Source organism: Kitasatospora cheerisanensis KCTC 2395 (assembly GCF_000696185.1).
GTDB lineage: Bacteria > Actinomycetota > Actinomycetes > Streptomycetales > Streptomycetaceae > Kitasatospora > Kitasatospora cheerisanensis.
On the sequence record NZ_KK853997.1, the window covers coordinates 5,285,084 to 5,342,754 of the forward strand.

At 72.2% G+C, this 57,671-nt stretch carries 45 protein-coding genes, 3 pseudogenes and 1 riboswitch (1 of these 49 cut by a window edge); of the genes and pseudogenes, 38 read left to right on the top strand and 10 right to left on the bottom strand.

Annotated features, from left to right (window positions below; all coding sequences use genetic code 11):
- Both KCH_RS24100 and KCH_RS24105 read left to right on the top strand, forming a co-directional pair.
- Nucleotides 1-817, top strand: an 817-nt coding sequence (locus KCH_RS24100) for a L,D-transpeptidase (RefSeq protein WP_051653404.1), incomplete at its 5' end; no start/stop codon positions are given.
- A gap of 190 nt (nt 818-1,007) precedes the next feature.
- Complete coding sequence (locus KCH_RS24105) at nt 1,008-1,475, top strand: ATP-binding protein (protein ID WP_341865406.1); 468 nt, start codon at nt 1,008-1,010, stop codon at nt 1,473-1,475.
- A gap of 407 nt (nt 1,476-1,882) precedes the next feature.
- On the opposite strand, the gene KCH_RS24110 is transcribed toward KCH_RS24105, so the two are convergent.
- From KCH_RS24110 to gcvT, 4 genes are all read right to left on the bottom strand, one after another.
- Nucleotides 1,883-3,250, bottom strand: coding sequence for an L-serine ammonia-lyase (locus KCH_RS24110; protein WP_035866333.1), 1,368 nt, complete (start codon nt 3,248-3,250; stop codon nt 1,883-1,885).
- A 148-nt stretch (nt 3,251-3,398) separates the two neighbouring features.
- On the bottom strand, nt 3,399-4,667 hold the full coding sequence (locus KCH_RS24115) for a serine hydroxymethyltransferase (protein WP_035866337.1): 1,269 nt from the start codon (nt 4,665-4,667) through the stop codon (nt 3,399-3,401).
- A gap of 15 nt (nt 4,668-4,682) precedes the next feature.
- A complete protein-coding gene (gene gcvH / locus KCH_RS24120) occupies nt 4,683-5,057 on the bottom strand; it encodes a glycine cleavage system protein GcvH (RefSeq protein WP_035866341.1) in 375 nt (124 codons plus the stop codon).
- Between the two features lie 101 nt (nt 5,058-5,158).
- Nucleotides 5,159-6,277 carry a glycine cleavage system aminomethyltransferase GcvT gene (gene gcvT, locus KCH_RS24125; protein WP_035866345.1) on the bottom strand — a complete coding sequence of 373 codons (1,119 nt, stop codon included), beginning with the start codon at nt 6,275-6,277 and terminating at the stop codon, nt 5,159-5,161.
- 150 nt (nt 6,278-6,427) lie between these two features.
- Nucleotides 6,428-6,532, bottom strand: a riboswitch (glycine riboswitch).
- A 138-nt stretch (nt 6,533-6,670) separates the two neighbouring features.
- On the opposite strand from gcvT, the gene KCH_RS24130 reads away from it, so the two are divergent.
- The 10 genes from KCH_RS24130 to KCH_RS24180 all read left to right on the top strand — a co-directional run bounded on the left by KCH_RS24130 (nt 6,671) and on the right by KCH_RS24180 (nt 17,602).
- Nucleotides 6,671-7,438 carry an enhanced serine sensitivity protein SseB gene (locus KCH_RS24130; protein WP_035866350.1) on the top strand — a complete coding sequence of 256 codons (768 nt, stop codon included), beginning with the start codon at nt 6,671-6,673 and terminating at the stop codon, nt 7,436-7,438.
- A 118-nt stretch (nt 7,439-7,556) separates the two neighbouring features.
- Nucleotides 7,557-8,381 carry an enhanced serine sensitivity protein SseB C-terminal domain-containing protein gene (locus tag KCH_RS24135; protein ID WP_035866352.1) on the top strand — a complete coding sequence of 275 codons (825 nt, stop codon included), beginning with the start codon at nt 7,557-7,559 and terminating at the stop codon, nt 8,379-8,381.
- Nucleotides 8,382-8,927: 546 nt separating this feature from the next.
- On the top strand, nt 8,928-9,926 hold the full coding sequence (locus KCH_RS24140) for an ABC transporter permease (protein WP_035866355.1): 999 nt from the start codon (nt 8,928-8,930) through the stop codon (nt 9,924-9,926).
- Between the two features lie 28 nt (nt 9,927-9,954).
- On the top strand, nt 9,955-11,724 hold the full coding sequence (locus KCH_RS24145) for an ABC transporter substrate-binding protein (RefSeq protein WP_035866359.1): 1,770 nt from the start codon (nt 9,955-9,957) through the stop codon (nt 11,722-11,724).
- A gap of 120 nt (nt 11,725-11,844) precedes the next feature.
- The gene (locus KCH_RS24150; protein WP_035866362.1) at nt 11,845-12,843 is read left to right on the top strand and encodes an ABC transporter permease; all 999 of its coding nucleotides are present in this window, start codon (nt 11,845-11,847) and stop codon (nt 12,841-12,843) included.
- Nucleotides 12,840-13,886, top strand: coding sequence for an ABC transporter ATP-binding protein (locus KCH_RS24155; protein WP_035866365.1), 1,047 nt, complete (start codon nt 12,840-12,842; stop codon nt 13,884-13,886). The genes KCH_RS24150 and KCH_RS24155 overlap by 4 nt, the downstream gene beginning before the upstream one ends.
- Nucleotides 13,887-13,914: 28 nt before the next feature.
- Nucleotides 13,915-14,964, top strand: a complete 1,050-nt coding sequence (locus KCH_RS24160; protein ID WP_035866368.1) for an ABC transporter ATP-binding protein — start codon at nt 13,915-13,917, stop codon at nt 14,962-14,964.
- A 115-nt stretch (nt 14,965-15,079) separates the two neighbouring features.
- Entirely contained in the window at nt 15,080-15,994 is a 915-nt protein-coding gene (locus KCH_RS24165) for a DUF6891 domain-containing protein (protein WP_035866369.1), read from the top strand.
- A gap of 123 nt (nt 15,995-16,117) precedes the next feature.
- The gene (locus KCH_RS24170) at nt 16,118-16,897 is read left to right on the top strand and encodes a hypothetical protein (RefSeq protein WP_035866371.1); all 780 of its coding nucleotides are present in this window, start codon (nt 16,118-16,120) and stop codon (nt 16,895-16,897) included.
- Nucleotides 16,898-16,942: 45 nt separating this feature from the next.
- Nucleotides 16,943-17,602, top strand: a complete 660-nt coding sequence (locus KCH_RS24180) for a trimeric intracellular cation channel family protein (protein WP_035866375.1) — start codon at nt 16,943-16,945, stop codon at nt 17,600-17,602.
- Between the two features lie 24 nt (nt 17,603-17,626).
- Here KCH_RS24180 and KCH_RS24185 read toward each other — a convergent pair whose 3' ends face one another.
- Nucleotides 17,627-18,481: an IclR family transcriptional regulator gene (locus tag KCH_RS24185; RefSeq protein ID WP_035866379.1), complete on the bottom strand. Its 855-nt coding sequence runs from the start codon at nt 18,479-18,481 to the stop codon at nt 17,627-17,629.
- Between the two features lie 103 nt (nt 18,482-18,584).
- Between KCH_RS24185 and KCH_RS24190 the strand changes: the two genes are divergently transcribed.
- The 7 genes and pseudogenes from KCH_RS24190 to KCH_RS24215 all read left to right on the top strand — a co-directional run bounded on the left by KCH_RS24190 (nt 18,585) and on the right by KCH_RS24215 (nt 24,281).
- On the top strand, nt 18,585-19,766 hold the full coding sequence (locus KCH_RS24190; protein ID WP_035866384.1) for a cysteine desulfurase family protein: 1,182 nt from the start codon (nt 18,585-18,587) through the stop codon (nt 19,764-19,766).
- Between the two features lie 50 nt (nt 19,767-19,816).
- Nucleotides 19,817-20,311, top strand: coding sequence for a MarR family winged helix-turn-helix transcriptional regulator (locus tag KCH_RS24195; RefSeq protein ID WP_035866388.1), 495 nt, complete (start codon nt 19,817-19,819; stop codon nt 20,309-20,311).
- 173 nt (nt 20,312-20,484) lie between these two features.
- Nucleotides 20,485-20,949 (top strand): annotated as a pseudogene (locus KCH_RS47300) (MFS transporter); the annotation flags it as partial.
- 116 nt (nt 20,950-21,065) lie between these two features.
- Nucleotides 21,066-21,812, top strand: coding sequence for an MFS transporter (locus KCH_RS47305; protein ID WP_425268810.1), 747 nt, complete (start codon nt 21,066-21,068; stop codon nt 21,810-21,812).
- 41 nt (nt 21,813-21,853) lie between these two features.
- Nucleotides 21,854-22,987, top strand: coding sequence for a tRNA 2-thiouridine(34) synthase MnmA (gene mnmA, locus KCH_RS24205; protein ID WP_035866391.1), 1,134 nt, complete (start codon nt 21,854-21,856; stop codon nt 22,985-22,987).
- 62 nt (nt 22,988-23,049) lie between these two features.
- Complete coding sequence (locus tag KCH_RS24210; protein ID WP_035866394.1) at nt 23,050-23,583, top strand: LOG family protein; 534 nt, start codon at nt 23,050-23,052, stop codon at nt 23,581-23,583.
- A gap of 8 nt (nt 23,584-23,591) precedes the next feature.
- Nucleotides 23,592-24,281, top strand: a complete 690-nt coding sequence (locus tag KCH_RS24215; RefSeq protein WP_035866397.1) for an SDR family oxidoreductase — start codon at nt 23,592-23,594, stop codon at nt 24,279-24,281.
- Nucleotides 24,282-24,293: 12 nt separating this feature from the next.
- Here KCH_RS24215 and KCH_RS24220 read toward each other — a convergent pair whose 3' ends face one another.
- Nucleotides 24,294-24,926, bottom strand: coding sequence for a gamma carbonic anhydrase family protein (locus KCH_RS24220; RefSeq protein ID WP_035873512.1), 633 nt, complete (start codon nt 24,924-24,926; stop codon nt 24,294-24,296).
- Nucleotides 24,927-25,095: 169 nt separating this feature from the next.
- On the opposite strand from KCH_RS24220, the pseudogene KCH_RS24225 reads away from it, so the two are divergent.
- The 19 genes and pseudogenes from KCH_RS24225 to cimA all read left to right on the top strand — a co-directional run bounded on the left by KCH_RS24225 (nt 25,096) and on the right by cimA (nt 52,571).
- Nucleotides 25,096-26,066 (top strand): annotated as a pseudogene (locus KCH_RS24225) (methionine synthase).
- Between the two features lie 17 nt (nt 26,067-26,083).
- Entirely contained in the window at nt 26,084-28,384 is a 2,301-nt protein-coding gene (ligA, locus tag KCH_RS24230; RefSeq protein ID WP_244305414.1) for an NAD-dependent DNA ligase LigA, read from the top strand.
- Between the two features lie 295 nt (nt 28,385-28,679).
- Nucleotides 28,680-30,266, top strand: coding sequence for a putative bifunctional diguanylate cyclase/phosphodiesterase (locus KCH_RS24235; protein WP_051653405.1), 1,587 nt, complete (start codon nt 28,680-28,682; stop codon nt 30,264-30,266).
- 356 nt (nt 30,267-30,622) lie between these two features.
- On the top strand, nt 30,623-30,919 hold the full coding sequence (gatC, locus tag KCH_RS24240) for an Asp-tRNA(Asn)/Glu-tRNA(Gln) amidotransferase subunit GatC (protein ID WP_035866399.1): 297 nt from the start codon (nt 30,623-30,625) through the stop codon (nt 30,917-30,919).
- A 5-nt stretch (nt 30,920-30,924) separates the two neighbouring features.
- Nucleotides 30,925-32,418 carry an Asp-tRNA(Asn)/Glu-tRNA(Gln) amidotransferase subunit GatA gene (gene gatA / locus KCH_RS24245; protein ID WP_035866402.1) on the top strand — a complete coding sequence of 498 codons (1,494 nt, stop codon included), beginning with the start codon at nt 30,925-30,927 and terminating at the stop codon, nt 32,416-32,418.
- A complete protein-coding gene (locus KCH_RS24250) occupies nt 32,415-32,654 on the top strand; it encodes a hypothetical protein (RefSeq protein WP_035866405.1) in 240 nt (79 codons plus the stop codon). Before gatA ends, KCH_RS24250 begins: the two co-directional genes overlap by 4 nt.
- A gap of 26 nt (nt 32,655-32,680) precedes the next feature.
- On the top strand, nt 32,681-34,180 hold the full coding sequence (gene gatB / locus KCH_RS24255) for an Asp-tRNA(Asn)/Glu-tRNA(Gln) amidotransferase subunit GatB (RefSeq protein ID WP_035866408.1): 1,500 nt from the start codon (nt 32,681-32,683) through the stop codon (nt 34,178-34,180).
- 71 nt (nt 34,181-34,251) lie between these two features.
- Nucleotides 34,252-35,235: a dTDP-glucose 4,6-dehydratase gene (rfbB, locus tag KCH_RS24260; protein ID WP_035866412.1), complete on the top strand. Its 984-nt coding sequence runs from the start codon at nt 34,252-34,254 to the stop codon at nt 35,233-35,235.
- Between the two features lie 211 nt (nt 35,236-35,446).
- A pseudogene (locus tag KCH_RS47310) lies at nt 35,447-38,376 on the top strand (putative bifunctional diguanylate cyclase/phosphodiesterase).
- A gap of 353 nt (nt 38,377-38,729) precedes the next feature.
- The gene (locus KCH_RS24270; protein ID WP_051653406.1) at nt 38,730-40,502 is read left to right on the top strand and encodes an acetolactate synthase large subunit; all 1,773 of its coding nucleotides are present in this window, start codon (nt 38,730-38,732) and stop codon (nt 40,500-40,502) included.
- 23 nt (nt 40,503-40,525) lie between these two features.
- Entirely contained in the window at nt 40,526-41,050 is a 525-nt protein-coding gene (ilvN, locus tag KCH_RS24275) for an acetolactate synthase small subunit (protein ID WP_035873520.1), read from the top strand.
- A gap of 101 nt (nt 41,051-41,151) precedes the next feature.
- Nucleotides 41,152-42,150 (top strand): ketol-acid reductoisomerase, encoded by a 999-nt coding sequence (ilvC, locus tag KCH_RS24280; RefSeq protein ID WP_035866415.1) that lies wholly within the window; start codon nt 41,152-41,154, stop codon nt 42,148-42,150.
- A gap of 221 nt (nt 42,151-42,371) precedes the next feature.
- Nucleotides 42,372-43,958 carry a phosphoglycerate dehydrogenase gene (gene serA / locus KCH_RS24285; RefSeq protein WP_035866418.1) on the top strand — a complete coding sequence of 529 codons (1,587 nt, stop codon included), beginning with the start codon at nt 42,372-42,374 and terminating at the stop codon, nt 43,956-43,958.
- A 284-nt stretch (nt 43,959-44,242) separates the two neighbouring features.
- Nucleotides 44,243-44,401 (top strand): hypothetical protein, encoded by a 159-nt coding sequence (locus tag KCH_RS42665; protein WP_167574110.1) that lies wholly within the window; start codon nt 44,243-44,245, stop codon nt 44,399-44,401.
- A 97-nt stretch (nt 44,402-44,498) separates the two neighbouring features.
- Nucleotides 44,499-47,615, top strand: coding sequence for a S8 family peptidase (locus KCH_RS46150; protein ID WP_051653407.1), 3,117 nt, complete (start codon nt 44,499-44,501; stop codon nt 47,613-47,615).
- A 28-nt stretch (nt 47,616-47,643) separates the two neighbouring features.
- On the top strand, nt 47,644-48,219 hold the full coding sequence (locus KCH_RS24295; RefSeq protein WP_035866421.1) for a Uma2 family endonuclease: 576 nt from the start codon (nt 47,644-47,646) through the stop codon (nt 48,217-48,219).
- A 62-nt stretch (nt 48,220-48,281) separates the two neighbouring features.
- Nucleotides 48,282-49,319 (top strand): 3-isopropylmalate dehydrogenase, encoded by a 1,038-nt coding sequence (locus tag KCH_RS24300; RefSeq protein ID WP_035866423.1) that lies wholly within the window; start codon nt 48,282-48,284, stop codon nt 49,317-49,319.
- 165 nt (nt 49,320-49,484) lie between these two features.
- Nucleotides 49,485-50,597, top strand: a complete 1,113-nt coding sequence (locus KCH_RS24305) for a branched-chain amino acid aminotransferase (RefSeq protein WP_035866426.1) — start codon at nt 49,485-49,487, stop codon at nt 50,595-50,597.
- A gap of 369 nt (nt 50,598-50,966) precedes the next feature.
- A complete protein-coding gene (gene cimA, locus KCH_RS24310; protein WP_035866428.1) occupies nt 50,967-52,571 on the top strand; it encodes a citramalate synthase in 1,605 nt (534 codons plus the stop codon).
- An 82-nt stretch (nt 52,572-52,653) separates the two neighbouring features.
- Here cimA and KCH_RS24315 read toward each other — a convergent pair whose 3' ends face one another.
- From KCH_RS24315 to KCH_RS24330, 4 genes are all read right to left on the bottom strand, one after another.
- On the bottom strand, nt 52,654-53,238 hold the full coding sequence (locus KCH_RS24315) for a GTP-binding protein (protein WP_035866431.1): 585 nt from the start codon (nt 53,236-53,238) through the stop codon (nt 52,654-52,656).
- The gene (locus tag KCH_RS39975; RefSeq protein ID WP_084223901.1) at nt 53,219-53,869 is read right to left on the bottom strand and encodes a DUF742 domain-containing protein; all 651 of its coding nucleotides are present in this window, start codon (nt 53,867-53,869) and stop codon (nt 53,219-53,221) included. Before KCH_RS39975 ends, KCH_RS24315 begins: the two co-directional genes overlap by 20 nt.
- A gap of 167 nt (nt 53,870-54,036) precedes the next feature.
- Nucleotides 54,037-54,450: a roadblock/LC7 domain-containing protein gene (locus KCH_RS24325; protein ID WP_035873526.1), complete on the bottom strand. Its 414-nt coding sequence runs from the start codon at nt 54,448-54,450 to the stop codon at nt 54,037-54,039.
- 10 nt (nt 54,451-54,460) lie between these two features.
- Nucleotides 54,461-57,671, bottom strand: the 3' portion of a protein-coding gene (locus tag KCH_RS24330) for a nitrate- and nitrite sensing domain-containing protein (RefSeq protein WP_051653408.1). Its footprint extends 284 nt past the window's final position; the window shows 3,211 of its 3,495 coding nt (coding positions 285-3,495); the start codon falls outside the window, past its right edge; its stop codon occupies nt 54,461-54,463.

Consider the following 57,671-nt stretch of genomic DNA (forward strand, 5'->3'; position numbering starts at 1 on the left):
CGCCAACGCGCGCTCCGGCTTCACCACCCTCACCCCGGAGAAGAACGCCGGGGTCAGCGACAACGTCGCCGACAACGGCGAGTACGGCGTCGGCATGATCGTCTCGGTCCGGTTCGAACGGGGCGTCAAGAACAAGGAGGCGGTGCGGGACGCCATCACCTTCGAGGCCTCCGACGGCACCGTGGTCAAGGGGCACTGGTTCAACGACAAGCGGCTGGACTTCCGCCCCGAGAAGTACTGGAACCCGAACACCAAGGTCACCGTCCACTACAAGCTCAAGGACGTGGAGACCGCCCCCGGCGTGTACGGCGGCGTCGACAAGGACGAGCCGTTCACCATCGGCCGCTCGCAGATCTCCACCGCCGATGTCAACACCCACCGGATGGCCGTCGTCCGCGACGGCCAGCAGACCGACTCCATCCCGTTCACCGCGGGCAAGCCCGGCTTCGACACCTGGAGCGGCTCCATGGTCGTCGAAGGACTGGAGGGCACCACCCGGATGACCTCCGCCGGCGTCACCAAGGCGGGGTCCGGCGACGAATACGATCTGGTGGTTCCGCATGCCATCCGGTTGACCGACACCGGCACCTACGTGCACGGCAACTACTGGGGCGCCGGCGTCATCGGCCGCTCCAACGGCAGCCACGGCTGCATCGGCCTGACCGACACCGAGGCCGGCAGCGGGAGCAGCCCGGCGGGCAAGTTCTACGCCTCTTCGCTGGTCGGCGACGTGGTGACGGTCGTCAACTCCAAGGGCGCGGTGGTCGACCCGGCCAACGGACTGGGCGGCTGGAACCTGCCCTGGGGCCAGTGGTGATCATCGAGCAACCGTTCGGTTGCTGACGGCATATGCCATATGAATAGTGATCGTTTGCTCATTGTCCGTACGCGGCCGCCCACGTTCCGCAATGATGGGGCGCATGGCGGGATGGGGCGAAGCGGAACGGTCATCACTTCCATTTGTCGACACCCGCGGTGACGGTTCGTCAGGAGCCGGCGCCGCGGTCGTGCTCGCCGATCTGGAACGGATGACCGCGGACGAGATGGAGCACGCCTTCCTCGGCGTGCTCAGCGATCCCGAATCCGCCGAGGAGGTGCGACTGCCCTCTCGCCCGGAGTCGGCCGGGATCGCGCGGCGGCTGGTGCTCTCGGTATTACAGTCCTGGAAACTCCACCAGCTGCTGGAAGCAGGGGAGTTGCTCACCGGCGAGCTGGTCGCCAATGCGGTGGTGCACGCCGGCGGGCGGATGATCGGCCTCCGCGTGGTCCGGCGGCCCGGGTGGCTGCGGGTCGAGGTCCGCGACTCCTCGCGGGCGCTGCCCTGCCTGATCGTCGCCCCCGAGATCGGCTACCAGAACGGCCACGGGCTGCGGGTGGTCGACGCGATCGCCGACCGGTGGGGCGCGGAGCTGCTGCCGCGAGGCAAGGGCGTCTGGTTCGAGATGAAGATCCGGGCCTCCGCGAGCACCCTCTGAGAAACGATGCGGGGCCCCTGTCCGCGGTTGTTCGCGGTCCGGGGCCCCTGCGCGTCACCCGGCGACCAAGGGGGTGCGTGTCGCCGAGTGGAAGTGGCCGGGCCGTTTCCGCCCGACGTGCATAACTATCGCACGTCACGACACCCCGAACAAATCGAAACCAAGGCGAGTGGCGCGCTTCACCTTAGGATTCCAGGCCTACGGTCATTTGTCTCACCATCCGGACGAACGCGTCCCCGGCCCACCGCAAGGCTGGCCAGCCCTCCTGCGGAGAGCTCCCAGGACGGGCCCCGAGCCTCTGCGGGGGGCTTGTGACGCCGGGTCAAGTCCCTGCAGGGACAGGCCCGCACGGCCCCCTGGGGGGAGCTTCCGGGGTCGGCCCCGAGCTGCTGTGGGGTGGGGGCGGGTCAGCATTCGATGACGTTGACGGCGAGGCCGCCGCGGGAGGTCTCCTTGTACTTGATCTTCATGTCGGCGCCGGTCTCCTTCATGGTCTTGATGGCCTTGTCGAGGGAGACGTGGTGGCGGCCGTCGCCGCGGAGGGCCATGCGGGCGGCGGTGACGGCCTTGACGGAGGCCATGCCGTTGCGCTCGATGCAGGGGATCTGGACCAGGCCGCCGACGGGGTCGCAGGTCAGGCCGAGGTTGTGCTCGATGCCGATCTCGGCGGCGTTCTCGACCTGCTCGGGGGTGCCGCCGAGGACCTCGGCGAGGCCGCCCGCGGCCATCGAGCAGGCGGAGCCGACCTCGCCCTGGCAGCCGACCTCGGCGCCGGAGATGGAGGCGTTCTCCTTGAAGAGCATGCCGATCGCGCCGGCCGCGAGCAGGAAGCGGACGATGCCGTCCTCGTCCGCACCCGGGATGAAGTTCAGGTAGTAGTGCAGGACGGCCGGGATGATGCCGGCCGCGCCGTTGGTGGGCGCGGTGACGACCCGGCGGCCGGAGGCGTTCTCCTCGTTGACGGCCATCGCGTAGAGGGTGACCCACTCCATCGCGTTGCCGGGCCCGATGCCCTCGGCCCGCAGGGCCCTCGCGGCGGCCGCGGCCCGGCGGCGCACCTTCAGCCCGCCCGGCAGGATGCCCTCGCGGGACATGCCGGCCGCGACGCACTCCTTCATGACGTCCCAGATCTCCAGCAGTCCGGCCCGGATCTCGGCCTCGGTGCGCCAGGCCTTCTCGTTCTCCAGCATCAGGCCGGAGATGGACAGGCCGGTCTCCCGGGTGAGGCGGAGCAGTTCCTCGCCGGTGCGGAAGGGGTGGCGCAGCACGGTGTCGTCGGGCTTGACCCGGGCCTCGCCGATCGCGGCCTCGTCGACCACGAAGCCGCCGCCGACGGAGTAGTAGGTCTTCTCCAGGAGCACCTCGCCGGCCGCGTCGTACGCCCACAGCGACATGCCGTTGGCGTGGTACGGGAGGGCCTTGCGGCGGTGCAGGACCAGGTCGGTGTCGGGGTCGAAGGCGATCTCGTGGCGGCCGAGCACGTTGATCCGCTTGGCGGCGCGGATCCGGTCGACGTCCAGGTCGGCCTGGTCGACGTCGACGGTGCGCGGCGAGTTGTTCTCCAGGCCGAGCAGGACGGCCTTGGGGGTGCCGTGGCCGTGGCCGGTGGCGCCGAGGGAGCCGTACAGCTCGGCGCGGAGCGAGGCGACCTGGTCGAGGAGTCCTTCGGAGCCGAGCCGGCGGGCGAACATCCGGGCGGCGCGCATCGGGCCGACGGTGTGGGAGGAGGACGGTCCGATGCCGATGGAGAAGAGGTCGAAGACGCTGATGGCCACGGGGTGACGTCCTTGTCTGGTCTCGTGGAGTGGTCCGTCCGGTGGGACGGGGGCGGTGCATGGAACGGGGCACCGCGCGCACTGTCCAGTGTGCGCGGTGCCCCGGGGGTCCGGGCGGCCGCCGGGTGTCGGTGGCCGCGCGGACGGGTTACAGCTCGGGGTACAGCGGGTGCTTGGCGGCGAGCGCGCTCACCCGGGCCTTGAGGCCCTCGGCCTTGGCGGTGTCGAAGCCGGGCTTCAGGGTCTCGGCGATGACGTCGGCGACCTCGCGGAAGTCCTCGGCGCCGAAGCCGCGGGTGGCCAGCGCCGGGGTGCCGATGCGCAGGCCCGAGGTGACCATCGGCGGGCGGGGGTCGTTCGGGACGGCGTTGCGGTTGACCGTGATGCCGACCTCGTGCAGGCGGTCCTCGGCGTCCTGGCCGTTGAGCTCGCTGTTGCGCAGGTCGACCAGCACCAGGTGGACGTCGGTGCCGCCGGACAGCACGGAGACGCCGGAGGCGGTCACGTCGTCCTGGAGCAGGCGCTCGGCGAGGATCTTCGCGCCTTCGAGGGTGCGGACCTGGCGGTCCTTGAAGTCCTCGGAGGCCGCGACCTTGAAGGCCACCGCCTTGCCGGCGATGACGTGCTCCAGCGGGCCGCCCTGCTGGCCGGGGAAGACCGCGGAGTTGATCTTCTTGGCGTACTCGGCCTTGGACAGGATGACGCCGCCGCGCGGGCCGCCCAGGGTCTTGTGGGTGGTGGTGGTGACCACGTCCGCGTACGGCACCGGGGAGGGGTGCAGGCCGGCGGCGACCAGGCCGGCGAAGTGCGCCATGTCGACCATCAGCAGGGCGCCGACCTCGTCCGCGATGCGGCGGAACTCGGCGAAGTCCAGCTGGCGGGGGTAGGCGGACCAGCCGGCGATGATCAGCTTGGGCTGGTGCTCCTTGGCGAGGCGCTCGACCTCGGCCATGTCGACCTGGCCGGTCTTCTCGTCGACGTGGTAGGCGGCCACGTTGTAGAGCTTGCCGGAGAAGTTGATCTTCATGCCGTGGGTCAGGTGACCGCCGTGGGCCAGGTTCAGGCCCAGGATGGTGTCGCCCGGCTGGATCAGCGCGAACATCGCCGCGGCGTTCGCCTGCGCACCGGAGTGCGGCTGCACGTTGGCGTGCTCGGCGCCGAACAGCTCCTTCACCCGGTCGATGGCGATCTGCTCGACCACGTCGACGTGCTCGCAGCCGCCGTAGTAGCGGCGGCCGGGGTAGCCCTCGGCGTACTTGTTGGTGAGCACCGAGCCCTGGGCCTCCATGACCGCCACCGGGGCGAAGTTCTCGGAGGCGATCATTTCCAGGGTGGTCTGCTGGCGGTGCAGCTCGGCGTCGACCGCGGCGGCGATCTCCGGGTCGAGCGCGTGGAGGGACTGGTTGAGAACCGTCATGAGGGGGTCTCCCGGTCAGGCGCCGGTGAAGGCGGTGTAGCCGTCGGCGTCGAGCAGCTCGTCGGTGGCCTCGACGCGGACCTTGAACAGCCAACCGCCCTCGAAGGGCTCCGAGTTGACCAGGGCCGGGTCGTCGATGACCGTCTGGTTGACCTCGGTGACCTCGCCGGTGGCGGGGGAGAAGAGGTCGCTGACCGACTTGGTGGACTCGAGCTCGCCACAGGTCTCACCCGCGGTGACGGTGTCACCCACATTGGGGAGCTGGACGTAGACGATGTCGCCGAGGGCGTCGGCCGCGTGCGCGGTGATGCCGACCGTCGACACCCCGTCCACGGCGGCGGTCAGCCACTCGTGCTCCTTGGTGTACTGCAGGTGCGTGGGGTTGCTCATGGCGTCATTCTCCAGGATCGCAAGAGGGGAGGGCGCGGCCGTCCGCTGGGCGGACGAACCGGAAGAACTGCTCGGGAAGCAGGTGGAGGACCGGCGGAGGGTCAGCGGGCGCGCTTGTAGAACGGCAGCGCGACGACCTGGACCGGCTCGGCCTTGCCGCGGACGTCCACGGCGACGGTGGTGCCCGGCTCGGCGTGCGCGGCGTCCACGTACGCCATGGCGATCGGCTTCGCCAGGGTCGGCGACGGCGAGCCGGAGGTGATCCGGCCGATCACGGCGCCCTCGGCGTCGACCACCGCGTACTCGGCGCGCGGGACGCGCTTGCCCTCGGAGACCAGGCCGACCAGCTTGCGCGGCGGGTTGGTCTCGGCCGCCGCGGCGGCCTCCTCCAGCGCCTTGCGGCCGACGAACGCGCCGTCGTTGGTGGTCTTGTCGAAGCGCACCACCCGGCCGAGGCCGGCGTCGAACGGGGTCAGGTCGGTGGACAGCTCGTGGCCGTACAGCGGCATGCCGGCCTCCAGGCGCAGCGTGTCGCGGCAGGACAGGCCGCACGGGACCAGGCCCTCGTCGGCGCCGGCCGCGGTCAGCGCCGTCCACAGGTGCTCGGCGTCGGCGGGGGCGCAGAAGACCTCGAAGCCGTCCTCGCCGGTGTAGCCGGTGCGGGCCAGCCAGACCTGACGGTCCGCCACGGTGGCGGGCAGCAGCGCGTAGTACTTGAGGGCGGGCAGGTCGGCGTCGGTGAGCTTGGCCAGGATGCCGTTGGCCTCGGGGCCCTGGACGGCGAGCAGCGCGTAGGCGTCGCGGTCGTCGCGGACGACGGCGTCGAAGCCGGCCGCGCGCTCGGTCAGGGCGTCCAGCACCACCTGGGCGTTGGAGGCGTTGGCGACCACCAGGTACTCGTTCTCCGCGGTGCGGTAGACGATCAGGTCGTCCAGGATGCCGCCGTCCTCGCGGCAGATCATGGTGTAGCGGGCGCGCAGCACGCCGAGCGCGGAGATGAAGCCGACCAGCGCGTGGTCGAGCAGCTCGCCGGCCTGCGGACCGGAGACGGTGATCTCGCCCATGTGCGAGAGGTCGAACAGACCGGCCTTGGTGCGGACGGCGAGGTGCTCCTCGCGCTCGCTGCCGTAGCGCAGCGGCATGTCCCAGCCCGCGAAGTCGGTCATGGTGGCGCCGAGCGAGCGGTGCAGCGCGTCGAGCGCGGTCAGGCGGAGGGACACGACAGGACTCCCGGGATCTGGAAACGGGCAGGCTGGGGCGAATCTCCCCGTCTGTCGTCGAACCTGAGAGCTTCACCGCATCCCGGACAGGATGGCGGTTTGCACCGTGGGTGGGCGCACGGCGTGGCCGTGTCCTCTTTCCAGATCTGCCTCGCCCGGGCGGTAAGGGGGCCTGAGAGATTCCGGGGAGGACTTGCTCCTTCGGCGCCGGTCGCGACCGGATGACGGTCGTTCCGGCTCTCCCGCGCGGGTTCGAGCGGCCGGTATGAAGTTTGAGCGGGCCCATCATGGCATGCCGGGAGGCGCTCGCGGGAGTGGGGCTCGGTCACACTCCCGGCGGGGGCCCCGGGTGCGCCGCTAACCTGATCGCAACCGTGAGTGTGGAGGGGCGAGATGGGGTTCCCGCTGGGTCAGGTTCCGGAAGGCGGGAGCTGGCCGGCCAACGAGCTGGAGCAGGTGCTGATGGCGGCGCTCGGCGATCCGGGGGCGACGCCCCGGGTGATCGAGGTGCTGGCCCGCAGCCAGGTGTGGATCCCGCTGCCGTCGGGGGCCGATCCGCAGTCCGGGTCGCTCGACCTGCCGACCCTCGAACTGGCCGGCGCGCCCTACGTGCCGGTGTACAGCTCGCAGGAGCTGTACCTGCAGCACGCGCCGGGCATCCCGTTCGCGATCGCCCCGATGTGGGAGTTCGCCCGCGGCCTGCCGCTGGGCATCGGCATCGCGGTCAACCCGGAGGCGCCGGTGGGCATCCCGGTGCCGCCGGAGGGCGTGGGCGAGCTGCGGCGCGGGCCGCGCGGCGAGGCGTGGGAGGCGCAGGGCGTCGCGGAGGGCGCGCGGGTGGCGCTCAAGGAGCCCGAGCCGCACCAGGAGCCGTACGCCTTCCTGGCCGCCGCGACCGGCGAACTCGCCGCGCTGCCCGGGGTGCTGACGGCCCGTCGGGCCCTGGCCCGGGTGGAGGGCGAGTCCACCCTGCTGTACGTCGGCGTCCAGCTGGACCCGGCGGCGCCCGCCGACCCCGGCGAGGTCAACCTGGCGCTCGGCCGGGCGCTCGGAACCGCGGCGCCGAGCTGGGGCGTCCACCTGGTGCTGCTCGACCTGGTCGCCGACCCGGTGGTGGACTGGCTGCTGGGACGGGTACAGCCCTTCTACGTGCGGCCGTGAATCCGGTCCCGATTCGGGACGGCGGCATGACGGCTGTCGGGCGCGCCCCATAGGGTTGCCCCGGCACATCGCGGCGCGGTGGACGGGCGGCGACCAGGACGAGAGACGAGGCGGCGACGTGACGGGAGCAGCCGGCGACCCGGGCGCGATCGAGCGCGCCCTCGCAGCGGTCGCACCGGAGCGGTGGGAGGCGTACGAGGGGCTGTTGCGCGCCCTCGCCAACGGGCAGGTCTGGATGCTGCTGTGGCACGGCAGCCCGGGCAGCCCGGACGCCCAGTACGGGAACATGGACGTCGGCGGGCACGGCTACGCGCCCTGCGTGACCTCCCCGGGGCAGCTGTCGGCCAGCGGCTGGTCGCGCGGCCACGAGGTGGTGTCCGGGCCGGAGATCGCCGGCTCGCTGTACCGCTCCCGCTGGGGGCTCTGGCTGGACCCGCACCGCCCCGGCGGCGGCGTCGGCGTGCCCTGGGCGGACCTGCGGCGGATCGCCGTCGGCCTGGACCGGCTGCCCGCCGGGCCGCTGCGGATCACCGAACCGCCCGCGCAGGCACCGCAGTTCTTCACCGTGCTGGAGCAGCAGGCGGCCGAGGTGCGGCCGCTGCGCTCGCTGCGGCGGGCCTGGGTGCAGCCGGTGCTCGGCGAGCCGTACCTGGCGATCGGGCTGGACCTGTACGACACCTCGCCGCCGGCCGTGGAGGCCGCCCGGGCGCTGGTGCAGCGGGCCGCCGCGCAGGCCCCCGAGGGGCCGGCCGTCTCCACCGTGATGATGGCCGACGAGTTCGACCCGGTGGCGATGTGGATGTGGGCCAACTCCCGCCCGTTCTTCGACCGGCAGGGTGCGCCCGGGTCCTACCCCACGGGTTTTGGTTACACAGCGCAACCAATTCCGGGGCCCCCTCCGGCCTGGCCGCAGCCTCGCTGGCCGGGATATCCGGGCCGCTGACAGTACCCCGACAAAGCAGCCGAAAACCCTCGCACGACCCTTTCTCCTGGTCGGCGGGGGTTTTTTGCCGCGCCGTGATCTACGCGTGCCACCACCGGTGCCACCTGGCGTTTCTCCGCCACTGGCGGGGTATCGTCAGTGCGCCCCTTGACGTGCGCGCGGCACCTGTGTGAAGAGCGATATGCCAGCGCAACGAAAGTGCATGCGAGCAGATCACAGTTAGGCATCCTTCGGGATGGGGGTCTTCCGTCGGGTACTGCCCATGACAGAGAGTGCTGCCCAATGCGGAGCGCGAGACGATCCTCACGAAGGTGAACGCGCCGCCGCCACAGCATGAACCGCACGATGCGCATCTCCGTGCGGCAGCACCATGCGCGCCGGGGCACACCGTCCGGCGTCGAACGGCACCACCCCGCAACGCCCTGCTTGCCAAACGCACTTCTGCACCGCCGCAACGGCACCCGGCACCACCGCAACCGCTCTGCCTTCCGCACCAAACGCGACTCCGTGGGCCGGCCACCGTCGGCGAGGGGAACGAACTGACTCATGACCACACCCACCGAGACCTCGGGTCCGCCGGCCGGCGCGCAGCCTGACGGCGCGTCAATCTCCGAGCCGGCCAAGAAGATCGAGGGCCGCTCACCGGGCCGCATCGCCTGGGACCGCCTCAAGCGCGACAAGGTCGCGCTGGCCGGCGGTGTCGTGGTGATCCTGCTCATCCTCGCGGCGGTCCTCGCGCCGGTGCTCACCGCGCTGTTCGGACACCCGGTCGACGAACCGCACCCGGACCAGATCAACGCCGATCTCGGCCTGCCCAAGGGCGCGTTCGGCGGCATCAGCGGCGACTACCTGCTGGGCGTCGACCCGGTGTTCGGCCGCGACGTGTTCTCCCGCGTCCTGTACGGCGCGCAGATCTCGCTGCTGGTGGCGCTCGGCGCCGCCGTGCTGTCCGTCGGCATCGGCGTGGTCATGGGCATCACCGCCGGCTACTTCGGCGGCTGGGTGGACGCGTTCATCGGCCGCGTCATGGACGTCCTGCTGGCCTTCCCGCAACTGCTGTTCAGCATCGCGCTGGTGTCGGTGATCCCCAACTCGGTGCTCGGCATGGGCGACACCACCGTGCGCGTGTGGGTGCTGATCATCGTGATCGGCTTCTTCGGCTGGCCCTACATCGGACGCATCGTCAGAGGCCAGGCCCTGTCGCTGCGCAACCGGGAGTTCGTGGACGCCGCCCGCAGCCTCGGCGCCGGCCGCGCCCACATCCTGTTCCGCGAACTTCTTCCCAACCTGGTGGCGCCGATCCTGGTCTACGCGACCCTGATCATCCCCGCCAACATCCTCAACGAGGCGGCGCTCAGCTTCCTCGGGGCCGGCGTCCGGCCGCCCACCCCGTCCTGGGGCCAGATGCTCTCCGACGCGGTCGGCATCTACCAGGCGGACCCCACCTACATGGTGATTCCCGGCCTCGCGATCTTCATCACCGTGCTGGCCTTCAACCTGTTCGGCGACGGCCTGCGCGACGCGCTCGACCCCAAGGGCAACTGAGCCCGCAACTCTGGAGGTTCCCCAACCCATGAAGCGAAACAGGACGCTCGCGGTCGCCGCCCTCGCGGCCACCCTCGCGCTCACCGCCACCGCCTGCGGCGGCAGCAAGAGCGGCTCCAGCGGCGAAGGCGGTACCAAGGGCAGCGCGGCCGGCTTCAACGCGGCCGTCGACAAGGTGGTGAACCCGTCCGACAAGAAGGGCGGCACCCTCAACCTGTGGACCACCACCGACGTGGACTCGCTCGACCCCGGTCGCGCCTACTACGCCTCGGTGTGGAACTTCGAGCGCTTCTACACCCGCACCCTGCTGGCCTTCGACGGCAAGCCGGGCAAGGACGGCCTGAACCTGGTCCCCGACCTGGCCGCCGCCAAGCCGGAGATCTCCGCGGACGGCAAGACCTACACCTTCAAGCTGAAGCCGGGTCTGAAGTTCGAGGACGGCACGGTCATCACCTCGAAGGACATCAAGTACGGCATCGAGCGCGTCTTCGCGCAGGACGTCATCTCCGGCGGCCCGACCTACGTGGTCAACGAGCTCGACCAGGGCCAGAACTACAAGGGCCCGTACACCGACACCGACCCGAACAAGCTCGGCCTGAAGTCCGTCCAGACCCCGGACGACACCACCATCATCTTCACCCTGGCCAAGCCCAACTCGGACTTCCCGTACCTGCTGGCCATGGGCTCCGCCGCCCCGGTCCCGCAGAAGCTGGACACCGGCGCCCACTACGCCGACAAGCCGGTCTCCTCCGGCCCGTACAAGTTCAAGTCGGCCGAGCCGGGCAAGGGCTACGAGCTGGTCCGCAACGAGAACTGGGACCCGGCCTCCGACCCGTTCCGCAAGGCGCTGCCGGACGTCGTCAAGCTGACCGTCACCACCAACGCCGACGACATGGACGCCCGCCTGCTGGCGAACACCGCCGACCTCGACTGGGGCCAGACCGGTCTGTCGCAGGCCGCCCAGGTCAAGGTCCTGCAGGACCAGGCCCTCAAGGCCAACACCGACGACCCGTACAACGGCTTCATCCGCTACGTCGTGATGGCCCCGACGGTCGCCCCGTTCGAGAACGACCACTGCCGCAAGGCCGTCCTGTACGCGGCGGACACCACCGCCCTGCAGACCGCCCGCGGCGGCTCGGTGGCCGGCTCGCTCTACGGCTCGATGCTGCCCCCGAACATCCTCGGCTCGGACGACTACGACCCGTGGCAGCTGACCAAGGGCAAGCCGAACATCGAGAAGGCCAAGGAAGAGCTGAAGGCCTGCGGCAAGCCGGACGGCTTCAAGACCACCATCGCGGTCCGCGGCAACAAGCCGAAGGAGGTCAACTCCGCGGTGGCGCTGCAGACCGCCCTCAAGGCCGTCAACATCGACGTCACCGTCGACCAGTACGACGGCAAGCTGAACGCCTCGGTGATCGGCGCGCCCGACTCGGTCAAGAGCAAGGGCTACGGCCTGATCGTCATGGGCTGGGGCGCCGACTACCCGACCGGCTCCGGCTACCTGCAGCCGCTGGTCGACGGCCGCTTCATCACCACCAACGGCAACAACAACTACGCCGAGATCAACGACCCGGAGATCAACGGCTGGTTCGACCAGGCCGCGCAGTCGACCGACCCGGCCAAGGCCGCCGAGCTGTACAAGAAGATCAACCACAAGGTCGCCGACGGCGCCTACTACCTGCCGATCGTCGCCGACAAGGCCCTGAACTGGCGCAACCCGCGCCTGACCAACGTCTACATCTCCGACGCCTTCGGCGAGGTGGACTTCCAGGCGCTCGGCGTCTCCGACGGCAAGTGACCTGACCTTCCCCCTTAGTTCGCACCGCTAGTCCGAAGGGCAGGTGAAGGCCCTGCCCGGGCCGGCCGGGACAAGCCCCCACCGGGGAACCCCGGCCGGCCCGTGGCAGGGCCGACCGCAGTGCTCGTGTATCTCTTCAGGCGACTGATCAACGTCGTCCTCATGCTGCTGGTGGTCGCCGCGGTGACCTTCGGCATCTTCTTCATGGTGCCCAAGCTCACCGGAACCGACCCCGCGCTGCTCTACGTGGGCAAGATCGCAGACCACGCGGCCGTCGAGGGTATCCGCCACAAGATGGGCCTCGACAAGTCGATCGTCGAACAGTTCTGGCTCTTCCTGAAGGGCGTGTTCGTCGGCCGGGACTTCAACGCCGGCGTCGACGTGACCCACTGCTACGCCCCCTGCCTGGGCTACTCGTTCAAGACCGAGCAGGAGGTGTTCCCGCTCCTGCTCAGCCGGGTCGGCGTCGACATCTCGCTGGCCGTCGGCGCCTCGGTGCTGTGGCTGCTGCTCGGCACCGCCACCGGCATCGTCTCGGCGCTGCGCCGCGGCACCGCGCTGGACCGCATCAGCATGACCGTCGCGCTGGCCGGCGTCTCGCTGCCGATGTACTTCACCGGCCTGGTCGCGCTCGCGGTCTTCGTCCACCAGCTCGGCTGGTTCCCGAACACCTACACGGAGTTCGCGGACGACCCGGTGTCCTGGTTCCAGGGGCTGGTCCTGCCCTGGATCACGCTGGCCTTCCTGTTCGCCGCGACCTACGCCCGACTCAGCAGGGCCACCCTGCTCGACGTGCTCGGCGAGGACTACATCCGCACCGCGCGGGCCAAGGGCCTCAAGGAACCCGTCGTCATCGGCAAGCACGCCATGCGCTCCACGCTGACCCCGATCCTGACCGTCTTCGGCATGGACCTCGGCGGCCTGCTCGGCGGCGCGGTGCTCACCGAGAAGACCTTCAACCTGCGCGGCCTCGGCTACGAGGCGGTCCAGTCGATCTCCTCCAGCGACCTGCCCGTGATCATGGGCGTGACCATGTTCGCCGCGTTCTTCATCATCATGGCCAGCCTCGTGGTTGACCTGCTGTACGCCGTCGTCGATCCCAAGGTGAAGCTGGCATGAGCAACGACGACAAGCCCTTCCTGTCCGTCCGCGACCTCAAGGTGCACTTCCCGACCGACGACGGACTGGTCAAGTCCGTCAACGGCCTGAGCTTCGACCTGGAGCGCGGGAAGACCCTCGGCATCGTCGGCGAGTCCGGCTCCGGAAAGTCCGTCACCTCGCTGTCGATCATGGGCCTGCACCGCACCGGCACCAAGCGCGGCGCCCCGCAGATCTCCGGCGAGATCTGGCTGGACGGCGAGGAGCTGGTGGCGGCCGGCCCGAACCGGGTGCGCCAGCTCCGCGGCCAGAAGATGGCGATGATCTTCCAGGACCCGCTGACCGCGATGCACCCGTACTACACGGTCGGCGCCCAGATCATCGAGGGCTACCGGGCCCACCACCCCGGCGCCTCCAAGAAGGAGGCCCGCACCCGGGCCATCGAGATGCTCGACCGGGTCGGCATCCCGCAGCCCGACAAGCGGGTCGACAGCTACCCGCACGAGTTCTCCGGCGGCATGCGCCAGCGCGCCATGATCGCCATGGCCCTGGTGAACGACCCCTCGCTGCTGATCGCCGACGAGCCGACCACCGCCCTGGACGTCACCGTCCAGGCGCAGATCCTGGACCTGATCCGGGACCTGCAGAAGGAGTTCGGCTCCGCGGTCATCATCATCACGCACGACCTGGGCGTGGTCGCCGAGATCGCCGACGACATCCTGGTCATGTATGGCGGCAAGCCCGTCGAGCGCGGCCCCGCCGAGACCATCTTCGACTCGCCCGAGCACCCCTACACCTGGGGCCTGCTCGGCTCGATGCCCCGCCTCGACCGGGAGCTCCAGGACCGGCTGATCCCGGTCAAGGGCACCCCGCCGAGCCTGATCAACGTGCCGTCCGGCTGCGCGTTCCACCCGCGTTGCCCGTACGCCGAGCTCACCGGCGGCCGCTCCACCAGCGAGGTGCCCGTGCTCGCCGAGGCCGCGCCCCGGCACCACGCCGCCTGCCACCTGCCGATCGCCGAACGCCACCGGATCTTCACCGAAGAGATCGCGCCCCGGCTGTGAGCACGTACCACCCACTTGGAGACAACCGATGACGGACAGCCAGACGGCGGCCCCGCAGGCCGCGAAGGTGCCCGCCCAGGCACCCGGCCCGGACCGTGAACCCCTGCTGCGGGTCACCGGACTGACCCGGCACTTCCCGGTCACCAAGGGCCTGCTGAAGCGTCAGGTCGGCGCGGTGCGGGCCGTCGACGGCATCGACTTCGAGGTCATGGCCGGCGAGACGCTCGGCGTGGTCGGCGAGTCCGGCTGCGGCAAGTCCACGATGGGACGCCTGGTCACCCGGCTCGACGAACCCACCGGCGGGAAGATCGAGTTCGAGGGCGCCGACATCACCCACCTGGGCGTCGCGGCGATGCGGCCGTTCCGCCGCGACATCCAGATGATCTTCCAGGACCCGTACTCCTCGCTGAACCCGCGGCACACCATCGGCACCATCGTCGGCGCGCCGTTCCGGCTCCAGAACGTCGAGACCGAGCACGGCGTCAAGCGGGCCGTCCAGGACCTGCTGGAGCTCTGCGGCCTCAGCCCCGAGCACTACAACCGCTACCCGCACGAGTTCTCCGGCGGCCAGCGCCAGCGCATCGGCATCGCCCGCGCGCTCGCCCTGCGCCCGAAGATGATCGTCGCCGACGAGCCGGTCTCGGCCCTGGACGTCTCCATCCAGGCCCAGGTGGTCAACCTGCTGGACGACCTCCAGAAGGAACTCGGCCTGACCTACCTGATCATCGCGCACGACCTCTCGGTGGTCCGGCACGTCTCCGACCGGGTCGCGGTGATGTACCTCGGCAAGGTGGTGGAGATCGCCGACCGCGACTCCCTCTACGCCCAGCCGATGCACCCGTACACCAACGCCCTGATGTCCGCGGTGCCGGTCCCCGACCCGCGGCGCAAGGAGCGCCGCGAGCGGATCCTGCTCACCGGCGACGTCCCCTCCCCGCTCAACCCGCCGTCCGGCTGCCGGTTCCGCACCCGCTGCTGGAAGGCGCAGGAGATCTGCGCGAGCCAGGAGCCGCCGCTCGCCACCGCGAAGGCGGGGCACCAGGTGGCGTGCCACTTCCCGGAGAACTCCGCCGAGTAGAGCGCTTCGCACGACAGGTCCGTCCCGGGAGGGGGTTGCCCTCCCTGGGCGGACTCCGTCGTTCCCGGGCGACCCCGGCCGCCCGCTGACAGTGGCGGGTGGCAGGGTGGCGGACATGCTCGATATCGCGGTGAAGGACCAGTCGGACGAGGTCAGGGTGCGGGTCTCCGAGGTCGAACTCGTCGACCTGGTACAGGACATGGGCGCGTGGGACGGCGCGTTCCTGGTGCTCCAGCGGGTGCCGGACCTGCCGGACGTGTACGTGCAGACCTGCCCGGTGGGCGGGGAGTGGACCGTCGAGCACCGGGCGGGCAGCCCGACCCGGCACTACGAGACGCGGGTCGCGGACCTGGAGCGGGTGGCCGACCTGCTGATCCGCTGGTCGCGCCAGGAGGCGGACTGGGACGCCGGCGTGGAGTGGCAGCGGATGGACTTCGGTCCCGCACCGGAGCCCGCCCCGCTGGAACTGTCCGAGGAGGACGAGAAGAGCCTGGTCGAGGCGGTGCGCGGCCTGCTGCACCGCGGCTACGCGACCAGGAAGCAGGCGGCCGAACTCGCCGCCGACCACCTGAGGCGCGACGGCGCCGACCCGGTGACGGCGGCTCAGGCCGAGCAGCTGGCCGACCGGTTGTGGCTGGAGCGGGTCGCCGAGCAGCGGACCTGGACCGGCCGGACCGACCCCGAGCGGCTGGCCGGGGCGTTCACCGCCCTGGAGGCGCGCGGCATCACCGCCCGGGAGAACTTCACCTGCTGCCACAGCTGCGGCCAGGCGGAGATCGGCGCGGAGGCCGAGCCGGACAGCCGCGGCTTCGTCTACTTCCACTCGCAGAGCACCGACCACGCCGTCGCCGGCCACGGCCTGTCGCTGTATTACGGCGGCTTCGACGGCTCGGAGGACACCACCGCGGCGATCGGCCGGGAGGTCGTCGCGGCCCTGGAGGAAAGCGGCCTGACGGTCCGTTGGAACGGCAGCCCCGCGCAGGCGATCGAGGTGACCGGGCTCGACTGGCGCCGCCGCCTCATCGGCTAGCCCGACTGCGGCACCGCCGTCCTTCGTCCGGCGCAGCCCGCGGCGTGAGCTGTTGCCCGGGCGGAGCGGGGTGCCTTGACTGGACCGGAATGTCCCGGCTCCCGCGCGAGGGGTAGGTCCAGCATGCTGTCGGCCCGCAGTCTGTTCCAGGAGATCCACGACGACGACCGGGCGTTCCGGCTGTTCTGTTCGATCGCGGCCAAGGGGGAGGACCAGGGCGGCTGGGAGAACGGCCGGATCGCCCGGCTGGTGCCGGACCGGGTGCTGGCGCCGAAGGTGGCCCGGCACGGCGCGGACGAGGACAAGCACGGGCGGATCTTCAAGGCGCTGATGCACAAGCGCGGCCTGGAGCCGGCCGAGGTCCCCGACGAGACCGACTACACGATGATCCTGGAGCGGCAGGGCATCGGCCTGGCGCACTCCCGGCTGCGCCGCGACGAGCCGCTGACCGAGCGGGACGTGATCACGTACCTGGCGCACAGCCGGGTGACCGAACAGCGGGCGTCCGAACAGATGCTGATGCTGAAGCGGATCTTCGGCGACCACCCGGAGCTCGGCCGGGCGGTGCGGATGATCTCCAACGACGAGGACAACCACCTGGCGTTCTGCCACGAGGAACTGCTCCGGCTCGCGTACCACGGGCACGGCCGGCTGATCCTGGACACCCTGCAGGCCACCGCCCGGGCGGAGATCCGCACCTACCGGGACGTCAGCCTGGCGGTGATGGCGCACCTGGGGGAGCTGCTGCGCTGGCCGCGGGCGAAGTCGGCGGCGCTGGCGGCGGGCATCCACGCGGTGTACGGGTACGAACGGGCGGGCGGCTGGCGGCGGATGACGACGCTGCGGATGCCGGCCAAGCTGAACGCGCTGGGCGGGCCCGCGCCGCACGAGTCCTTCGTCTGACCGCCCGGCGACCGGCGCCGGTCGGCCGACGTGGACACTGACCAGGTGACATCCGAGATCTTCCCGCACGACGTCCAGCAGGTCCTCGACCTGGTGGGCATCTTCGTCTTCGCCCTGTCCGGCGGTCTGATGGCCGTCCGCAAGAACATGGACATCTTCGGCATCTGCGTCCTGGCCGAGGCCACCGCCCTGGGCGGCGGCGTGCTGCGCGACCTGGTGATCGGCGCGCTGCCGGTGGCGGCGTTCACCAACTCCGGGTACTTCCCGACCCCGCTGGTGGCCGGCGTGGTGGTGTTCTTCCTGCACCCGCAGGTGGAGCGGATCAACCGGGCGGTGATGGTGCTGGACGCGGCGGGCCTCGGACTGTTCGCCGTCACCGGCACCATCAAGGCGCACGACTACGGGCTCGGCGCGGTCGCCTCGGTGTCCTGCGGCATGCTGACCGCGGCGGGCGGCGGCGTGGTGCGCGACGTGCTGGCGATGGAGCCGCCGTCGCTGCTGCGCTGGGACCGGGAGATCTACGCGGTGCCGGCGCTGGTCGGCGCGGCGATCACGGCGATCCTGATCGGCATCGGGCAGCTCACCCCGGTGAACGCCGCACTGGCCGCGATCGCCGCGTTCACCATGCGGATGCTGGCCCTGCGGTACGGCTGGCGCGCCCCGCGGGCCTGGCACCGCAACGGTTCGCGCGCCGGCGAGGAGTGACGGCAGCCCCCCTGCCGCCGGCGTTCAGGCGCGGCCGGCCCGCACCGCGTGCTTGGCGCCGCACCGGTTCTCGCACCAGCGGGGCGTGGGGGAGCCGCCGTACGCCAGCGAGATCGCCTCGACCGTGCAGAGCAGTTCCGGCAGCAGCTTGCTGAGTTCGACGACCGAGGCGACCCGGACCGGCGCGGAGATCGAGCAGGCGGCGATCGCGGTGCCCTCGGTGCCGGCGATCGGGGCGGCGATGCAGTTCACCGACTCGTGGTACTCGGCCTGGTCGACCGCCCAGCCGCGCTGCCGCACGTCGGCCAGCTCGGTCCGGAGCTCCTCCGGGTCGCGGATCGACTGCGGGGTGCGGGCCGGGAGTTCGGCCTCGGCGAGGAACGCGGAGGCCGGGAGTTCGGCCTCGGCGAGGAACGCGGCGAGCCGGTCCGCGGGCAGGTCGGCGAGCAGCACCTTGCCGGCCGCGGTGGCCGCGGCGGGGGCGCGGCGGCCGATCCGGCTCTCCTCGCCGAGCCAGCTGCGGCCGTGCTCCGGGTAGCGGGCCTCCACCTTGTCCAGGTAGAGCACCTCGTCGCCCTCCAGCACCGACAGGTGGACGGTGTGCCCGTAGCGCTCGTTCAGCACCGCCAGGTACGGGGCGGCGACCTGGCGGATGTCGATGCCCTCCAGGGCCTGGTGGGCGAGCGAGAACAGCCGGCCGCCGAGCCGGTAGCGCTGGTCGGACTGGCGGGTGACGAAGCCGTGCTCCTGGAGGGTGCGCAGCAGGCGCAGCGCGGTCGACTTGTGGACCCCGATCCGGGACGCGGCCTGTTCCAGCGAGGCCGGGCCCTCGCCGAGCGAGGCCAGGATGGTCAGCGCGCGGTCGACCGTCTGGGACACGGCCCTCCCCCTCTCACAGCGGCGTGGCCGGAAGGCTAACGGCGCGTTGCAGAGGGTGCAATGGCCAAATCGTGACCCGTGGGACGCCTACACTGGTCCCGCTATGGCTTACCTCGACCACGCCGCCACCACCCCGATGCTGCCCGAGGCGATCGCCGCGATGACGGCGCAGTTCGGGGCCGTCGGCAACGCCTCCTCGCTGCACGCCGCCGGGCGCCGGGCCCGCCGGGTGATCGAGGAGTCCCGCGAGTCGCTGGGCGAGTCGCTCGGCGCGCGGCCCAGCGAGATCGTGCTCACCGCGGGCGGCACCGAGTCCGACAATCTGGCGGTCAAGGGCCTGTACTGGGCCCGCCGGGCCGCCGACCCGGCCCGCCGCCGGGTGCTGAGCAGCCCCGTCGAGCACCACGCGGTGCTGGACGCGGTGCACTGGCTGGCCGAGCACGAGGGCGCCGAGGTCGAGTACCTGCCGGTGGACGCGCTCGGCCGGGTGCACCCCGAGGCGCTGCGCGAGGCGGTCGAGCGCTCGCCCGACACGGTCGCCCTGGTCACCGTGATGTGGGCCAACAACGAGGTCGGCACCGTCCAGCCGGTCCGCGAACTCGCCGCCGTCGCCGCCGAGTTCGGCATCCCGATGCACGCGGACGCGGTGCAGGCGCTGGGCCAGGTCCCGGTGTCGTTCGCGGAGTCCGGGCTGACCGCGATGACCGTCACCGGCCACAAGGTCGGCGGCCCGTACGGGGTCGGCGCGCTACTGCTGTCCCGTTCGGCCACCCCCGTTCCGCTGCTGCACGGCGGCGGCCAGGAGCGCGACGTCCGCTCCGGGACGCTGGACGTGCCCGGCGCGGCCGGGTTCGCGGCGGCCGCGGCGCTGGCCGTCGAGCGGCAGCCCGAGTACGCGGCCGGCGTCGGCATGCTGCGCGACGACCTGGTCGCGGTGGTCCGGGAGGCCGCGCCGGAGGCGCTGCTGAACGGTGACCCGGACCCGGCGGGCCGGCTGCCCGCCAACGCGCACTTCTCGTTCCCTGGCTGCGAGGGCGACGCGCTGCTGATGCTGCTGGACGCGGCGGGCGTGGAGTGCTCCACCGGCTCGGCCTGCTCGGCGGGCGTCCCGCAGCCCAGCCACGTGCTGCTGGCGATGGGCGTGGAGCCCGAACTCGCCCGCGCCTCGCTGCGGTTCTCGCTCGGCCACACCTCCACCGGGGCGGACGTGGCCGCGCTGGCCGCGGCGCTGCCCGGCGCGGTGGAGCGGGCCCGGCGGGCCGGGCTGGTGCGCTCCGCCCGCTGACCGGTCCGTTCGGCAGCGGAACCGTCTACTGGCGGACTTATTCTGGGGGGATGAACTCTCCCGTCCCGGAGCGGACCGTCCGCGACCTCACCGGACTGCTGGTGCAGACCGGTCACGCCATGAACACCCGCCTGTCCGCGGCGCTGGCGGAGATCGACAGCTCCCCGCGCAAGCACTGCGTGCTGGTGCACGCCATGGAGGCGGAGCGCACCCAGTCCCAACTCGCGGCGCTCGCCGGCCTGGACAAGACCACCATGGTGGTCACCGCCGACGAACTGGAGCGCGACGGCCTCGCCGAGCGCCGCCCGTCCGCGACCGACCGGCGGGCCCGGGTCATCAAGGTCACCCCCGCCGGCGAGGAGCTGGTGCGCCGGGGCGTGGTGATCGTGGACCGGGTGCACGCCGCCGCGCTGGACGAACTGTCGCCGGGGGAGCGGCAGGTGCTGGTGGACGCCCTCGACAAGCTGCAGCGGCTGCCGGACGGCACCCGGGCGTGCGGCCCCGAGGAGAAGGCGGTGCGGCGGCCGCGGCGCCCGCGGCAGTGAGCCCGCCGGAAGTCGTACCGCTTTAGATCGTCCATTACAAAACTATCTGCTACGGTCTCTCTTGTTGGAGGGAGCGCGCGCCCGCGCGCCCCCGGGGGAGGGAGACACCCATGTCCGAACACCCGTCACGCGCCCGCTGGCTGGCCCTCGCGGTGGTCTGCGCCGGCATGCTGATGGTGATCCTGGACGGCTCGATCACCACCGTTGCGCTGCCCGCCATCCAGGACGAGCTGCACATCGGCCGGGCCGGACTGGCCTGGGTGGTGGACGCCTACGTGATCGCCTTCGGCGGCCTGCTGCTGCTCGCCGGACGCCTCGGCGACCTGCACGGCCGCCGCCGGACCTACCTCGCCGGCATCGCCGCCTTCACCGCCGCGTCCGTGCTCTGCGGCCTCGCCGCCGGCCCCGCGACGCTGATCGCCGCCCGCTTCCTGCAGGGCGTCGGCGGGGCGATGGCCTCCGCCGTCGGCCTCGGCATGGTGGTCGGGCTGTTCCCCGAACCCGCCGACCGGGCCAAGGCGTTCGGCGCCGTCGGCTTCACCGGCGCGGCCGGCGCCTCGCTCGGCCAGGTGCTCGGCGGCGTGCTCACCGAGGGACTCGGCTGGCACTGGATCTTCTTCATCAACCTGCCGATCGGCGTCGCCGCGCTCGCCGCCGGCCTGCGCCTGCTGCCCCGCGACGCGGCGGACCGCGCCAAGGGCGGCCTGGACGTCCCCGGCGCCGTGCTGGTCACCGGCGGACTGATGCTCGGCGTGTGGACCATCGTCGAGGGCGGCCCGCACGCCTGGGCCCCGCCGCCGCGGCACTCGCCCTGCTCGCCGCGTTCGTCCTCCGGCAGACCCGGGCCGCCGTCCCGCTGCTGCCGCTGCGGATCCTCGCCCGGCGCACCACCGCGCTCGCCAACCTGGTGCAGATCCTGCTGCTGGCCGCGATGTTCGGCTTCCAGGTGCTGGTGGCGCTCTACCTGCAGAACGTCCAGCACTACGGCCCGCTCGCCACCGGACTGGCCATGCTGCCCGCCGCGCTCACCATCGGCGCCGTCTCGCTGCTGGTCGCCGCCCGCGCCATCGGCCGGCTCGGCGAACGCCGCACCCTGCTGCTCGGCCTCGCCCTGCTCACCGCCGGCCTCGCGCTGCTGGTGCGGCTGCCCGCCGGGCACTTCCGCTACGCCGTCGACCTGCTGCCCACCATGCTGCTCGGGGCCGGCTTCGGACTCGCCGCGACCGCGCTCACCGCGCTCGGCATGGCCGACGCCCGGCCCGAGGACGCCGGGCTGCTCTCCGGCGTGCTCAACACCACCCAGCAGGTCGGCGCGGCGCTCGGCGTCGCCGTCCTGACCGCGCTCGCGGGCGGCGCCGGGAACGCCGTCGGGGGCTTCCACCTGGCCTTCGGCGTGGGCGCGGCGCTGCTGCTCGCCGCGTTCCTGCTGGCCACCGCGCTGCCCGCGCGCACCGCCCCGGCCGGGGAGGCGGCCGAGCCGCCCGTCCTGGTGGCGAACTGACCGTCCGGCGAGCGCCCGGCCCCCGTTACGCTGGACTCCTTATGACTGACTTCCCCGGCGCCCCGACCACCCCGTCCACCGGCCGCCTGCGCGTGCTCGCCGCGATGTCCGGCGGCGTCGACTCCGCGGTCGCCGCCGCCCGGGCGGTCGAGGCCGGCCACGAGGTGACCGGCGTCCACCTGGCGCTCGCCAGCAATCCGCAGTCCTTCCGCACCGGCGCGCGCGGCTGCTGCACCCTGGAGGACTCCAGGGACGCCCGCCGCGCCGCCGATGTGATCGGCATCCCGTTCTACGTCTGGGACTTGGCGGAGCGCTTCCGCGAGGACGTGATCGAGGACTTCGTCGCCGAGTACGCCGCCGGGCGCACCCCCAACCCGTGCCTGCGCTGCAACGAGAAGATCAAGTTCGCGGCGCTGCTCGACAAGGCGATCGCGCTCGGCTTCGACGCCGTCTGCACCGGCCACTACGCCCGGATCGTCGACCTGCCCGACGGCACCCGCGAACTGCACCGGGCGGTCGACGGCGCGAAGGACCAGTCGTACGTGCTCGGCGTGCTCGACGCCGAGCAGCTCGCCCACTCGCTGTTCCCGCTGGGCGACACCACCAAGGACGTCATCCGCGAGGAGGCCGACCGGCGCGGCCTGGCCGTCGCCAAGAAGCCCGACAGCCACGACATCTGCTTCATCGCCGACGGCGACACCCAGGGCTTCCTGGCCGAGCGCCTCGGCACCGCCACCGGCGACATCCTCGACGCCGACGGCACCAAGCTCGGCGAGCACGACGGCGCGTACGGCTTCACCATCGGCCAGCGCAAGGGCCTGCGGCTCGGCCGCCCCGCCGCGGACGGCAAGCCGCGCTACGTGCTGGACATCTCGCCGGTGAACAACACCGTGACCGTCGGCCCCGCCAGCGGGCTCGACGTGCACGCCCTGACCGCCATCCGCCCCCGCTGGTGCGGCACCCCGGCGGCCGGCGAGGGCCGGTACACCGCGCAGCTCCGCGCGCACGGCGAAGAGGTGCCGGTCACCGCCGTCCTGACGGACGATCAGCTGCACGTCCGCCTCGACACCCCCGCCCGCGGCATCGCCCCCGGCCAGGCCGTGGTGCTCTACGACGGCACCCGGGTGGTCGGCTCGGCCACCATCGCGAGCACCGAGCGGACGGTCGGCGTCTAGTCCTGGGCCGCCGTTATCGGGTTGACCCGGGCGTGGCGGGCGGTGATAGGACTGTTTGCACTATGAACATCACGGTCTTCTGCTCGGCGAACCTGCTCGATGCCAAGTACACCGCTCCGGCGGCGGAGTTCGCCCGACTGCTCGGGGCCGGCGGGCACACGCTGGTGTGGGGCGGCTCGCACACCGGGCTGATGGGGCTGCTGGCCGACGAGGTCAAGGAGGCCGGCGGGCGGCTGGTCGGCGTCTCGGTGGAGTTCCTGCGGCACAAGGCGTACGAGGGCGCGGACGAGCTGGTGGTGACGCCCGACCTGGCGATCCGGAAGGCGGAGCTGCTGGCCCGCGGCGACGCGCTGGTGGTGCTGGTCGGCGGCCTGGGGACGCTCGACGAGGTCACCGAGGTGCTGGAGCTGAAGAAGCACGGCCACCACGACAAGCCGGTGGTGCTGCTCGACACCGAGGGCTTCTACACCGGCCTGCGGGCACAGCTCGAACGGATGGACGCCGACGGCTTCCTGCCGCGTCCGCTCGCCGAGCTGGTGAGTTTCGCGGAGACTCCCGCCGAGGCCCTCGCCCGGCTGACCGTCCAGCAGAACTGAGGAATCCCATGGGTGTCCACCTGATCACCGGCGCCGGCTCCGGCATCGGCGCCGCCGTCGCCGACAAGCTCACCGCCCGCGGCGAGGAACTCTGGCTGCTCGCCCGGGACGCCCGCCGCGCCGCCCAGCTGCGCGAGCGCTACCCGGAGGCGCGGACCCTGGTCGGCGACCTCGACGACCCGGCCAAGCTGTCCTGGGCGTTCGGCCACCAGGCGCTGCCCGTCGAGCTCGACTCGCTGCTGCACATCGCCGGCGTGGTCGAACTCGGCACCGTCGCCGAGACCCCGGTGAAGGCGTGGCAGCAGCAGCTGAACGTCAACACCGTCGCGCCCGCCGAGATCACCCGCCTGCTGCTGCCCTCGCTGCGGCTGGCCCGCGGCCACGTGGTGTTCGTCAACTCCGGCGCCGGCCTGCGCGCGGACCCCACCTGGGGCTCGTACGCGGCCAGCAAGTTCGCCGTCCGGGCGCTCGCCGACGCGCTGCGGCAGGAGGAGCACGCCCACGGGGTGCGCGTCACCACGGTCTACCCGGGGCGGACGGCCACCGCGATGCAGGTGAAGGTGCACCAGCAGGAGGGCAAGGAGTACGACCCGGCCAAGTGGATCGCCCCCGAGTCGGTCGCCACCGCGATCCTCACCGCGATCGACCTGCCCCGGGACGCGGAGATCACCGAGATCACCGTCCGGCCCGGCCAGTAGCGGCGGGCTCCGTCAGCCGGCCGCGGGCCGGTCGTCCCGGTGGGCGGCGAACTCCTGCCCGCGGACCTCGGCGATGCGCTCGTGGCGGGCGAGCCGGTCGGTCCACGAGGCGTCCACGCCGAAGGCGGTGCCGGCGAATCCGAGCCGGCCGACGGCCTCCGGGACGTCCGGGTCCCCGGGGGCCAGCAGCCGGACCGGGTCGCCGAGGGCGAGGGTGTGCGGGGGGACGAAGAACTCCTCCGGGAGCACCGTGCGGGCGTGGACCAGCGCCGCCACGGCGACCACCGCGCCCGCCCCGACCCGCGCCTCCTGCAGCACGCTCGCCGAGCTCGCCAGGTAGCAGCAGCGCTGCACGGTGCAGCCGAGCAGCGTGGCGTGCGGGCCGACGAACACGTGGTCGCCGAGCAGGACGGGCTGGTCGGCGGTGACGGCGGAGGCCCGCAGGACGGCGTTCTCGCACACCACCGTCGACTCGCCGACCTCGATGCGGGAGCCCTCCGCGTCGAGCACGGCGCCGTACATCACCCGTGCGTGCGGGCCGATCCGGACGTCGCCGACCAGGGTGGCGGTCGGCGCGACGTAGGCGGTGGGGTGCACCTGCGGGGCGGCGCCGCGGTGCATGATCCGGATTCCCGGCGGGAGCATGGTCACGGCCCGGATTCTCGGGGCGGCGCCGGGCGGCCCGCTGGCGGAATTCGGACATCGCACTCCCCGGGGGGATCCACGGCGGGCCGGTCCGCTGCGTAGGCTCTGTCCCGTGACTGACGTGGACGTTTTCGGGAAGCTCGTCGGGGCCGCGACCGGCGTGGGGTCGATGCCCGGCGGGGACGTGCGGGACATGGTCCGGGGGGTGACCGCGGAGCTGGAGCAACTGCCGCACCTGCCGGAACTGCCCGGGCGCGGGCCCGGCGCCGACATGATCGGACGCGGCGCCGGCCTGCTGACCGAGCTGTTCGTGCAGACCGAGCCGAGCGGCTGGCGGTTCACCGACCACCCCGGGCGGGACACCAAGCGGGCCCGCTCCTGGCTGGGTGAGGACCTGGACGCGCTGGAGGAGTACACCCAGGGCCACGACGGCCTGCTCAAGGTCCAGGCCGTCGGGCCGTGGACGCTCGCCGGGTCGATCGAACTCCGGCACGGCGAGAAGGCGCTCAGCGACCCGGGCGCCTGCCGGGACATCGCCGAGTCGCTCACCGAGGGCCTGCGCCGCCACCTGGAGGACGTCCGCCGCCGGGTGCCGGGAGCGACCCCGGTGCTGCAACTGGACGAGCCGCTGCTGCCCGCCGTGCTGGCCGGCTCGGTGAAGACCGCCAGCGGCTTCCAGCGGCTGCGCGCGGTCGACCGCCAACGCGCCGAGCAGACCCTGCGCGAGGTGATCCGCGGCGTGGACGCCCCGGTGCTGGTGCACAGTTGCGCGCCCGGGGTGCCGATCCCGCTGCTGCGCCGCGCCGGGGCCGCCGGGATCAGCCTGGACTTCGGCCTGCTGACGGAGCGTCACGACGACGACCTGGGCGAGGCGGTCGAGGGCGGGACGCTGATCCTCGCCGGCGTGGTGCCGTCCACCGACACCGCTGCGGTTCAATCAAAAGCAGTGTCGGACCCGGCCGGTAGTGTCCAGGGTGTCAGGACGTTGTGGCGCAGGCTCGGGCTGGCCCCGGAGCTCCTCGGCCGCCGGGTCGTGGTGACGCCGACGTGCGGGCTGGCGGGGCCTCCCCGGAGTACGCCCGGCGGGCGCTGGCACAGACCGTGAAGGCGGCGCGGAGCCTGGTGGACAACCCGGAGTGACGAACGAGGAGGGCCCGGTGGCGGCTGCGGTGGAGGGCTGGGAGGACGTCCCGGCGGAGGTGCGGACCCGGCACGCCGAACTGGCGACCGAGATCGAGGAGCACCGCTCCCGGTACTACGAGCTGGACGCGCCGACCGTCAGCGACGCCGAATTCGACGCCCTGATGCGCGAGTTGGAGGCCCTGGAGGCCGAGCACCCGGCGCTGGTGACGCCCGACTCGCCGACCCAGAAGGTCGGCGGCGCGCCCACCGTGCTGTTCGCCCCGGTCGAGCACCGGGAACGGCTGCTCAGCCTGGACAACGCGATGGACGCGGACGAACTCGCCGCCTGGGCCGAGCGGGTCGCCACCGAACTGTCCGGCATCGACTACCACTACCTGTGCGAACTGAAGGTCGACGGCCTGGCCGTCAACCTGACGTACGAGAACGGGGTGCTGGTGCAGGCCGCGACCCGCGGCGACGGCCGGGTCGGCGAGGACATCACCGCCAACGTCCGCACCATCAAGGAGATCCCGCACCGGCTCAAGGGCGAGCACCTCCCCGCGCTGGTGGAGATCCGCGGCGAGGTGTACTTCCCCACCGAGGAGTTCGACGCGCTGAACGCCTCCTTCGCGGAGGAGAACGAGCGCCGCCGGCAGGAGAACGAGGAGCGCGCCGAGCAGGGCAAGCGGCCCCGGGCGATGATCCGGCTGTTCATGAACCCGCGGAACGCCGCCGCGGGATCGCTGCGCCAGAAGGACCCGCTGATCACCGCCGCCCGCCCGCTGCGGATGGTGGTGCACGGCATCGGCGCCCGGACCGGCTTCGACATCGACTGCCAGTCGCACGCCTACCAGCTGCTGCACGACTGGGGCCTGCCCACCGCCAAGCACAACAAGGTGGTCGGCACGATGGACGAAGTCCGGGCGTTCATCAAGCACTTCGGCGAGCAGCGGCACTCCGTCGAGCACGAGATCGACGGCGTCGTGGTCAAGGTCGACGAGATCGCCCTGCAGGGCCGGCTCGGCTCCACCTCCAAGTCGCCGCGCTGGGCGATCGCCTGGAAGTACCCGCCGGAGGAGGTCACCGGCCGGCTCGCCGAGATCAAGATCGGCATCGGCCGCACCGGCCGCGCCACCCCGTACGCGGTGCTGGCCGAACCGGTGAAGGTGGCCGGCTCGATGGTGCAGTACGCGACGCTGCACAACCAGCAGATCGTCAAGGCCAAGGACGTGCTGCTCGGCGACACCATCGTGCTGCGCAAGGCCGGCGACGTGATCCCGGAGATCCTCGGCCCGGTCTACGACCTGCGCGACGGCACCGAGCGGGCCTTCGAGATGCCCACCCACTGCCCGGAGTGCGGCACCGAGCTGCGCCCGATGTCCGAGGGCGACATCGACCTGCGCTGCCCGAACGCCCAGCACTGCCCGGCGCAGATCCGCGAGCGGGTGGCCTTCCTCGGCGGCCGGCAGTGCCTGGACGTCGAGGGTCTGGGCTACGTCGCGGCGACCGCGCTGACCCAGCCGCTGGAGCCCGCCGACCCGCCGGTGAAGGACGAGGGCGACATCTTCGGCCTGACCGAGGAACAGCTCCTGCCGATCAAGGTGCTGGTGCGCGACCCGAAGACCGGCATGCCCAAGCCGGACGACAGGACCGGCAAGGAGAAGCAGGTCGCGTTCTTCGCCACCACCGCCGGCGCGCCGAAGAAGAACACCGGCGTCCTGCTGGACAACCTGGACAAGGCCAAGGACCGCCCGCTGTGGCGCTTCCTGAACGGCCTGTCGATCCGGCACGTCGGCCCGGTCGCCGCCCAGGAGCTGGCCCGCGAGTTCCGCGACCTGGACCGGATCTTCGCCGCCGACGAGACCGAACTCGCCGCCGTCGAGGGCGTCGGGCCGACCATCGCCCGCTCCATCAAGGAGTGGCACGCAGAGGAGTGGCACCGCGAGATCCTCCGCAAGTGGCGCGACGCGGGAGTCCGGTTCACCGAGGAGGCCGGCGAGGACGAGGGCGAACGCCCGCTGGAGGGCCTCACCGTGGTGGTCACCGGCACGCTCACCGGGCACACCCGGGACGGCGCCAAGGAGGCGCTGACCTCGCGCGGCGCCAAGGTCACCGGCTCGGTGTCGAAGAAGACGCACTTCGTGGTGGTCGGCGACAACCCCGGCTCGAAGTACGACAAGGCCGTGCAGCTGGGCGTCCCGGTGCTGGACGACGCCGGCTTCGCGGTGCTGCTGGAGCAGGGCGCCGACGCGGCCCGCCGGCACCTCGGGCTGGACGCCGACGAGGCGGCCGGCGGGGAAAATGCCGGAGAAGTACCGGAGGAGAAGGTTTCCTGACAGGTCGTTACCGTCCTGATGCCGGGTCAGTCGGGTGTTCGAGAGTGAAATCGGGCATTGTGTCACTGAGCAGCGCGCGGATATGACGTTGCGCTCTGAGGTGACCGGAAAGTGCGCCCCGGCGGCGGACCCCGGCTTACCCTGGGCGCTACGAACTGTCAGCAGGAGTGTGTGGCACCGGTTCTGCCGGTGCCCCGGGGACACGCCCTCGTCTGACGTCCACCGGCATCCCGAGGAGGGGGTGCCTCACCGTGAGGCGGCCCAGCGGGGGCGGGCCCGACGGAGGACTGGGCTTATGGATCGTTCGACCGGCGGCGCGCCCACACGCCCGCCGCAGGGGATGGCGGGGGCGGTGCTGCTGCTCGGCGTCCTGCTGGCCGGCGCCGCGCCGCTGATCCCGCTGGCCGTCCTGGTGTACCGCTACGAACCCGAACTGCTGCCGCTGTTCGCGGTTCCGCTGGCCGTCCTGGTCGCCGCCTGGCGGATCGCCCGGGACCGGGCGAGAGACCAGCTCACCGACCCGCTCACCGACCTGCCCAACCGGCAGGCACTGCTGCTCGCCACGCAGGAGGCACTGGCGGCGCACGAGAACGACCCCGAGTACTGCGTCGGCCTGATCCTGCTCGACCTGGACCGCTTCCGGTCGCTGAACGACGCGCTCGGCCACACCGCCGGCGACCGGCTGCTGGTGCACATCGCCCGGCGGCTGCACCGCGCGCTGCGCAACGGCCCCAGCTTCACCCAGTGCCCGGACACCGCCGTGCTGACCCCGCAAGTGCGCCGCGGGGGCCGTCCGGTGGTGGCCAGGATGGGCGGCGACGAGTTCGCGGTGCTGCTCCCCGGGGTCGGCAACCCCGACCTGCTGGAGAAGATCGCCAAGGGGCTGATCGCCGAACTCGCCGCCCCGATCCGGCTGGACGGGCTGCTGCTGGTGCTGGAGGCCAGCGCCGGGGTCTGCATCCACCCGACGCACGCCCAGGACGCAGAATCGCTTCTGCGCCGTGCCGACGTGGCGATGGGCCACGCCCAGCACAGCCGCAGCGGCGTCGAACTCTACGACGAGGCCCGGGACCTGGACACCCCGTACCGGATCGGCCTGCTCGGCGACCTGCGGCGCGCGCTGGAGATGAACGAGGTCGCGCTGCACTACCAGCCGAAGGTCGCCTTCGACGGCCGGGTGGTCGGCCTGGAGGCGCTGGTCCGCTGGGAGCGGCCCGGCCAGGGCCGGGTGCCCCCCGACGAGTTCATCAGCCTCGCCGAGTCGTCCGGGCTGATGCCCCGGCTCACCGACTACGTGCTGGAGAGCGCCGTCGGGCAGATCGCCCGCTGGCGCCACCAGGGCCTGATGGTGCCGGTCGCCGTCAACGTGTCGCCGCGCGACGTCCTCAATCCGGGCTTCGCCGCCCGGGTCGCCGGCCACCTGACCCGGCACCAGGTGCCCGCCGAGGCACTCCAGTTGGAGATCACCGAACGGCTGCTGCTGGACGACAGCCGGCGCGCCGCCGACACCCTCGCCGAGCTGCGCCGCTACGGCGTGCGGATGTCGCTGGACGACTTCGGCACCGGCCACTCCTCGCTGGTGCGGCTGCGCAGCCTCCCGGTCGGCGAACTGAAGATCGACCGCTCGTTCGTCTCCCGGATGGTCGCCGACGACCACGACGCGGCCGTGGTCCGCTGCTCCGTCGAACTCGCCCACTCGCTGGGCCTGACGGTGGTCGCCGAGGGCGTCGAGGACGACGAGACCTGGGAGCGCCTGCACGACCTCGGGGTGGACGCCGTCCAGGGCTGGCTGGTGTCCGCCGCGCTGCCCGCCGACCAGGCCACCGCGTGGCTCCAGGTGCGGCGCGCGGAGGTGGCGCCGGTGGAGTCGCTGCCGCGCTAGGGCCCGTCTTCAAACCCGCGTCGCAGGCCCGCGGCGTCCGCTGCGTGCTCTCGGCGTGCCGGGTGGAAGGCCTCGTACTGGATGTACTCGGTCTTTCGCCCGGTGCGGCGAGAGTGCGTGCCGGGCGTCGTGGGGCAGGCGGGGGTTTGAAGACGGGCCCTAGGGCGTCCGCGAGGTCCGTCCGGGGCGGGAGTTCCGTCCCCGGACGGGCCTCGCCGCCGTTCCCCTCCCGCCCCGCGCGGTTCCCCGCGCCCCTTCGGGGACCCGCGGTGGCCATAGGATGGGTCACTGGACCGAAAGGACGGGTGTGCCCAGGGCCGCCCGGTCTACCAGAACTCACCCTTGAGGATCGCTGCATGCCTGGCATCACGCGCGAGGAGGTCGCCCACCTCGCCCGGCTGTCGCGTCTTGAGTTGCAGGCGGAGGAGTTGGACCACTTCGCCGAGCAGCTCGACGTGATCATCGGCGCGGTCGCCCGCGTTTCCGAGGTCGCGGGGCAGGACGTCCCGCCGACCTCCCACCCGCTCCCGCTGAGCAACGTCATGCGGGCGGACGAGGTGCGACAGTCGCTGACCCCGGAGCAGGCGCTCTCCGGCGCCCCGGCGAGTGAGGACCAGCGTTTCCGCGTGCCGCAGATCCTCGGGGAGGACTGACCGAGATGACCGAGCTGATCAAGTACACGGCGGCCGAGACGGCCTCCGCGATCGCCAACGGCGAGGTCTCGGCGGTCGAGGTCGCCCAGGCCCACCTGGACCGGATCGACGCCGTCGACAAGAAGGTCAACGCCTTCCTGCACGTCGACACCGAGGGCGCGCTGGCCGCCGCCCGCAAGGTCGACGACAAGCGCGCCAAGGGCGAGCGGCTGAGCCCGCTGGCCGGCGTGCCGCTCGCGCTGAAGGACGTCTTCACCACCCGGGGCATCCCGACCACCTGCGGGTCGAAGATGCTCGAGGGCTGGATCCCGCCCTACGACGCCACCCTGACGCGCCGTCTGAAGGACGCGGACGTCGTCATCCTCGGCAAGACCAACATGGACGAGTTCGCGATGGGCTCCTCCACCGAGAACTCGGCGTACGGCCCGACCGGCAACCCGTGGGACCTGACCCGGATCCCCGGCGGCTCCGGCGGCGGCTCCGCCGCGGCGCTCGCCGCGTTCGAGGCCCCGCTGGCGATCGGCACCGACACCGGCGGCTCGATCCGCCAGCCCGGCGCCGTCACCGGCACCGTCGGCGTCAAGCCGACCTACGGCGCGGTGTCCCGCTACGGCCTGGTCGCGTTCTCGTCCTCGCTCGACCAGGGCGGCCCGTGCGCCCGCACCGTGCTCGACGCGGCGCTGCTGCACGAGGCGATCGCCGGCCACGACCCGCTGGACTCCACCTCGATCGACGCGCCGGTGCCGGCCGTGGTCGAGGCCGCGAAGATGCGCGACATCCGCGGCATGCGGATCGGCATCGTCAAGGAGTTCGCCGGCGAGGGCTACCAGGCCGGCGTCATGCAGCGCTTCAACGAGACGGTGGAGCTGCTGCGCGAGCTGGGCGCCGAGGTCGTCGAGGTGTCCTGCCCGTCGTTCACGCTGGCGCTGCCCGCGTACTACCTGATCGCCCCGTCCGAGTGCTCCTCGAACCTCGCCCGGTTCGACGCGATGCGCTACGGCCTGCGGGTCGGCGACGACGGCACCCGGTCCGCCGAGCAGGTCACCGCGCTGACCCGCGAGGCCGGCTTCGGCGACGAGGTCAAGCGCCGCATCATCCTCGGCACCTACGCGCTGTCCTCCGGCTACTACGACGCCTACTACGGCTCGGCGCAGAAGGTCCGCACCCTGATCTCGCGGGACTTCGACGCCGCGTTCGCCGGTGTCGACGTGCTGATCTCGCCGACCACGCCGACCACGGCATTCCCGATCGGCGAGCGGGCAGACGACCCGATGGCGATGTACCTCGCCGACCTGTGCACCATTCCCTCGAACCTGGCGGGCAACGCGGCCATGTCGCTGCCCTGCGGGCTCGCCCCGGAGGACAATCTCCCGGTCGGCCTGCAGATCATCGCCCCCGCGATGGCGGACGACCGCCTCTACCGCGTGGGCGGAACCGTCGAGGCCGCGCTCAACGACAAGTGGGGTCACACCCTGCTGGAGGAGGCACCGGCACTATGAGCAAGATCGAGAAGGCCAAGGGCTGGAAGCACTCGAAGCCCGGCCTGTGGCTGTCCATCGGCACCAGCGCGTTCGGGGCGATCTCCATCGTCAAGGACGTCCGCAACGCCCGTGAGGACAACGACACCCTCAAGCTGATCAACGCCCTGGTCGGCGCCGCCGCCCTGGTCACCGGCACCGCGCTCCTCGTCCGCGAGCTCAAGCGGCTCGGCGACGACGACGTCCTGCTCGGCTGAACCTCCATGACTGAAGAAGGGACGCTGTGAGCGTCATGAGCCTGGTCTCCTACGAGGAGGCACTCGCCTCGTACGACCCGGTGATGGGCCTTGAGGTCCACGTCGAGCTGGGTACCAAGACCAAGATGTTCTGCGGCTGCTCCACCGAGCTGGGCGCCGAGCCGAACTCGCAGACCTGCCCGACCTGCCTCGGCCTGCCCGGCTCGCTGCCGGTGGTCAACGCGGTCGGCGTCGAGTCGGCGATCCGGATCGGCCTCGCGCTGAACTGCGAGATCGCCGAGTGGTGCCGCTTCGCCCGGAAGAACTACTTCTATCCGGACATGCCGAAGAACTTCCAGACCAGCCAGTACGACGAGCCGATCGCCTTCAACGGCTACCTCGACGTGCAGCTGGAGGACGGCGAGGTCTTCCGCGTGGAGATCGAGCGCGCCCACATGGAGGAGGACACCGGCAAGTCCACCCACGTCGGCGGCGCCACCGGCCGCATCCACGGCGCCGAGTACTCGCTGCTCGACTACAACCGGGCCGGCATCCCGCTCATCGAGATCGTCACCAAGCCGATCGAGGGCGCGGGCCACCGGGCACCGGAGGTCGCCAAGGCGTACGTCGCCGAACTGCGCGAGCTGATCAAGGCGCTGGGCGTCTCCGAGGCCCGGATGGACAAGGGCCAGATGCGCTGCGACGTCAACCTGTCGCTGCGCCCCAACGGCACCTCGACCTTCGGCACCCGCAGCGAGACCAAGAACGTCAACTCGCTGCGCAGCGTCGAGCGGGCCGCCCGGTTCGAGATCATGCGGCACGCCACCGTCCTCACCGACGGCGGCACGATCGTCCAGGAGACCCGGCACTTCCACGAGGAGGACGGCTCCACCACCTCCGGCCGGATCAAGGACAACGCCGAGGACTACCGGTACTTCCCGGAGCCCGACCTGGTCCCCGTCGCCCCCGCCCGCGAGTGGGTCGAGGAGCTGCGGGCCGGTCTGCCGGAGATGCCGCGGGTCCGCCGGGCCCGGCTGCAGGCCGAGTGGGGCCTGACCGACAAGGACATGCAGTCGGTGCTCAACGCCGGTGCGGTGGAGCCGATTTCGGACACCATCGCGGCCGGCGCCCCCGCCGACCAGGCCCGCAAGTGGTGGATGGGCGAGCTGGCGCGGCGCGCCAACGAGACCGGCACCGAGCTCTCCGAGCAGCCGATCACCCCGGCCCAGGTGGCCCGGGTCTGCGCGCTGGTCGCCGAGGGCAAGCTGAACGACAAGCTGGCCCGCCAGGTCATCGAGGGCGTCCTCGCCGGCGAGGGCGAGCCGGACCAGGTCGTCGAGAAGCGCGGCCTGGCCGTGGTCTCCGACGACTCGGCGCTCGGCGCGGCCGTCGACCAGGCGATCGCCGACAACCCGGACGTCGCCGCGAAGATCCGCGACGGCAAGGTGCAGGCGGTCGGCGCGCTGGTCGGCGCGGTCATGAAGACCACCCGCGGCCAGGCCGACGCGGCGCGGGTGAAGGATCTGATTCTGGAGAAGCTGGCCTGAGGCCTGCTGTTCCGCCCGGTGCCCGTTCCCGAACTGGGGGCGGGCACCGTCGTTTCGACGGAGAGAACCACATGAGGATCCTGGTCACCGGCGGCGCCGGCTTCATCGGCTCGCACTACGTCCGCACCCTGCTGGCGGACGGCTACCCCGGCCTGCGCGGCGCCCGGGTCACCGTCCTCGACAGGCTCACCTACGCCGGCAACCGCGACAACCTGCCGGCCGCCGACCCCCGGCTGGACTTCGTCCACGGCGACGTCTGCGACCTCGACCTGATGCTCCAACTGGCGCCCGGCCACGACGCGGTGGTCCACTTCGCCGCCGAGTCGCACGTCGACCGCTCGGTGGAGTCGGCCGCCGAGTTCGTCCGTACCAACGTCGGCGGCACCCAGAGCGTCCTGGAGGCCGCGCTGCGCTCCGGCGTCCAGCGGGTCGTGCACGTCTCCACCGACGAGGTGTACGGGTCGACGGAGCACGGCTCCTGGACCGAGGAGAGCCCGCTGCTGCCCAACTCCCCGTACGCCGCCTCCAAGGCCGGCTCCGACCTGATCGCCCGCGCCTACTGGCGCACCCACGGGCTGGACGTCTCGATCACCCGCTGCTCCAACAACTACGGCCCGTACCAGCACCCCGAGAAGCTCATACCGCTGTTCACCACCAACCTGCTGGAGGGCCTGCCCGTCCCGCTGTACGGCGACGGCGCCAACGTCCGGGAGTGGCTGCACGTCGACGACCACTGCCGGGCCGTCCAGCTGGTCCTGGAGGGCGGCCGGGCCGGCGAGGTCTACAACGTCGGCGGCGGCGAGGAGCGGACCAACCGGCAGATCACCGAACTCCTGCTGGCCCGCCTCGGCGCCGACCGGAGCGCCGTGCGGCACGTCGCCGACCGCAAGGGCCACGACCTGCGCTACGCGCTGGACGGAACGAAGATCCGCGAGGAGCTCGGCTACCGGCCGCTGGTCCCGTTCGCCCGGGGCCTGGCCGACACCGTCGACTGGTACCGCGACCACCCGGCCTGGTGGAAGGCCGCCAAGTACCGCGAGCCGCACCGGGCCTGACGGCCGGTCGGATTCGTTCTGGGCCGAACGGGCGACACCGCCCCGAGCCGCCCCCTCCCCACCTGGCAACCATTACGCTGAGTTGAGTATGCGTGCCGGTGCGTGACCGGATTGGTGTAGGGTCCGGAGCGGGAACACCGGTACGGCCGCGGGCCGGAGGGGGAGATGTCGATTGAACTCCACCGAATCGGTGCTGCCTGTCTGCTCGCCCATGCGCCGGCTCACCGCCGTGCTGCTCGCGGTGCTCTGCGCCGGGTACGCGGTGGGCGCCGGGATCGGCTGGGGATCGTGCGAACTCTCGCTGGTGATGGGCGACTTCGGCCTCGCCGCGGCGGCCCTCGCGGCCGCCCTGTCCTGCCTGGCGCACGGCATCGCGGTGGGCGGCCACACCCGTCCCGCCTGGCTGCTGTTCGGCCTCTCCTCCGCCATGGTGGCGTTCGGCAACGCCGCCTGGGGCTGGTACGAGGTGGTGCTCGGCCGCCCGCTGCCGCCGGACTCCTACGCCGACTTCGCCTTCCTGCTGTTCGCCCCGCTGGCCATCACCGGCCTGCTGGTGCTCGCCCAGCGCCCGCGCAACCCGGCCGGCTGGCTCTGCCTGGTGCTGGACGCCTGGCTGGTGGCCGGCTCGCTGTTCACCCTCAGCTGGAGCCTTGCCCTCGGCCGGGTCGCCGCCGGCGACGGTGACGACCCGCTGAAGCTCGCCCTCGGCCTCGGCTACCCCGTGCTGGACATCCTGCTGGTCAGCCTGGTGGTCGGCCTGAACGTCCGCGGCCGGGACCGCAACCGGGCCGCCGTGCACACCGCGATGATCGGCCTCGCCGTCACCGTGGTCTGCGACGCGCTGTTCACCACCCCGCAGTTCCACAGCGACTACCACTCCGGCGAACTGCTGGACGCCGGCTGGTTCGCCGGCTCCCTGCTGCTCGCCTGGGCGCCCTGGTCGCACACCCGCCGCCCCAGCCGCGAGCACCCCTCCACCCAGGGCGTCCCGCGCCGCCGGGTCGCCTCCACGTTCAGCGCCCTCACCCCGTACGCCGCCGCCGCGGTGTGCACCGCCGGGATCCTCTACAACGCCCTCGGCGGCCGCCCGCTGGACCGGGTGATGCTGGCCGCCGCCAGCACCGTGGGCCTCGCGCTGATCGTCCGGCAGGGCGTGATGCTGCTCGACAACCTGTCCCTCGCCCAGGAACTCGCCACCAAGGAAGCCCACTTCCGCTCCCTGGTGCAGGGCTCCAGCGACGTCATCATGATCGCCGGGCCGTCCGGCGCGCTGTCCTACGTCAGCCCCGCCGCGCTGCGGGTCTACAACCGCGACCCCGAGGACCTGGTCGGCGGCAACCTGCTCAACCTGGTGCACCCCGAGGACGTCGACCGGGTGCTCGCCGAGGTGCGCCGCATCCTGGCCCGCACCAAGGGCGCCCGGTTCAGCAACGGCGAGCCCTCCGCCCGGGTCGAGTGCCGGATCCGCTCCGGCGAGGGGGAGTGGCTGCACGTCGAGTCGACCGTCAACCCGTACCGCGACGGGCTGATCCTCAACAGCCGCGACATCACCGAACGCGTCCGCCTGCAGGCCCAGTTGCAGCACAACGCGTTCCACGACCCGCTCACCGACCTGCCCAACCGCGCGCTGTTCGCGCACCGGGTCCGGGCCGCGCTGTCCGCCCAGGGCCCGGCCGGCACCGCCGTCGCCGTGCTCTTCCTCGACCTGGACGGCTTCAAGGCCGTCAACGACACCGCGGGCCACCAGGTCGGCGACGAACTGCTGGTGCAGGCCGCCCGCCGGCTGCAGGCCGCCGTCCGCACCGAGGACACCGTCGCCCGGTTCGGCGGCGACGAGTTCGCCGTCCTGGTCCGCGGCCGGCTCGGCCACCCCCAGGTCCGCGACCTCGCCGAACGGATCCGCGCCGCCCTCTCCGAGCCGTACTGGATCGGCGGCGCCGAACTCGGCGTCGCCGCCTCGATCGGCATCGCCTTCGGCCCCGACACCCCGCTGCCCGTCCCCGAGCCCGCCCCCGACGACGACCCCGCCCGGCCCGCACCGCCGAATCCCCGGCCACCGGCGCCGCCGACGAACTGCTCCGCAACGCCGACCTGGCGATGTACCAGGCCAAGTCCCGCGGCAAGGGCCGGGTCATGCTCTACACCCCGGCCATGCGCGCCGAACTCGACCGGCGCGGCGAACTCGAGGAGCGGCTGCGCGCCGCCGTCCGCGAAGGCTCCTTCGCACTGCTCCACCAGCCCGTCGTCGACCTGGCCGGCGGCCGGCTCACCGGCGTCGAGGCGCAGGCCCGCTGGCGCTCCGCCGAGGGCATGCTGCTCACCCCCGCCGAGTTCCTGCGCACCGCCGACACCGGCGACGCCGCCACCCGGTTCGCCCGCTGGCTGCTCACCGAGGCGGTCGCCGCCGCCGCCCGCCGCCGCGCCGACGGCCCCGCCGCCCCGCCCGTCCCGGTCACCGTCCGGCTGGCCGCCGACCGGCTCTGCGCCCCCGGCATGTACGAGACCCTGGCCGGCGCCCTGCGGGACACCCAACTCCCGCCCGACCTGCTGGTCCTGGAGGTCGCCCGGACCGGCCCGGACGCGCTCGCCGACGAACTCGGCCGCCGGCTGGCCGCGTTCCGCCGCCTCGGGGTGTCCACCGCGCTCGCCGGCTTCGGCGCCGGCGGCGGCTCGCTCGGCGCGCTCGCCCGGATGCCGTTCGACGCGCTCAAACTGGACCGCAGCCTGGTCCAGGACATCGCCGACTCCACCCTCACCCGGGCGCTGGCCGGCCACGCGCTCCGCCTCGGCCGGGACCTCGGCCTGGTCACCGGCGCCGACGGCGTCGACCACCCCCGGCAGGTCGCCGTCCTCCAGGAACTCGGCTGCCGGCGCGGCCAGGGCCTGGCCTTCGACCGGCCGCTCGACGAACTCCGGCTGCGCCGCGCCCTGTTGCGCCGCGGCTACCCCGTGCCGCGCCCCGGCCAGGGCCGACCGGGCCGCCGCACGCCGCTCGCCCCGGACCCTCGCTCGGGCGGTCTCGCGGAGGCTTCGGCGGCCCGTCCCGGGCACCTCCACAACGGCCTTGAGCTGCCGCAACGGCACACCGTGGGGGGTCCGGCCGGCGGCTCGCATGGTGAGACGGCGGTCCCACCAGCTTGACACCCACCACTGCGTGGGAGGAAGGTCGGTGCCATGACCACCCGAATTCTCGTACTTGGCGGGCGCGTCGGCTGAACAGCAGCCCGACGCGCCTCCCCCTCGCATGCCCTTGGCACGAGGGGTTTTTTGTTGCACGAATCCGGGTCGGCCACCGCAGGAACCCTGGCCTCAACCCCCCGAAATCCGGACGATCGAGGCACCGCCGGAGACCGCCCCGGTGGCCACCGCCACCAGGGCCGGCGCCACCCCGAGCAGAACCCGAGAAGAGACAGGCAGATGACTGAGCACGCCGCAACCCCCCGCCGCGGGACCACCCGGCCGCCCACGCTCCGGGTCAGCAGACCATCGAGACCATGACCGGCGCGCAGTCGCTCATCCGCTCGCTCGAGGCCGTGGGGGCCGACACGGTCTTCGGCATCCCGGGCGGCGCCATCCTCCCGGCGTACGACCCGCTGATGGACTCCACCAAGGTCCGGCACATCCTGGTCCGCCACGAGCAGGGCGCCGGCCACGCCGCGACCGGCTACGCGCAGGCCACCGGCAAGGTCGGCGTCTGCATGGCGACCTCGGGCCCCGGCGCCACCAACCTGGTCACCCCGATCGCCGACGCCTACATGGACTCGGTGCCGATGGTCGCCATCACCGGCCAGGTCGCCTCGAAGGCGATCGGCACGGACGCCTTCCAGGAGGCGGACATCTGCGGCATCACCATGCCGATCACCAAGCACAACTACCTGGTCACCGACCCGGCCGAGATCCCGCGGGTGATCGCCGAGGCGTTCCACATCGCCGCCACCGGCCGTCCCGGCCCGGTCCTGGTCGACATCGCCAAGGACGCGCTGCAGGCCACCACCACCTTCCGCTGGCCGGTCGAGGCCGCGCTGCCCGGCTACCGCCCCGTCACCAAGCCGCACGCCAAGCAGATCCGCGAGGCCGCCAAGCTGCTGGTCAACTCCAAGCGCCCGGTGCTGTACGTCGGCGGCGGCGTGCTCAAGGCCAACGCCGGCACCGAGCTGCGCATCCTGGCCGAGCTGACCGGCGCGCCCGTGGTCACCACCCTGATGGCGATCGGCGTCTTCCCGGACAGCCACCCGCAGCACCTGGGCATGCCCGGCATGCACGGCTCGGTCCCCGCCGTCACCGCGCTGCAGAAGTCCGACCTGCTGTTCACCCTGGGCGCCCGCTTCGACGACCGGGTCACCGGCAAGCTGGACTCGTTCGCCCCGAACGCCAAGGTCGTGCACGCGGACATCGACCCGGCCGAGATCGGCAAGAACCGCCCGGCGGACGTCCCGATCGTCGGCGACGCCCGCGAGGTGCTGGCCGACCTGATCGTCGCCGTCCAGGCCGAGTTCGACGCCGGCCACCGCGGCGACTACGCGGACTGGTGGACCAAGCTCAACCACTGGAAGAAGACCTACCCGGTCGGCTGGGAGCCCGCCCCCGACGGCCGGCTGTCGCCGCAGCAGGTGATCGAGCGGATCGGCCAACTGGTCGGCCCGGACGCCATCTACGCCGCGGGCGTCGGCCAGCACCAGATGTGGGCCAGCCAGTTCATCCAGTTCGAGAAGCCCGCGACCTGGCTGAACTCCGGCGGCGCCGGCACCATGGGCTACGCCGTCCCGGCCGCGATGGGCGCGAAGGCCGGCAAGCCGGACACCCCGGTGTGGGCGATCGACGGCGACGGCTGCTTCCAGATGACCAATCAGGAACTGACCACCTGCACCCTGAACAACCTGCCGATCAAGGTCGCGGTCATCAACAACGGCTCGCTGGGCATGGTCCGCCAGTGGCAGACGCTGTTCTACAACCAGCGCTACTCCAACACCGTCCTGCACTCCGGCCCCGGCCACGACGGCATCGAGCCGCCCGCCCAGGGCACCCGGATCCCGGACTTCGTGCTGCTGTCCGAGGCGATGGGCTGCGTCGGCCTGCGCTGCGAGCGCCCCGAGGACCTGGACGCCGTCATCAAGCAGGCCATGGAGATCAACGACCGCCCCGTGGTCATCGACTTCATCGTCCACCAGGACGCGATGGTCTGGCCGATGGTGGCCGCCGGCACCTCCAACGACGAGATCCTGTTCGCCCGCGGCGTCCGCCCCGACTTCGGCGACGACCAGGACTGACGAGTCAGAAAGCGATGACCACCATGTCCAAGCACACCCTGTCCGTCCTGGTCGAGAACAAGCCCGGCGTGCTCGCCCGGATCGCCGCACTGTTCTCCCGCCGCGGCTTCAACATCGACTCGCTCGCGGTCGGCCCGACCGAGCACCCCGACATCTCCCGGATGACCATCGTGGTCAACGTCGAGGAGCTGCCGCTGGAGCAGGTCACCAAGCAGCTCAACAAGCTGGTCAACGTGATCAAGATCGTCGAGCTGGACCAGTCCCAGGCCGTCCAGCGCGAACTGGTCCTGGTGAAGGTCCGCGCCGACGCCGAGACCCGCTCCCAGGTCACCGAGATCGTCCAGCTGTTCCGCGCCAAGACCGTCGACGTGTCGCCCGACGCGGTGACCGTCGAGGCGACCGGCTCCTCCGACAAGTTGGAGGCCATGCTGCGGATGCTGGAGCCTTACGGCATCAAGGAGTTGGTGCAGTCCGGCCTGGTCGCCATCGGCCGCGGCGCCCGCTCCATCACCGACCGCTCGCTGCGCGCGCTCGACCGCAGCGCCTGACGCGCGGCGTCTTACTACCTGAGCAGTACCACCGAACCCCCGCCGGGTGCGCCTACGGTAGGAACCCCCGGCAACACCACCACGCAAGGAGATGTGCCCCCGTGGCCGAGCTGTTCTACGAAGACGACGCCGACCTGTCCATCATCCAGGGCCGCAAGGTCGCGGTCATCGGCTACGGCAGCCAGGGCCACGCCCACGCGCTGTCGCTGCGCGACTCGGGCGTGGACGTCCGCGTCGGCCTGCTGGAGGGCTCCAAGTCCCGCGCCGCCGCCGCCGAGGCCGGCCTGCGCGTGGTCACCCCGTCCGAGGCCGCGGCCGAGGCCGACGTCATCATGATCCTGGTGCCGGACCCGATCCAGGCCGACGTCTACAAGGAGGCCATCGAGCCGAACCTGAAGGCGGGCGACGCCCTGTTCTTCGGCCACGGCCTGAACATCCGGTTCGGCTTCATCCAGCCGCCGGCCGACGTCGACGTCTGCATGGTCGCCCCGAAGGGCCCGGGCCACCTGGTCCGCCGCCAGTACCAGGAGGGCCGCGGCGTCCCGTGCATCGTGGCCGTCGAGCAGGACGCCACCGGCAAGGCCTTCGACCTGGCGCTGTCCTACGCCAAGGGCATCGGCGGCACCAAGGCCGGCGTCATCAAGACCACCTTCACCGAGGAGACCGAGACCGACCTGTTCGGCGAGCAGGCCGTCCTCTGCGGCGGCACCGCCGCCCTGGTCAAGGCCGGCTTCGAGACCCTGGTCGAGGCGGGCTACCAGCCCGAGATCGCCTACTTCGAGTGCCTCCACGAGCTGAAGCTGATCGTCGACCTGATGTACGAGGGCGGCCTGGAGAAGATGCGCTGGTCGGTCTCCGAGACCGCCGAGTGGGGCGACTACGTGACCGGCCCCCGCATCATCACCGCCGACACCAAGGCCGAGATGAAGAAGGTCCTCGCCGAGATCCAGGACGGCACCTTCGCCAACACCTGGATCGCCGAGTACAAGGCCGGCCTGCCGAAGTACAACGAGTACAAGAACGCGGACGCCGACCACCTGCTGGAGACCACCGGCAAGAAGCTGCGCAAGCTGATGTCCTGGGTGGACCAGGAGGCCTGATCCGCCTCACCGCGCTTGTACAACAAGGCTGTTCCCGTCCGGGTGATTTCGCCGGACGGGAGCAGTCCCCCCGGCGGCCCGCCGATAGACTCCCGAATACGCGTCAGGCCCACAGCGTCGTGCGTCTAGCTACGCGACATGCCACCTTCCCCCGCCCTGTGCACGCCACCTCCGTGTGGCGGGGTGAACCGGACAGTTAAGGACACACTGTCGTGAGCACTGTGACACCTAAAAGCGCTGTCGTTCTGATCGCTGAAGAGCTCTCGCCCGCCACCGTCGACGCGCTGGGCCCCGACTTCGAGATCCGGCACTGCAACGGCGCCGACCGCGCCGAACTGCTGACCGCGATCGCGGACGTGGACGCCATCCTGATCCGCTCGGCCACCAAGGTCGACGCCGAGGCGCTGGCCGCCGCCAAGAAGCTCAAGGTCGTCGCCCGCGCCGGCGTCGGCCTGGACAACGTCGACGTCGCCGCCTCCACCAAGGCCGGCGTGATGGTCGTCAACGCGCCGACCTCCAACATCGTCACCGCCGCCGAACTCGCCTGCGGCCTGCTGATCTCGGTCGCCCGCAACATCGCGCCCGCCAACGCCGCGCTCAAGGGCGGCGAGTGGAAGCGCAACAAGTACACCGGCGTCGAGCTCAGCGAGAAGACCCTCGGCGTGGTCGGCCTCGGCCGGATCGGCGTCCTGGTCGCGCAGCGGATGTCCGCGTTCGGCATGAAGATCGTCGCCTACGACCCCTACATCCAGGCCGCCCGCGCGGCCCAGATGGGCGTCAAGCTGCTCTCGCTCGAAGAGCTGCTGGAGGTCTCGGACTTCATCACCGTGCACCTGCCGAAGACCCCGGAGACCATCGGCCTGATCGGCGACGAGGCGCTGCACAAGGTCAAGCCGAGCGTGCGGATCGTCAACGCGGCCCGCGGCGGCATCGTCGACGAGGACGCGCTGCTGCGCGCCCTGCAGGAGGGCCGGGTCGCCGGCGCCGGCCTCGACGTGTACGCCAAGGAGCCGTGCACCGACTCGCCGCTGTTCGCCCTCGACAACGTGGTGGCCACCCCGCACCTGGGCGCCTCCACCGACGAGGCGCAGGAGAAGGCCGGCATCGCGGTCGCCAAGTCGGTGCGCCTCGCGCTGGCCGGCGAGCTGGTGCCGGACGCCGTCAACGTCCAGGGCGGCGTGATCGCCGAGGACGTGCGCCCGGGCCTGCCGCTCGCCGAGAAGCTCGGCCGGATCTTCACCGCGCTGGCCGGCGAGGTCGCCGTCCGGCTCGACGTCGAGGTCCGCGGCGAGATCACCCAGCACGACGTGAAGGTACTCGAACTCTCCGCGCTGAAGGGCGTGTTCGAGGACGTGGTGGCCGAGACGGTGTCCTACGTCAACGCCCCGCTGTTCGCCCAGGAGCGCGGCGTCGAGGTCCGGCTGACCACCTCCAGCGAGTCGCCCGAGCACCGCAACGTGATCACCGTCCGCGGCACCCTGGCGGACGGCTCGGAGGTGTCGATCTCCGGCACCCTCTCCGGCCACAAGCAGACCCAGAAGATCGTCGGCGTGGACGGCTTCGACGTGGACGTCGCGCTCACCGACCACATGGCCTTCTTCCACTACGAGGACCGCCCCGGCGTGGTCGGCACCCTCGGCCGGATCCTCGGCGACGCCGGCATCAACATCGCCGGCATGCAGGTGGCCCGCGACGGCGACAGCGCGCTCGCCTCGATCACCGTGGACACCGAGGTGTCGCAGGACGTCCTGAACGACATCGCCGGTGCCATCGGCGCCCGCTTCGCCCGTTCGGTGAACCTCGGCTGACACCCCCTCAGCACCACCCGAACGGCCCTTCCGACCTTGAGGCGGAAGGGCCGTTCGCATACCCGATGGCCGCCGTCGTCTCAGATACTAGGAAATCCAAGTAATTCGGCGACAGCGCCGCCCGCCCGTCGTACTGTGGAGTAGTCATACGGTGCGCCACCCCCGCAACGCCGGGGCGCGTGGCCCGTGTGCACGTACGCGGTGCGGCAGGCGACCCCTGCCGGCGTACCCCTCGCTCACCACCCTCCCGCGCGCTGCTGCGCCCCCGCACCAAGGAGCCCGGTATGCCTTTCGTCGCAGACCGCACCACCGCCCCCACCACGCCCGCCACCGCCGCCGCCGTCCAGCGCCGGCGCCGCCGCGCCCAGGCCGACCCGCGCGCCGCCGCCGCCCTGCAGCGCGCCCTCGACCGCCGCGACAACGGCGGCCCCGCCGAGCACTGAGCCCGGCCAACTCCACTGCTGCGCCAGGCGGGTGACTTACCGTCACCCGTCGGTGGAGATCCCCGCCCGGCCCGGCGGCGGCTCCTAGGTTGGGTCGGTGCGCACCGCCCCCGGCCTCCTCGCCGCCCTCGCCCTGCTCGCCCCGGCCGCCCCCGCGACGGCCGCCCCGCCCGCCGGGCCGCACCGGCCGACCACCACCGTCCTGCTGGAACTCGACACCGAGCCCGCCGCCACCGCCTGGCGGCGCGCCCAGGACGACGCCCGGCGCGACCGCCGCACCCCCGAGCAGACCCGGCGCGCCGCGGCCGCCGCCGGCACCGCGGGGCGCGCCGCCGCCGACCGCTCGCTGGACACCCTCACCGCCGCCCTGCACCGCGCCGTCCCCGACGCCCGCCCGCTGTACCGCACCCGCACCCTGATCGGCGGGCTCGCCGTCCGGCTGCCCGCCGACGAACTCCCGCGGCTGACCGGCCTCCCCGGCCTCCGCGCCGTCCACCCCGTCACGCCCAAGCGGCGCGCCAACGGGCACTCGGTGCCGCTCACCGGCGCCCCCGCCGTCTGGGACGGGCCCGAGGGCCACACCGGCGAAGGCGTCCGGATCGGCATCGTCGACTCCGGCATCGACTACACCCACGCCGACTTCGGCGGCCCCGGCACCCCCGAGGCCTACCGCGCCGTCGACGGCGCCGGGCCCGCACCCGCCGGGCTGTTCCCCAACGCCAAGGTCATCGGCGGCAAGGACCTGGTCGGCGACGACTACGACCCCGACCCGGCCGCCGAGGACTACCAGCCCGAACCGCACCCCGACGACAACCCGCTCGACTGCGCCGCCAACGGCCACGGCACCCACGTCGCCGGCACCGCCGCCGGCCTCGGCGTCACCGCCGACGGCAGGCCCTACCGCGGCCCCTACCGGCCCGGACTCGACCCCGCCGCCTTCCGGGTCGCCCCCGGCGCGGCCCCCGGCGCCCAGCTGTACGCCATCAAGGTGTTCGGCTGCCACGGCTCCACCGACCAGCTCGCCGCCGCCCTCGACCTCGCCGCCGACCCGAACGGCGACGGCGACCTCACCGACCGGCTCGACGTGGTCAACCTCTCGCTCGGCAGCGCCTTCGGCCGCCCCGGCGACGCCGACGCCCTCGCCGCCGACCGGCTCGCCGCGCTCGGCTCCGTGGTGGTCGCCGCCGCCGGCAACGAGGGCGACGTGTACGGCATCGGCGGCAGCCCCGGCAGCGCCGCCCGGGTCCTCACCGCCGCCGCCTCCGTCGACCCGCACGGCGACGCCGACGGCATCACCGTGCTCGCCCCCGCCGCCCTCGCCGGCACCGTCCCCGCGCACTGGAGCAGCAAGTACACGCAGTGGGACACCGCCGCCGTCAGCGGCGAACTCGCCGCCCCCGCCGAGGACCTGGACGGCTGCGACCCCTTCTCGCCGGCCGACGCCGACCGGCTGCGCGGACGGATCGCCGTCCTGCGCTGGACCACCAAGGACTCTGACCGGGCCTGCGGCTCCGCCCCGCGCGCCGACCACGCCGCCGACGCCGGAGCGATCGGCGCACTGTACGCCGCCGACGGCGACAACCTCGGCGAGATCGCCGGCGACGACCGGATCCCCGCCGCGATCCTGGCCCGCGCCGACGGCGACCGGCTGCTGACGGCCACCCAGGACGGCCCCGTGACGGTCCGGCTGGCCGCCCCCGGCAACGCCCTGCACGGCGCCGTCCCGCAGGACCAGCCGCGACGCACCGACACCCTCACCTCCTTCACCTCCCGCGGCATCGGCGTCGACGGCATCGTCAAGCCCGACCTGGCCGCGCCCGGCGAGACCATCTGGTCCGCGAAGGCCGGCACCGGCAGCGGCGGCATGCGCGAGGACGGCACCTCGATGGCCACCCCGCACCTGGCCGGGCTCGCCGCGCTGGTCCGCTCCGCGCACCCCGACTGGAGCGCCGCCGACACCAAGGCCGCGCTGATGAACACCGCCACCGACACCTACCTGCACGACGACCGCACCGGCCCGGTCTACGGCCCCGAACGCACCGGCAGCGGCCGGGCCAGGGCCGACGCCGCCGTCCGCACCCCTGCCCTCGCGTACGCCACCCAGCTGGACGGCGCGGTCGGCGTCTCCTTCGGCGTGGTCGAGGCCACCGGCCGGTACGAAGCCAGCCGCGAGGTCGAGGTGCGCAACCTGACCGACCGTCAACTCTCCTACCGCACCGGCTACTCCGGATCCACCGAGGTGCCCGGCGCACGGTTCGCGCTCTCGCCCGAACGGGTCGAACTGCCGCCGCACGGCACCGCCACCGTCACCGTCACGCTCCGCCTCGCGCACGGCCTCGGCCGCGCCCCCGACCCCACCCTCGACCTGCTCCAGGCCGGCCACGCCCGCACCTACCGCGGCGAACTCTCCGGCCGCCTCACCCTCACCCCCGCCGACCCCGCCGACCCCGCACTGCGCGTCCCGCTGTTCGCCGCCCCGCGCCCCGCCACCGACGCCACCGCCCTCGGCACCCCCGCGACCTTCGCCGTCACCGGCGGCACCCGCCCCGACCTGCTCAGCGTCCTGCAACCCGGCGGCGCCGGCGAACGGTGGCCCGACTGCCCCGCCGACGGCCCCTGCGCGGACGACCCCGCCGACCGCGCCGCCGACCTCCGGTACGCGGCCGCCGCCGTCGACGAGCACGGCATGCTCCACCTCGCCGCCGTCCTCTGGGCCCCCGCCGCCACCCCCGCCGCGAGCTACGGCGTCCGCGCCTCGCTCGACCTCGACGGCGACGGCACCCCCGACGCCACCGTCGTCGCCGACCGCCTCCGCGGCAGCGACGTGCTGATCGCCCGCACCCTCGACGCCCGCACCGGCGCCGAGCTCGACGTCCAGCCCCTCAACGGCCACTGGGGCGACACCGACACCGCCCTGCTGGACTCCGACACCGTCCTGCTCCCGGTCCGCCTCTCCGCCCTCCCCGCGGCGACGAACCTCCACTACACCCTCTGGACCGCCCCCACCCAGGACCCGGCCGACGCCCTCTCCACCCTCGGCCCCTACCCCCTCGACCTCACCCGCCCCACCCCCGTCCTGCACCCCGCCACCCCCGGCGAGACCTTCCACACCGCGCTCCCGAACCCCCTCCTCATCCACCACCTCAACCCGGTGGGGCAGCGCGTCCAGCTGCTCACCCCGAAGGGTGACCCCGCCCGGGAAGCCGCCCGGTAGCCTGGCAGCACAGGCCAGAATCCCGACCATGGGAGCACTGATGAGTGTCGACCCGTACCCGGACTGGCTCCGCCCGCCGGTCGGCGGCTACACCGCCGACGACCTGGACCGACTGCCGGACCTCCCGCCGCACACCGAGCTGATCGACGGGAGCCTGGTTTTCGTTAGTCCGCAGATGAGGTTCCACATGCGCGTCCTGCGCATCCTCGAGAACGTGCTGGTCGCCGCCGTCCCCCCGGGCTGGGAGGTCCTGCGCGAGATGTCGGTCAGGATCGACGCGCGCAATCGACCGGAGCCGGATCTCATGGTGGTCGCCGAGGAAGGGAACACCGGCCAGCGTCAGACCTTCAGCCTGCCGACCGACGTCCTGCTGGTGGCCGAAGTGGTCTCCGACGAGTCGCAGACCCGCGACCGTGAGATCAAACCCCGCAAGTACGCCGCCGCCGGGATCCGCTACTTCTGGCGGGTGGAGAACGTCGACGGCCGACCCGTCGTCTACACCTACGAGTTGGACCCGGCGACGAACCGGTACACCCCCACCGGGATCTTCCACGACCGCCTCAAGGTCGAGCACCCGTTCCCGGTCGACGTCGAGCTGAGCTGACGGCGCGTCCGGATCGTGGACGGTGCGTGCTCAGGGCCTGGGACGGTTGTACTGTCCGAAGCATGTCTCGCACCATTCGTCTCGCTGTGATCCCGGGTGACGGCATCGGCCAGGAGGTCGTTGCCGAAGGGCTCAAGGTGCTCCGCGCCGCGCTGCCCTCCGACGTGAAGCTGGAGAGCACCGAGTACGACCTCGGGGCACGGCTGTACCACCGGACCGGGGAGACCCTTCCGGACGCGGTGCTGGAGGAGCTGAAGGGCCAGGACGCGATCCTGCTCGGCGCGATCGGCGACCCGAGCGTGCCGTCCGGCGTGCTGGAGCGCGGGCTGCTGCTCAAGCTGCGGTTCGCCTTCGACCACCACATCAACCTCCGCCCCGGCAAGCTGTTCCCGGGCGTGAAGTCGCCGCTGGCCGGACAGCCGGAGATCGACTTCGTGGTGGTCCGCGAGGGCACCGAGGGCCCGTACGTCGGCAACGGCGGCACGCTGCGCACCGGCACCCCGCAGGAGGTCGCCACCGAGGTCAGCCTGAACACCGCGTTCGGCATCGAGCGGGTCGTCCGGGACGCCTACCGGCGCGCCCAGGCCCGCCCGCGCAAGAAGCTGACGCTGGTTCACAAGAACAACGTGCTGGTGCACGCCGGCCACCTGTGGACCCGGATCTTCGAGCAGGTCGGCCGGGAGTTCCCCGAGGTCACCACCGACTACCTGCACGTGGACGCGGCGACGATCTTCTTCGTCACCCAGCCCGAGCGCTTCGACGTGATCGTCACCGACAACCTGTTCGGCGACATCCTGACCGACCTCGCCGCGGCCGTCACCGGCGGCATCGGCCTGGCCGCGTCCGGCAACATCAACCCGAGCGGCGAGTTCCCGTCGATGTTCGAGCCGGTGCACGGCTCCGCCCCGGACATCGCCGGCCAGGGCAAGGCCGACCCGACCGCCACCGTGCTCTCGGTCGCCATGCTGCTGGAGCACCTCGGCTTCGCCGCCGAGGCCGCCCAGGTCGAGGCCGCGGTCGCCGCGGACCTCGCCGAGCGCGCCGGCGCCCGCCCGACCACCGAGGTCGGCGACGCGCTCGCCGCCCGAGTATCGGGCTGACCTGCCGGACCACAATTCCGGCCGACGGGCCGGTTCATAGACGTACAGCCTCCCGGCTGTTCGGCACGGCCCTCTGGATGCGAGTATCGACAGTGGGCCGTGCCGTCATGCGTTCCTCCGCCCGGCGGTGGCCCAGCCAAACCCCACGGTGAAGGACAGACAGCCATGAGCACGCCCACCCAGGCGCCCATCACGTTCGACCTCAAGCCCTCCGCGCACGCGCTGCCCGACGCGGAGCGCGAGGCCCGACTGGCCGACCCCGGCTTCGGCCGGATCTTCACCGACCACATGGTGACCATCCGCTGGACCGAGGGCCGCGGCTGGCACGACGCCCAGCTCACGCCGTACGCGCCGCTGGAGATCGACCCGGCCAACATGACCCTGCACTACGGCCAGGCGATCTTCGAGGGCCTGAAGGCCTACCGCCAGGCCGACGGCTCCATCGCGACCTTCCGCCCCGAGGCCAACGCCGAGCGCTTCCAGGCCTCCGCCCGCCGCCTCGCCATGCCCGAACTGCCCGTCGAGACCTTCGTCGAGGCCGTCGAACTGCTGGTCCAGCAGGACCAGGCGTGGGTGCCGAACCAGGCCGAGCAGAGCCTCTACCTGCGGCCGTTCATGTTCGCCACCGAGGCCGCGCTGGGCGTCCGCCCCGCCAACTCCTACCTGTTCATGGTCATCGCTTCGCCGGCCGGCGCGTACTTCCCCGGTGGCGTCAAGCCGGTCTCGGTCTGGCTCTCCGAGGACTACGTGCGCGCCGCGCCGGGCGGCACCGGCGCCGCGAAGTGCGCCGGCAACTACGCGGCCTCGCTGGTCGCCCAGGCCGAGGCCGCCGCCAAGGGCTGCGACCAGGTGGTCTGGCTGGACGCGGCCGAGCACAAGTGGGTCGAGGAGATGGGAGGCATGAACCTCTACTTCGTCGTCGGCGAGGGCGAGAACGCCACCGTCGTCACCCCGGAGCTCTCCGGCGCGCTGCTCCCCGGCATCACCCGCGACTCGCTGCTCACCCTGGCCGACGACCTCGGCTACCGCTCCGAGGAGCGCAAGATCTCCACCGAGGAGTGGAAGCAGGGCAACGCCGACGGCACCATCACCGAGGTCTTCGCCTGCGGCACCGCCGCCGTCATCACCCCCGTCGGCCACGTCAAGTCCGCCGCCGCCGACTGGACCGTCGCCAACGGCGAGCCCGGCCCCATCACCATGCAGCTCCGCGAGGCCCTCCTCGCCATCCAGGGCGGCCAGCGCCCGGACACCCACCACTGGCTCCACAAGATCGTCTGACGCCGCCGGCCGACGGGTGCGTCCGCACGGGGCGCGCCCGTTCCGGATGGCGAGACGGGTCTGTCGGATCGCGGACCGTGTGCAAGACTGCGAGGGTGTCCTCGCTTTCGCTGATTATTAGCAGCAGGCGCGCCGGTCCGCAGTGACCGCTTCCGTGGCAACACCCTGACCGCGGAGCGACCACCAGCGTCCAGACCCGCGCGCAGACCTCTCGCACCCGCGAGGGGTCTTTTGTTTTGTCCCGGACCGGCCCGGGCCCTCACGAGGGGCCCGGAGACACCGGGGGCGCGCGCGGGATGCTGGACAGTGGAGCCGGATCACGATCCCGGCCAAAACGCAGAAACTCCACCGAACGGAGAACCCAGGGCCATGACCGAGGCCAACAGCCGTCCGCACGACGGCTTCCACGTCTTCGACACCACGCTCCGCGACGGCGCCCAGCGCGAGGGCATCAACCTCACGGTGGCGGACAAGCTCGCCATCGCACGGCACCTGGACGAGTTCGGAGTCGGTTTCATCGAGGGCGGCTGGCCCGGCGCCAACCCCCGCGACACCGAGTTCTTCGCCCGCGCGCAGGCCGAACTGGAGCTGAAGAACGCCCAGTTGGTGGCGTTCGGGGCGACCCGCCGGGCCGGCGGGAAGGCCGCCGAGGACCCGCAGCTGGCGGCGCTGGTGGCGTCCGGCGCGCCGGTGGTGACGCTGGTGGCGAAGTCCCACGACCGGCACGTGGAGCTGGCGCTGCGCACCACGCTGGAGGAGAACCTGGAGATGGTCCGGGACAGCGTGGAGTTCCTGCGCTCCCGGGGCCGCCGGGTGTTCATCGACTGCGAGCACTTCTTCGACGGCTACAAGGCGAACCCGGAGTACGCGCTCGCCGTGGTGCGGGCCGCGCACGGGGCCGGCGCGGACGTCGTCGTGCTGTGCGACACCAACGGCGGGATGCTGCCGTCCGGCGTGCGCGAGATCGTCGCCGCGGTGCTGGCGGAGACCGGCGCCCGGCTCGGCATCCACGCCCAGGACGACACCGGCTGCGCGGTCGCCAACACGCTGGCCGCGGTGGACGCGGGCGCCACGCACGTGCAGTGCACCGCGAACGGCTACGGCGAGCGGGTCGGCAACGCCAACCTGTTCCCGGTGACGGCGGCGCTGGAGCTGAAGTACGACCGCCGGGTGCTGCCGGCCGGCAGCCTCGCCGAGATGACCCGGATCTCGCACGCCGTCGCCGAGGTGGTGAACCTGACGCCGTCCACCCACCAGCCGTACGTGGGCTTCTCGGCGTTCGCGCACAAGGCGGGCCTGCACGCGTCCGCGATCAAGGTGGACCCGGACCTGTACCAGCACATCGACCCGGAGCTGGTCGGCAACACCATGCGGATGCTGGTGTCCGACATGGCGGGCCGGGCGTCGATCGAGCTGAAGGGCAAGGAGCTGGGCTACGACCTGTCCAGCGACCGGGACCTGGCGGGCCGGGTGGTGGCCCGGGTGAAGGCGCAGGAGAACCTGGGCTACACCTACGAGGCGGCGGACGCCTCGTTCGAGCTGCTGCTGCGCGACGAGGTGAACGGCGGCGAGCGGCTGCGGTTCTTCGAGCTGGAGTCCTGGCGGACCATCAGCGAGCAGGGCCCGGAGGGCCGGGCGGGCAACGAGGCCACCGTGAAGCTGTGGGCGAAGGGCGAGCGGAAGGTTGCCACCGGCGAGGGCAACGGTCCGGTCGACGCGCTGGACAAGGCGCTGCGGGCGGCCCTGGAGCGGATCTACCCGCCGCTGGCGAAGCTGGAGTTGGTGGACTACAAGGTCCGCATCCTGGAGGGTCAGCACGGCACGGGGTCGAAGACCCGGGTGCTGATCGAGTCCACCGACGGCACCGCGACCTGGTCGACGGTCGGCGTCGCGGACAACGTGATCGCGGCGTCCTGGGTGGCGCTGGAGGACGCCTACACCTACGGCCTGCTGAGGGCCGATCAGCAGCCGTAGCGGCGGTTGGTGCGCGGAAGTGCCCAAGGGGCGTGCGGAAGGCTCCGCACGCCCCTTTATGGCGTGGCCATGCCCCGTCTCGTCAGCGCAGGCGGGCGAGGAGGGCGTGTTCGACGAGGGTGATGAGTGCGCTCTTGGCGCTGTCCCGGCGTCGGGCGTCGAGGGTGATGATGGGGATGTCGGCGTTGAGTTGGAGTGCTTCGCGGACTTCGTCGGCGGTGTGGGGCTGGTGTCCGTCGAAGCCGTTGAGGGCGACGACGAAGGGGAGTCCGCTGTTCTCGAAGTAGTCGAGGGCGGGGAAGCAGTCGGCGAGGCGGCGGGTGTCGACGAGGACGACGGCGCCGATGGCGCCGCGGACGAGGTCGTCCCACATGAACCAGAAGCGGTCCTGTCCGGGGGTGCCGAACAGGTAGAGGATGAGGTCTTCGTCGAGGGTGATGCGGCCGAAGTCCATGGCGACGGTGGTGGTGGTCTTGCCGGAGACGTGGCTGAGGTCGTCGATGCCGGCGGAGGCCGAGGTCATGACGGCTTCGGTGCGCAGGGGGTTGATCTCGGAGACCGCGCCGACGAGCGTCGTCTTGCCCACGCCGAATCCGCCCGCGACGACGATCTTGGCGGAGGTGGTGGCGCGGCTGGGGGCGGCCGCGTTAGAGCTTGCGAAGTCCACTGAGGACCCTTTCGAGCAGCGTGACGTCGGGCTGGTTGCCGGATTCACCGCCGGCTGCGGGCTGGTGGATGGCGACCAGGCCGGCCTCGGCCAGGTCCGCCACGAGAATGCGGGCCACCCCCAGGGGGAGGCCGAGCAGGGCGGAGATCTCCGCCACCGACTTGACGTCGGAGGCGCACAGCGAGCAGATCCGCTGGTGTTCGGGCAGCAGCGTGGCCAGCCGGGCCTGGTCGACCGACGCGGAGACCAGTGCCTCCAGGGCGAGTTCGTAGCGCGGCCGGGTCCGTCCGCCGGTCATGGCGAACGGCCGGATCAGCGGGCCGGAGTCCTCGTGCTCGTCGAACTCGTCGTCCTCGTAAGGCTGTTCGACGTGCGGCGCCTCGTAGCGGTGCGGCAGGTCGGCGGGGTCCTGCGGGAACGACTCCGGACCGGGGTAGGCCTGGCCGTACCCGCCCTGCTGCTGCTGGTACCAGCGCGGGTCGGACTGCGGGGGCAGGTACGGCTGGCCACCGTCGAACTGTGGCGCGTACTGCTGCTGCTGACCGTGGCCGACGCCGGGAGCCCCGAAAGCGTCGTGGCCGGAGCCCGCGTACGGGACGCCGAACTGGCCACTGTGGTCGGGCGGTGTCACGGTTCATCTCCTCAAAGGGGTGCGGCGGTGCGTAGCTGGCCGCGTCGCCGAGGAGCGCCGGGGCCGGTGGTGCGAAGGCCGTACAACGCCCGGTCCCGAGGCCGCCGAAGCGACCTCGGGACGGGCAATGAGGTCTTTCGAATACCAGGACGGTATCCGACGAACCGTCAGTGCAGGAGACTGCCCTGGAGTTCGGCCCGCAGAGCGGGCGTCAGGACCGCGCCTGCGCGGTCCACCAGGAGGGCCATCTCGTAGCCGACGAGACCGATGTCGGAGTCCGGCGAGGCGAGCACCGCGAGGGCGGAGCCGTCGCTGATCGCCATCAGGAACAGGAAGCCCCGCTCCATCTCGACCACGGTCTGGGTCACGTCGCCGCCCTCGAAGATGCGGCTCGCGCCGGAGGTCAGCGAGGTCAGTCCGGAGGCGACGGCGGCGAGCTGGTCGGCACGGTCCCGGGGGAAGCCCTCCGACATGCACAGCAGCAGACCGTCGGCGGAGACCACCACGGTGTGGGACACCCCGGGGGTGTTGTCCACGAAATTGGTGATCAGCCAGTTCAGGTTCTGTGCGGCCTGGCTCATCTGGGTCAACTCAACGCTCCTGCTGGTTCGAGCCGCCGAAGAGATCGGTGCTGCTGTTGTGCGGTCCATCACCGTACGCCCCCTGGTCGGGGTCGATCCGGAAAGTGCCGGTGGTACCGGAGTCGCCGCCGGCCTGGCGGCCCTGCTCGACGCCGCGGCGCAGGTTGGTCAGGCGGCCGCGGACCTCGTTCGGGTCGCGGGAGACCTGCGGTCCTTCCTGCGGGGTGGGCTTGGCGTTGCCCGGCACCAGGTTCTGCCGCGGCACCCGGCGCGGCAGACCCGACGGGGTCGTGCCCGCGCTGGAGGGCTCGCGGAGCTTCTCCGCGCGCTGCCAGTCACCGTCGTTGGGCGACTCCCACTCGCTGGGGGCCGCGGTCGGACCGGTCGGGCCGTAGCCGCCGAGCGCCGACACGTCGTGGCCGCGGGCCTCCACCGGCGCCGAGGTGTCCTTCGCGCCGGTGAACCAGTTCGGGCTCTCGGTGCCCTGCCCGCCGCCCGCACCGGCCAGCTGCTGGCCGGGCCGGCGCTGCGGCAGTCCGGCGCCGGTCGTCCCGCCCGCGGGGGCGGCCGGCGGCAGCGCCGGCAGCTCCTCCGCCGGGTACGGGTGCCCGGCCGGCTCCTCGTAGCCGTACTCCTGCTGGTACTCGTCGGCGTACTGCGCCTCCGGGTACTGCTCCCCGTCGTACTGCTGCTCGCCGAACCGGCCCGCGGCGTACGGCTGCTGGTACTCGTCGCCGTACTGCTGCCCGCCGGTCCAGGAGTCGTCCTGGTGGCCGGCCGGCGCGTACGGGGCCGGGTACTGCTCGGGCTGGAACGGGTCGTCCTGGTAGCGCTCGGCGGGCGTGTACGGGTCACGGCCGTAGCCGGTGCCGTCCTGGTAGCCGTAGGAGTCGTCCTGGGCGGCCTGCTGCGGCTCGTAGGGGGCCGTGAAGGGGTCGGACTCCGGACGGCGGTAGTCGTCCGCGTACGGGGCCTGGTAGCCGTTCTCGGCGGGGTAGCCCTCGGAGCCGTACGGCGACTCCAGGAGCTCCGCCTCCATCGGCTCCTCGACGGCGGCGCTCGGGCCGGCCTCCAGGGCCGCCCGGCGGCGCTCCTCCAGGCGCTGGGAGCGCTGCATGGACTCCAGCGCGGGGGAGAAGCCGGGGCCGCCGGCCACGCCGCGGGCGGACAGGTGGTCGTCGAAGCCGAGTTCGGCGGCGGTGCGGTCCTGCCCGTCGAAGGCCCACTCGGTGGAGGGCTCCTGCTCGGAGAAGATCCGCGAGACGGTGAACTCCTCGGCCTGCGGCTCCGGTATCCGGGCCAGCTGGGTGAGCTGCTGGGGCAGCATCACCAGCGAGGTGGTGCCGGCCGACTCGCCCGAGGGGCGCAGCTGCACGCGGATGTCGTGCCGCTGGGACAGCCGGCCGACCACGAACAGGCCCATCCGGCGGGAGATGGTCGCGTCGACGGTGGGCGGCTCGGCGAGCTTCTCGTTGATCTCGGCGAAGTCCTCGGCGGTCAGGCCGATGCCCTTGTCGTGGATCTCGATCAGCACCCGGCCGTCCGGCAGGCTGGTCGCGTTGACCAGCACCCGGGTCTGCGGGGAGGAGAACGAGGTGGCGTTCTCCAGCAGCTCGGCGAGCAGGTGGACGAGGTCGGTCACGGCCGGGCCGACCACGTCGGCCTCGGGGATGCCGGCCAGCTCGATGCGCTCGTAGTGCTCCACCTCGGAGGCGGCGGCGCGCAGCACGTCGACCAGCGGGACGGGCGTGCTCCAGCGGCGGCCGGGCTCCTCGCCCGCGAGGACGAGGAGGTTCTCGCCGTTGCGGCGCATGCGGGTGGCCAGGTGGTCCAGCTTGAAGAGGTTCTCCAGCTGGTCCGGGTCGGCCTCGTTGTTCTCCAGGTCGGTGATCAGCGCCAGCTGACGCTGGATCAGGCCCTGGCTGCGGCGCGACAGGTTGGTGAAGATCGCGTTGACGTTGCCCCGCAGCAGCGCCTGCTCGGCGGCCAGCGAGACCGCCTGCTGGTGGACCTGGTCGAAGGCGCGGGCGACCTCGCCGATCTCGTCCTTGCCCCACAGCGGGATCGGGCTGACCGCGGTGTCGACCCGCTCCGGGTCGGTCTTGGACAGCTTGTCGACCAGCTCGGGCAGGCGGTGGTTGGCGATGTCGAGCGCGGCGGTGTTCAGGGTCCGCATGCCGAGGATCATCGAGCGGGCGATGTAGCCGGTGAGCAGACCGGCCAGCACCAGCGAGGCGATCACGATCAGCGAGTTGAGGACCCAGTCGGTGAACGCCCGGTCCTTGATGTTCTGGGCGTCGGCGACGACCTGGTCGAGCAGCTGGCCCTCGGCCGAGCGCAGCGCGCTCATGTGGCTCTTGGTGGCCTGGTCCCACAGCGGGCGGGTCAGGCCGTCGGTGCCGGCCGCGTTGATGATCCGGGCGGCGGCGTCGCGGTCGGAGGCGGCGGTGGCCAGCTGACCGGCGTAGGACATGCCGACCATCAGCAGCGAGCTCATGGTGGGCATGGTGTGGCCGTCCGGCATGCGCAGCGGCAGGCGCTGGTCGGCGGTGGCCTGGGCGACCTCGGCGTCCGAGTAGACCTTCACCTCTTCGCCGCTGGAGGCCGTGTTGAACTCGTCGCGGGCGGTCTGCTCCAGCTTGTTGGCGACCATCAGGGCCTGGATCAGGTCCTGGCCCTCGTGGCCGTCCACGCCGCCGACGCCGAGGCCGACCAGCAGGTGCAGCATCAGCGCGCGCTGGGTCGAGGCGGAGGCCTTGGCCAGCGACATCGCGTAGATCGCGCGGCCCTTGGAGGTGACGTTGGAGGAGCCGAAGCCGACGGAGTTGTCCATCGCCAGCAGCGGCGCGAACATCATCGAGTACGCGTTGGCGGTCGCGGTCGCGAACAGCTCCTGGCTGTAGGCGTTCTTCCGCAGGTGCGGCAGCGACTCGACCATCGACTCGAACTGCGCGTTGCGGCGCGCGACCGTCGCGTCGTCCTTGATCTTGGCGAAGCTGGCGCGGTAGTCGGCCAGCGCCTGGTCGGTCCGGTCGCGGAGCTTCTTCACCTCGCCCTGGTCGCCCTGGCCGGTGAGCAGCGGCACCAGGCTCTCGTCGCGCTCCTGTTCCAGCGCGTCGGCCAGCTTGGTCGCGGCGCTCGCCACCTTCGCGATGCGCACCGCGCGGTCGGCCTGGGTGTAGTCGTCCAGCGAGGTGTTGACGCGCAGGCCGCCGAAGACC

Excerpts from the sequence above, each read along its gene's own strand:
- KCH_RS24115 (WP_035866337.1), bottom strand. The coding sequence starts at position 4,667 with ATGACGGTTCTCAACCAGTCCCTCCACGCGCTCGACCCGGAGATCGCC.
- gcvH (WP_035866341.1), bottom strand. The coding sequence starts at position 5,057 with ATGAGCAACCCCACGCACCTGCAGTACACCAAGGAGCACGAGTGGCTG.
- KCH_RS24130 (WP_035866350.1), top strand. The coding sequence starts at position 6,671 with ATGGGGTTCCCGCTGGGTCAGGTTCCGGAAGGCGGGAGCTGGCCGGCC.
- KCH_RS24140 (WP_035866355.1), top strand. The coding sequence starts at position 8,928 with ATGACCACACCCACCGAGACCTCGGGTCCGCCGGCCGGCGCGCAGCCT.
- KCH_RS24145 (WP_035866359.1), top strand. The coding sequence starts at position 9,955 with ATGAAGCGAAACAGGACGCTCGCGGTCGCCGCCCTCGCGGCCACCCTC.
- KCH_RS24155 (WP_035866365.1), top strand. The coding sequence starts at position 12,840 with ATGAGCAACGACGACAAGCCCTTCCTGTCCGTCCGCGACCTCAAGGTG.
- KCH_RS24160 (WP_035866368.1), top strand. The coding sequence starts at position 13,915 with ATGACGGACAGCCAGACGGCGGCCCCGCAGGCCGCGAAGGTGCCCGCC.
- KCH_RS24165 (WP_035866369.1), top strand. The coding sequence starts at position 15,080 with ATGCTCGATATCGCGGTGAAGGACCAGTCGGACGAGGTCAGGGTGCGG.
- KCH_RS24170 (WP_035866371.1), top strand. The coding sequence starts at position 16,118 with ATGCTGTCGGCCCGCAGTCTGTTCCAGGAGATCCACGACGACGACCGG.
- KCH_RS24190 (WP_035866384.1), top strand. The coding sequence starts at position 18,585 with ATGGCTTACCTCGACCACGCCGCCACCACCCCGATGCTGCCCGAGGCG.
- KCH_RS24195 (WP_035866388.1), top strand. The coding sequence starts at position 19,817 with ATGAACTCTCCCGTCCCGGAGCGGACCGTCCGCGACCTCACCGGACTG.
- mnmA (WP_035866391.1), top strand. The coding sequence starts at position 21,854 with ATGACTGACTTCCCCGGCGCCCCGACCACCCCGTCCACCGGCCGCCTG.
- KCH_RS24210 (WP_035866394.1), top strand. The coding sequence starts at position 23,050 with ATGAACATCACGGTCTTCTGCTCGGCGAACCTGCTCGATGCCAAGTAC.
- KCH_RS24215 (WP_035866397.1), top strand. The coding sequence starts at position 23,592 with ATGGGTGTCCACCTGATCACCGGCGCCGGCTCCGGCATCGGCGCCGCC.
- KCH_RS24220 (WP_035873512.1), bottom strand. The coding sequence starts at position 24,926 with ATGCTCCCGCCGGGAATCCGGATCATGCACCGCGGCGCCGCCCCGCAG.
- KCH_RS24235 (WP_051653405.1), top strand. The coding sequence starts at position 28,680 with ATGGATCGTTCGACCGGCGGCGCGCCCACACGCCCGCCGCAGGGGATG.
- gatC (WP_035866399.1), top strand. The coding sequence starts at position 30,623 with ATGCCTGGCATCACGCGCGAGGAGGTCGCCCACCTCGCCCGGCTGTCG.
- gatA (WP_035866402.1), top strand. The coding sequence starts at position 30,925 with ATGACCGAGCTGATCAAGTACACGGCGGCCGAGACGGCCTCCGCGATC.
- KCH_RS24250 (WP_035866405.1), top strand. The coding sequence starts at position 32,415 with ATGAGCAAGATCGAGAAGGCCAAGGGCTGGAAGCACTCGAAGCCCGGC.
- rfbB (WP_035866412.1), top strand. The coding sequence starts at position 34,252 with ATGAGGATCCTGGTCACCGGCGGCGCCGGCTTCATCGGCTCGCACTAC.
- KCH_RS24270 (WP_051653406.1), top strand. The coding sequence starts at position 38,730 with ATGACCGGCGCGCAGTCGCTCATCCGCTCGCTCGAGGCCGTGGGGGCC.
- ilvN (WP_035873520.1), top strand. The coding sequence starts at position 40,526 with ATGTCCAAGCACACCCTGTCCGTCCTGGTCGAGAACAAGCCCGGCGTG.
- KCH_RS42665 (WP_167574110.1), top strand. The coding sequence starts at position 44,243 with ATGCCTTTCGTCGCAGACCGCACCACCGCCCCCACCACGCCCGCCACC.
- KCH_RS24295 (WP_035866421.1), top strand. The coding sequence starts at position 47,644 with ATGGGAGCACTGATGAGTGTCGACCCGTACCCGGACTGGCTCCGCCCG.
- KCH_RS24300 (WP_035866423.1), top strand. The coding sequence starts at position 48,282 with ATGTCTCGCACCATTCGTCTCGCTGTGATCCCGGGTGACGGCATCGGC.
- KCH_RS24305 (WP_035866426.1), top strand. The coding sequence starts at position 49,485 with ATGAGCACGCCCACCCAGGCGCCCATCACGTTCGACCTCAAGCCCTCC.
- cimA (WP_035866428.1), top strand. The coding sequence starts at position 50,967 with ATGACCGAGGCCAACAGCCGTCCGCACGACGGCTTCCACGTCTTCGAC.
- KCH_RS24325 (WP_035873526.1), bottom strand. The coding sequence starts at position 54,450 with ATGAGCCAGGCCGCACAGAACCTGAACTGGCTGATCACCAATTTCGTG.